Origin of the sequence: Microcella sp., assembly GCF_046293215.1 — a bacterium.
In the GTDB taxonomy this organism is placed as follows: domain Bacteria; phylum Actinomycetota; class Actinomycetes; order Actinomycetales; family Microbacteriaceae; genus Microcella.
In genome coordinates this window covers 285,758-341,423 of record NZ_JBKBPI010000001.1, presented here as the reverse complement: position 1 = coordinate 341,423, position 55,666 = coordinate 285,758, and the positions used below count along the sequence as shown (strand labels likewise).

Below are 55,666 nucleotides of genomic sequence, written 5' to 3'. Positions count from 1 at the left end.
CCACCCGGCGCGTTCGTCGTCGTGGAGCTCGAAGAACCAGCCCCGGCGACCCCACGGTGTCGACAGAGCCCAAATCGCCCCATCGCTTGCGACCATCGGCAGCACCGACGCGAAAATGTCATCGTCGACCCGCGACGCTTCATCGAGCACGATCAGCTGCGCAGCCGAGAACCCGCGAGACGTGCCCTCAGTCCCCGGCAGAGACACGATCCGCGACCCGTTCTCCAGAACCAGCTCGCTACCTGAATCCTTCGACGGCTTCGCCCGCCCCAACCCCCGGTAAAGCGCCTTCACCCGGAGCAGCATCTCGTCCGACTGCCGCTGAGACGGGCTGATGATCAGCACGAGCGCCCCCGGCGTATACACCGCCAGGTGTAGAGCCTTCAGGCTCGTCGTCTGCGTCTTGCCCACCTGCCGCGCACACGTCACCAGGACGCGCCTAGACCGAGAACGCAGCAAGGTCGACTGCCACGGCTCAGCAGTAAACCCCAACCCCGCAGCGAAGCGCACAGGATCCAGTGCCGCCACCAGATCGTCGACGAGCTCACTCATCAGCCACCCCCAAAGCGAGAGCAGCAGCCTGAGCCGCCTCAGGGTACGGACGCAGAGCGGCGAGCAGGCGCGTGCGAGCCTCAACCCACGCCGGATCACTCACCACATTCAGCACCTGCACCTGCGGGCGCTCATCCAGCTCGCCCGTGATGCGTGCCAGCAACTCAGTCAGCCCCTTCAGCTCACGGATCGCCGCCAACGACAGCGACGGCTTACCGTCCTCCATCGCCGCATCGAGAATCGCCGACGCCTTCACGTGCAAGTCTTCGAGCCGATCCAGAGCCCGCACCGCACCAGCCGACTCGCGGCGCGTCAGCACGCCCTTCAGCGCGGGCGACAGGTGGGCGATCCGATGACGGCGCACACTGTCGCGGGACAGCCCCCACTTCTCAGCCGTCTGGCTGTTGTTCATCCCGCCCGCGATGTCCTGATCGATCAGCCCACGCTGAGCGTGCGTGCAGACCTTGCAGCGACCCTCGCTCATGACGCACCGCCTTCGAGTTGGGCGCGTAGATCGCGCGCTCTGACGCGAGCTCGCGCGCACTCGTCGCGCAGCGTGATCACGTACAGGCGGATCGGTTCAGCTGCCTCAGGTGCCCGCTCAGCGACGAGCTGAAGGGCGGCACGGTAGGCGGGGAGCAGCTTCGAGCGGCGACCGCTGGGGCTGCGAGGGTCACGCGGTACTGCGCGCGTGCCCTCTTCCGGGGCGTGGAACTCTTGCCCCTTCGATCCCAGTGATTCCGCGCCAGTGAGGACAACGTGAGGACTGGATGCGCGCTCTGTGGCCGAGAACGTGCGGACAGACACGCTTGCCGCGCTGATGACGCCGATTGTGACTTCTCGGTTGATGAGCTTCAGCCCTTCGAGCTCGAAGAGTAGGTCGTTGAGGGCGAGTGCTTGCTCTGTGGTGGTGAGCGTGTCTGCGAGCTCTCTCGCGAGCTTTGTCGTGGTGGTCATGGTGTCTCCGTGGGGGTTTGGGGGTCGGCGTGTTCCTGTTCCTCCCCTATAAGGGGAGAGGAACGGGGAACGCTCGCTGGTTCCTCGTTCTTCTGCGTTCCTGGGGAACGGAGAACGCGCTGTTTGTATGCGTTCCAGGCGGATTGAGCTCGTGCTGTTCCCCACGTCATTCGTGCTTTGACGTCGCGAATCCCGGTCGGGGCGGGGAACAGGGCTCGGAGCGATTCGACGTCGGCTGTTGTGCGAGCGTCGGTGCCGCCCCCGTCTGGTGTCCAGAACTTCCAGTCGAGCGCGTCGCCGTGGGCGATGAGTTGGAAGTTCGCGGCGACGGGTTCGCTGTCGCCGATCGGTGATGCGCGGCGCAGAGCTCCGTGGCGGTCTTTGACGATGCTGAGTGTCGATCTGCCGCCGTGTCCGGGCGTGAAGGGTTGGGTGACTTTGACGCGCAGCATGATGCCGTCGACGGCGCGTTTCTTCGCGGCTGTGCCTGACGAGCCGTAGTCGCGTGAGCTGGCGCTCTTCGCTTCGTGGTCGATCGCGAGGACGGCTGCACCGGTCTGGGCGAACGCGGCGAGCGTGACCCGGTTGACGCGGGTGAAGTCGTCGGCGTCGTTCGAGTTGCCGCCGTACATCGGCATGAGCTCGCCGATGGAGTCGAGCAACACAAGGCTGGGCCGCCACCCTCCGGCTTCGGCGATGATCTGCGCGAGCTCGTCGGGCGCATCGGGCTCGGCGTAGCGGAACCGTGCGGGGTCGCTGAGCATGTCGATGGTGATGCCGAAGCTCCGCAGGCGTTGACGGGTTGCGTGGGGGCCGTTGTGGTCGATGTCGACGACGAGGACGGAGCCCCCTTCGTAGAGTGTGTCGGCGGCGATGCAGGAGGCGGCGAGGGTCTTCCCTGACTCTGGCGGGCCGAACAGGACGTTCACGGCGCGCGGGTACAGCAGACGCTGATCGTCGGTTCTCATGCCGATCGTCGGCTGTGGGCCTTCGGTGGAATCGAGTGCGCCGAGATCGACGTACAGGTGGGGTGTGAACGCGGTCGTCATGCGCGCCCCTTCGCCTGCTGCATCTCTTCGGCACGCAGCTCGTACATGTCTCGGCGGCGCTGCTGAAGGGTCGCGAACGACGGGCCGTCCGGGTAGGGGACGGGGCGTCGGCGGCACATCTCGGCGTAGTACCGGTCGGCGTCCCAGCGAGCCTGATCGAGCAGCGGCTGGATTGATGCGACGCCCTGATGGTGGCCGAGGTTGTAGAGGTCGGCGAGCGGTGTCGGCAGCTGATAGAGCTCAACGTTCCCGACGATGAGGTCGTCGACGAGCATCGAGATGTATGTCTCCGCGCGAGCGCTCAGCCGGATACGTAGGGGGTAGGTGTTCACCGGTCGCCCCCTTCGAGCAGGGCGAGCAGGCGAGCTGTGGGGATCAGTACGCGTCCGCCGATGCGCAGCGAGGGCAAGTCGCCGCGTTGGACGGCGCTGTAGGCGGTGTTTCGTCCGATGCCGAGCAGCTGGGCCGCTTCGGTGACAGTGAGAGTGGGGCGAGCGCGGAGCTCGTCGAGCGGTGCGGACATGCGGGGGCCTCCTGAGCCGTGAGTCGAAAGGACTCGCTCAACGGCTCCACCGGATGTCGCGATAGACACAGCGTATCGCATTGATACACTTGGGGCATGGTAAACACGCAAAGAGAGAGAATATACCGTGCCCAGAGTCACTGCTGATCGGCTGCGCGCCGCTGAAGATGCAATCGCGGATCGAATCGCCCACGAGCGACAGGCGCGCGGATGGAGCTACGAGAAGCTGGCCGCGCAGATGCGCGACCACGCTGGCTACGTCGTGCAGCCGAGCGCGATCCAGCGCGTCGAGAAGGGCAACCCTCGTCGACGAATCGTGGTTGACGAGTTCGTCGCGTACGTCCGCGTCTTTCAGGGCTCCGTTATGGAGTGGCTTATGCCCGACGCTGAGCGCGACCGCATGAAGTTCGACAGTCAGATGCGTCGTGGTGCTGAGGCGACCGAGCTCGTCGAGCGAAAGAGGCGAGAGCTCGCCGACGCAGAGCTTCAGCTGCGTGACGCGCTCGAAGGCGCGCGCGCCCACCTGAACGCGCTCCCCGTCGATGAGCGTGCGGCAGCAGTGGAAGAGGCAGAAGAACTCGACGCCGATCTCGGCGAACACTGGGCGGACTTCCGACGTCACGTCGTTGCGGACTGACCCACCACAGCCTTCGTCGACTCAGGTGGTCGACGCAGAGAAAGAGGAACGATGAGCGAAGCAAGATACGGGCGAAGGTGCGCCTGCCGCGCGCCGGACGGCAAGCAGTACGGTGCCAAGTGCCCGAAGCTGAAGAACCCCCGACACGGCACCTGGCAGGTGTTCGTGAACGTGCCCGCCACGACGACGACAGAGCGACAGCGCATCCGCAAGGGCGGCTTCGCGTCGAAGGCTGAAGCTGAAGCGTGGGCGAAGCCCTACGTTCGGGCGAAGCTCGACGGGCAGCGTCTGATCCCGACCCGCGAAACGCTCGGCAGCTACCTGCCGAAGTACTTGGAGCGGCGCAGCAGCTCGTGGCACAAGCCGCTGTCGGCAGCAACGATCGCGAAAGAGCAGACCTATGCGAAGCCGATCCTGACGCACGCGGTCGCGAGCATCCCGCTCAGCGAGCTGCGACGTCGGAACCTTCAAGACTTCATTGACGATGCGGCGACGTCACATGGCACGTCGGCGCTCGAAGAGATCAAGAAGGTGCTCACTGGGTGTCTCGCGGCTGCTGACGACGACGAGCTCACGAACGGCAGTCCTGCAACTCGCTTGCGGCTCCCGGCGATCGAACGTGCCGACAAAGTGCTTCTCAGCTCGGAACAGGTCGCCGCATTGATGCCGCTGCTGGGGGAGAACTCGCCCCAGCTGCGTCACATCGCCGAGATCGCGCTCTGGACTGGCATGCGTGTCGGCGAAGTCGTCGGCGTGCGCTGGGAGGACATCGACGGCGACGTGCTCACCATGAGCCAGACCGTCGAGTCGGTGCGCGGTCAGCTGTCGTTCGGCAAGGGCAAGACGAAGGCCGCTCGTCGGCAGGTCGTGCTCGGGCCGCTCGCGCTGAACGTCCTCACCCGTCAGCGAGCGCTTCAGAACCGGCAGCGACTTCGGGCGGGGAGCGCGTGGAGCGATCTCGGGCTCGTATTCGCGACCGAGCTCGGCACGCCGATCGATCCGAAGTACCCGACGAAGCGGCTGAAGGTGGTGGAACGTCGAGCGGGTTTGCCGCTGATGACGATGCACGGATTCCGCCACCTTCACGTTACGCACCTTGACCTGGTGGGGACGCCCCAGCAGATCACGAAGCAGCGCGTCGGGCACAGCTCGGCGAGCGACCTCACCGAAGCCGTCTACACGCACCGAAGCGTCGACGCGCAGCGCACGTGGGCGGCAGCTGCCGAACGCATCGTCGGCGACATGCTGTCCACACAATCCGCCGATTTGTCCTCACACGCCGATGTTGTTGATCTGCACGGCGTGCCTGTGAAGGCCGCAATCTAGGCGGATAAAGGGCTCTGAGTGGTGGGCGATACCAGACTCGAACTGATGACCTCTTCCGTGTGAAGGAAGCGCGCTACCAACTGCGCCAATCGCCCGCGGCCTCCATCTTGCCACAACTCCGTGCGCTCCTTTGTCGCGCGCGGACACGCCCGGCGGCATCGGTTTGGCGCATCGCGGCTGGATTCGCTAGAGTCATCTCACGCCCTGCGGGAGACCACGGGGCACGCGGATGTGGCGCAGTGGTAGCGCATCACCTTGCCAAGGTGAGGGTCGCGAGTTCGAATCTCGTCATCCGCTCGAGTGACACCTCTCGGTAGTTGGGGGGTCACCCACGGTGGCGTGGCCGAGAGGCGAGGCAGCGGCCTGCAAAGCCGTATACACGGGTTCGAATCCCGTCGCCACCTCACAGCTACCAACCGGCCCCCGCAGGGCTCAAAAACAGCGGGCGATTGGCGCAGCGGTAGCGCGCTTCCCTGACACGGAAGAGGTCACTGGTTCGATCCCAGTATCGCCCACCACGAAAAGCCCCGGTCAGCTGGGGCTTTTTGCGTTCCTGTGTACGGTGCGTGCACGCTGCGTGCGACCCGATCTCGCGCCGTCACGATCATTCGTATTGCCTGACCATCCGGACGCCACCGCGCCGGCGCCACCTACCGTGGTCGGATGACTGACGACAGTGGACTGAGCGACAAGCGCCAGACGGAAAAGGACACCTCCTACAGCCCGGCCAGTGACCGTGAGACGGAGGCGAAACAGGATGGCCAACGCACCCACGCTGACCCCGAGGCGGCCGAGCGGGCGACCGTCCTGCCCGGAACTGGCGGCCCCGACGACGTCGGCGACGTCGAGGTCGACGAGGACGAGCTGAACATGCCGCACGACGACGGCTCCTGAGGCGACGGCGACACCACGCGCCGCCGGTAGCATGGACGGGCCCGTGCCCCGCCGTCGAAAGGTCTCCCGGTGACTGACGCCCCCGCCCCCGCCGTTGCTGTCGAGCCGGTGGAGACGACGGAGGAAACAGACGGTTTCGGGCTGTTCCGTGACCGCAGTGTCGTCGCCATGCGCGTCGACGGCGAACTGCTCGACCTGGCCCGTCGCGTGCCGGCCGGTACCCGCATCGAGCCGGTGACGATCTCCTCGCCCGACGGCCTGAACATCCTGCGCCACTCCGCCGCGCACGTTCTCGCCCAGGCGGTGCAGCAAATCAATCCGGATGCCCGACTCGGCATCGGACCGCCCGTCACCGACGGCTTCTACTACGACTTCGACGTGCCCGCCGCGTTCTCGAGCGATGACCTGTCGGCGCTGTCGAAGGCGATGGAGCGCATCATCCGCTCCGGCCAGCGTTTTGTGCGCCGCGTCGTCACGGAGGAGGAGGCGCGCATCGAGCTCGCCGACGAGCCGTACAAGCTCGAACTCATCGGGCTGAAGGGCGCGGCTGCCGAGGGGAGCGACGGCGAAAGCGTTGAGGTGGGCGGCAGCGAGCTGACCATCTACGACAATGTCGACCCGAAGACGGGCGAGGTGCACTGGAAAGACCTGTGCCGCGGTCCGCACCTCCCGAACACTCGCATGATCGGCAACGGCTGGGCGCTGATGCGCGTCGCCGCCGCCTACTGGCGCGGCAGCGAGAAGAACCCGCAGCTGCAGCGCATCTACGGCACCGCCTGGCCCTCGAAGGATGAGCTGCGCGCCTACCAGCACCGGCTGGAGGAGGCGCAGAAGCGCGACCACCGTCGCCTCGGCACCGAACTCGACCTGTTCAGCTTCCCCGACGAGATCGGCTCGGGGCTTGCGGTGTTCCACCCGAAGGGCGGCATTATCCGCCAGGTGATGGAGAACTACTCGCGGCAGCGGCACACGGAGGCCGGCTACGAGTTCGTCTACTCGCCGCACATCACCAAGTCGAACTTGTTTATGACGAGCGGCCACCTGCAGTGGTACGCCGACGGCATGTTCCCGCCCATGCACCTCGACGAGGAGCGCGACGAGACGGGCCATGTCACCCGCCAGGGCCAGGACTACTACCTGAAGCCCATGAACTGCCCCTTCCACAACCTGATCTTCCGCTCGCGCGGTCGCTCGTATCGCGAGCTGCCCTTGCGCATGTTCGAGTTCGGCAGCGTGTACCGCTACGAGAAGTCGGGCACGCTGCAGGGGCTCACCCGCGTGCGCGGCATGACGCAGGACGACGCCCACATCTACACGACTCCCGAACTCGTGAAGAGCGAGCTGACGGGCACCCTGAACTTCGTCCTCGGCCTTCTGCGCGACTACGGCCTCGACGACTTCTATCTCGAGCTGTCGACCCGCGACCCCGAGAGCGAGAAGTTCGTCGGCTCGCCCGAGCTCTGGGAGACGGCGACGCAGACCCTTCAGGAGGTCGCCGAAGAGTCAGGCCTCGAGCTCGTCCCCGACCCGGGCGGCGCCGCTTTCTACGGGCCGAAGATCTCGGTGCAGGCGCGCGACGCGATCGGGCGTACCTGGCAGATGTCGACCATCCAGCTCGACTTCAACCTGCCCGAGCGTTTCGACCTGACGTACACCGCATCCGACGGCACGAAGCAGCGGCCGATCATGATTCACCGGGCCCTGTTCGGCTCGATCGAGCGCTTCTTCGCCATCCTGGTCGAGCACTACGCCGGGTCCTTCCCCGCGTGGCTTGCCCCGGAGCAGGTGGTGGGCATCCCGGTTGCCGAGCAGTACGGCGAGTACCTCGAGGACGTCATCGGGCGTCTGCGGGCGGAGGGCGTGCGCGCGCACGTCGATCACTCCGACGACCGCATGCAGAAGAAGATCCGCACGCACACGACGCACAAGGTGCCGTACCTGCTCATCGCGGGCGAGGATGACCGGGCCAGTGGCGCGGTCAGCTTCCGCTTCCGAGACGGCACGCAGCTGAACGGTGTGCCCGTCGATGAGGCGATCGCCCGCGTCACGGGAGCGATCGCGTCTCGCTCGCAGGAGTTGTAGACGCGGATGCACGAGGCGGCAGACGACTTCGCCGGCGTTCCCGACGCCTTCCAACGGCTGTGGACGCCGCACCGCATGGTCTACATCGATGACGAGGACCGTTCGGGGGAGCGCTCGGGCTGTCCGTTCTGCCGAGCACCCGGCCTCGACGATGCGACCGGCCTTGTCGTCGCACGCGGAGTGCACGCCTATGTGCTGCTCAACCTGTACCCGTATAACAGTGGCCACCTCCTGGTGTGCCCGTACCGGCACGTGGCCACCTACGACGAGGCGACGGCGGAGGAGACGGCAGAGATCGCCTCACTCACCCAGACGGCGATGCGGGTGCTGCGCGAGACGAGCCGGTGCGACGGCTTCAACATCGGCATGAATCAGGGCGCGGTCGCGGGCGCGGGAATCGCCGGACACCTGCACCAGCACATCGTTCCGCGCTGGGCCCAGGACGCGAACTTCTTCCCGATCGTCGCGCGCACGAAGGCCGTGCCGCGCCTGCTGGGCGAGGTGCGCGACGAACTTGCCGCGGCGTGGCCGACGGCCTAGCGAACCTGCCGCACCGCGAACTGCATGCGCGGGTGCGCGTACGCCTCCTGCGACTCCACGAGCTGAAGTTCGCGCTCACCGGAGTCGAGCGTGTTTTGCAGCAGGTCGAAGACGCTTGAGGCCGCGCGCGCCAGAGCGTCGGCGGCGTCGCCCGAGCGCCGATAGTGGGCGGTGAACAGCGCCGCCGTGACGTCGCCTGAACCGTTCGCCTTCATGGGCAGCTGTGGTGTGCTGACAATCCAGGCCCCGTCGTTGTCGACCGCGAGCATCTCGAGCGTTCCCTCGTCGCGGTCCGGTCGCTCGACGCTCGTGACCAGCACGGTGCGCGGGCCCATCGCGCGGGCGAGATCGACCGAATGCAGTGTCGATTCGAGCGTGTCGGGCTCGGTGCCGGTGAGATAGCCGAGCTCGAACTGATTGGGGGTGATGATGTCGGCGGCGGGGACGACGCGCTCGCGCAGCAGAACCGGGATGGCCGGAGCGACGAAGCACCCGCTCTTCGCATTGCCCATCACGGGATCGCAGGCATAGATCGCGGCCGGGTTCGCCGCCTTAATGCGCGCGACCGCGTCGAGGATGACGTCGGCGATGCCTTCCGAGCCCTGGTAGCCCGAGAGGATCACGTCGATCTGCGGGAACACCCCGCGCTCCTCGATGCCGGTGATGACCTCCCGAACATCGTCCGGGCTGATCAGGGGGCCGCGCCACGCGCCGTAGCCAGTGTGGTTCGAGAAGGTCACGGTGTACACCGGCAGAACCTCGACGCCGATGCGCTGCAGCGGAAAGACGGCGGCCGAGTTGCCGACATGGCCGTAGGCGACCGCAGACTGGATGGACAGCACCTTCATCGCTCGATCATCCCAGGTCGGGTGCGATGAGGCGTCCACCCGCGGCACGCACGGCAGCCGCGATATCCGCGGCGAGACGGTCGGCGTCAGCGTCGTGGAGGTCGTGCACCGTGAGCCGCAGACGGTGATCGGTGTGCACGGCGCCGAGCGAAAATTCGTCGCCGGTGCGGGCGAGCCAGCCGCGCCGCATCAGCTGCTCGGAGACGTCGCGGGCGGGAACCGGCAGGGAAACCCAGAGGTTGAGTCCGTCACCCGCTGTCGCGGGCACGCCCTGCGCACAGAGGCGGCGCGCGAAGGCCGCATTTCGCGCCGCATAGTGGTCGGCTGCGCGCGCGATGTCGGCGACGACGGTGTCGTCGGTGATGAGCGAGAGGGTCAGCCGCTGCAGCAGGTGACTGACCCAGGTCGTGCCCGGGGTGAGGCGGGTCGCGAGCCGCTCGGCCGTGTCCGGGTCGGACGCGGTCACCGCGAGGCACATGTCCGGCCCAAGAAACTTCGATACCGAGCGCACGAGCGCCCATCGCTTGTGGTCGGGTCCGATCAGTGAACGAAACGGTGACCGAGACAGCATCGAAAAGTGATCGTCTTCGATGACAAGAACGTAGGGGTAGTCGGCGAGTACCGCCCGCAGCTCGGCCGCACGTTCGGCGCTGAGACTCGCTCCCGTGGGATTCTGCGCGCGCGGGGTGCAGACGACCGCGCGCACCCCCTGTTCCAGCGCGGTGCTGAGGCCGGCAACGGTCATCCCCTCCTCGTCCACGGGCACGGGGACGGCCCGGTAGCCGTTCACCCGCACGGTGTGGATGCTGGTCAGAAAGCAGGGGTCCTCGAGCGCGACGGCGTCGTCGCGCACCAGGGCCTGCGCGAGAAGGCGATCGACAGCATCCGCGGCGCCGCTCGTGATCGTGAGGTGGATGTCCGTGGGCGCGAGATCGGCGCGCAGCCACGTCATCGCCCAGCTCTCGAGCTCTCGGTCGATGACCGGTTCGCCGTAGAGCACGGGTCGGCCCGTGACCCCGGCGAGGGCTCGTGACGGGTCGGGAATGAGGTGGGGGTCGGGGTTGCCGGTGGCGACGTCCCGCAGCACGCTGCCGGCCGCGAAGCCCTCCTGCGCGACGGGGGAGCGGTCGGCGACGCGGGTGCCGCCGCGCCCGCGCGTCACGACGACTCCGGCCTGGGTGAGCTGACGATAGGCCGCAACCGCGGTGTTGCGGTTCACCCCGAGCTCGTCCGCGAGATTGCGTACGGGAGGCAGGGGATCGCCCGGGCTCAGCACGCCCCGTTCGATCAGTGCGCGCACGCTGGCGGCAATCTCGGCGGCCGATCGGCCCGTGATCTGAATCGTCATCTCGTCATCCGTTGCGGGTCAGGAACCGGCGTTTGCCCCATGCTATCTTTTGGCCTAGGCCAACTGAACGTTAGCGTCACCGTTGTGCGCCCCGGCGCACCATCTGTCGAAGGGATCCCCTCATGAGCACGTCGGAAACCGGCACCGCCCGCGTCAAGCGCGGACTCGCCGAGATGCTGAAGGGCGGCGTGATTATGGACGTCGTCACCGCCGAGCAGGCGCGCATCGCCGAAGACGCCGGCGCCGTCGCCGTCATGGCGCTCGAGCGGGTTCCCGCCGACATCCGCGCCCAGGGCGGCGTCGCCCGCATGAGCGATCCCGACCTCATCGAGCAGATCATGGCCGAGGTCTCGATTCCCGTCATGGCAAAGGCCCGCATCGGCCACTTCGTCGAGGCCCAGGTGCTGCAGTCGCTCGGCGTCGACTACATCGACGAGTCCGAGGTGCTGAGCCCCGCCGACTACGTCAACCACATCGACAAGTGGGGCTACGACGTGCCGTTCGTCTGTGGCGCCACCAACCTCGGCGAGGCGCTGCGCCGCATCACCGAGGGTGCCGCGATGATCCGCTCAAAGGGCGAGGCTGGCACGGGCGACGTCTCCGAGGCGACCAAGCACATCCGCACCATCACGGGCGAGATCAACCGCCTGCGCTCGCTCACGAAGGACGAGCTCTACGTCGCCGCGAAGGAGCTGCAGGCCCCGTACGAGCTCGTGCGCGAGGTCGCCGAGACCGGCAAGCTCCCCGTCGTGCTCTTCACCGCCGGTGGGGTCGCGACCCCCGCCGACGCCGCGATGATGATGCAGCTCGGCGCCGACGGCGTGTTCGTCGGCTCGGGCATCTTCAAGTCGGGCGACCCCGTCGCCCGCGCGAAGGCGATCGTCAAGGCGACGACGGCGTTCGACGACCCGGCGGTCATCGCCGACGCGTCGCGCGGACTCGGTGAGGCCATGGTCGGCATCAACGTCGCCGACCTGCCCGCACCGCACCGCCTCGCCGAGCGTGGCTGGTAGTACGCCGCCGGTCGGCGTCCTCGCCCTGCAGGGCGACGTGCGTGAGCACCTCGCCGCGCTGACGGCGTTGGGCGCCGACGCTCGGCCCGTCAAGAGTGCTGCCGACCTCGAGCAGGTCGCCGGGCTCGTGATCCCGGGCGGCGAGTCGAGCGTCATCGACAAGCTGTCGCGGATCTTCGAGGTGCGCGACCCGATTCGCGCGCGCATTGCCGGCGGCATGCCCGTCTACGGCACGTGCGCCGGTCTCATCATGCTGGCCGACGACCTGGTCGACGGCATCGCGGGGCAGATGACCTTCGGCGGCTTTGACGCGACCGTCCGACGCAATGCCTTTGGGACGCAACTCGACTCGTTCGAAACCGACCTCGATATTCCGGCGCTGGGCGAGCATCCCGTGCACGCCGTGTTTATCCGCGCACCGGTCGTCGAGCGGGTGGGCCCGGGCGTGGAGGTGCTCGCCCGCGTCGACGACGGTCGCATCGTCGCGATCGAGCAGGGGCCATTGCTCGGCACCGCCTTCCACCCCGAGGTCGCGGGCGAGTATCGCTTCCACGAGAGGTTCCTCGACAGGGTGCGCGCCGCATCCTGAGCACCGTGCTCGGCGCGCCGCGCGGTCGCATCGCGACAGGAGCGCGAGCATGACGGCATGCTGCTGTACTCGCCATACCCGTCGCAGCGCTCCCGTCAGATCGCGGCGGACGCTGCGGGCGTGCTCGCTGTCATCGCGGTCGTGGTGATCACATCGAGTGTGGTCGCCGCGATCCGCGCCGTCGCGGAGTTGGGCCGCCGACTGGAGGCCGCCGGCGGTTCGATGAGCGAGGGGCTGAGCGCGGCGGGGGATCGCCTCGGCGGTATCCCGCTGATCGGTGACGCGATCAGACAACCGCTCGACGCTGCCGCGGGCGCCGGGGACTCGGTGAGCGACGCCGGCATCGCGGTTATCGACACGGTCGAGACGGCTGCCGTCGTCGCCGGCTGGATCGTGGCGCTCAGCCTGCTTGCCCTCATCGCTCTCGTCTGGGTGTGGCCACGGGCGCGCTTCGCGCTGCGACGCCGAGGCGCCCAACGGATGATCGCCGCCGGCATGTCGACAGAGACCTTTGCCGTCAGGGCGCTCGCGACCGCCCGCCTGAGCGCGCTCGGCCGGGTTCACCCCGACCCGGGGGCTGCGCTCCTTGCGGGCGACCGGTCGACCATCCGGGCCCTCGCCGACCTGGAACTGCGTCGCCTCGGCGTCGCGTCAGACCTCCTGCCCTAAACTTTCCGGGTACCGCCCCGAGTAGAGGAGCCGCATGTCAGGCCATTCCAAGTGGGCGACGACCAAGCACAAGAAGGCCGTCATCGACGCCCGCCGTGCCAAGTCGTTCGCCAAGCTGATCAAGAACATCGAGGTTGCCGCGAAGATCGGTGGCCCCGACCCGGCCGGCAACCCGACGCTCGCCGACGCGATCCAGAAGGCCAAGAAGACCTCGGTTCCGAACGACAACATCGACCGCGCCGTCAAGCGCGGAGCGGGCCTCACGGGCGACGCCGTCGACTATCAGACGATCATGTACGAGGGCTACGCCCCGGGCGGCATCGCCATGCTGATCGAGTGCCTCACCGACAACCGCAACCGCGCCGCCGCCGAGGTGCGCACGGCGATGACGCGCAACGGCGGCACGATGGCCGACCCCGGCAGCGTCGCCTACAACTTCAGCCGGAAGGGCGTCATCTCGATCACGAAGGAGGACGGCGTCACGGAGGACGACATCCTCCTCGCCGTGCTCGAGGCGGGTGCCGAGGAGGTCGTCGACCAGGGCGGCGGCTTTGAGGTCATCACCGACCCCTCGCAGCTGCTGGATGCGCGCAACGCCCTCAAGGAGGCAGGCATCGACTACGACTCGGCCGAGGCGGAGTTCGTGCCCAATCTGCAGGTCGAGGCTGACGCCGAGACGGCGCGCAAGGTGTTCCGCCTCGTGGACGCCCTCGAAGACAGCGACGACGTGCAGAACGTGTACACGAACGTGCAGCTGAGCGCCGAGGTGCGCGCCGAACTCGACGCCGACGACGAATAGCGACGGCCGTGACGCTGCGCGTGCTCGGCGTCGATCCCGGGCTCACCCGCTGCGGGGTCGGCATCGTCGACATCGCGCCCGATCGGCGTGCCACGCTAGTGGCGGTCGAGGTGATCCGCACCGCCCCCGATCTCGAGCTGGCCGAGCGAGTGCGGCGCATTCAGCTCGGCGTTGTCGCGTTGCTCGATGATCACGCGCCCACCGCCGTCGCCCTCGAAAGGGTCTTCGCGCAGCACAACGTGCGCACCGTCATGGGCACCGCCCAGGCGTCAGGCGTCGTGCTCGCCGCGGCAGCAGAACGGGGCCTCACCGTCGCGCTCCACACGCCGACCGAGGTGAAGGCGGCCGTCACCGGGCACGGCGGCGCTGACAAACGCCAGGTCACCGCGATGGTGCAGCGCATTCTGCGTCTCGACGCCCCACCGAAGCCGGCCGACGCCGCCGACGCGCTAGCGCTGGCGATCTGTCACGGGTGGCGTGGCGCACCCGGCTCTGCCACGGGCGCAGGCGGCACACTCACGGTCGACACGGGACTCACTCCCGCCCAGCGTGCGTGGCGCGACGCGGAGCGCGCCTCCCGCGCGCCTAGGCTCGAGAGGTGATCGCGAGCATCCAGGGAACCGTCGCCGCCGTGAGCGGCAGCCGTGCCGTCGTCGACGTTCACGGGGTCGGATACGCCGTCGCGATCACCCCGCGCGTCGCCGCGACCCTGCGGGTCGGCGAGACCGCGCGACTGCACACGGCTCTGATCGTGCGCGAAGACGACATGAGTCTGTACGGCTTTGCCGACGAACTCGAACTCGGCTTGTTCGACCTGCTGCGCAGTGTTTCGGGCGTGGGGCCGAAGTCAGCGCTCGGCGTCCTCGGGGCGATGACCCCCGACGAGGCTGCACGCGCCATCGCCGACGGCGACGACGCACCCTTCCGGAAGGTGAGCGGCATCGGGCCGAAGACGGCCAAGCTCATCGTCGTGTCGCTCTCGGGCCGCATCGCACCGCCCGGAGCCCCCGCGACCGCCGACACCGCGAATACCCCGACGCTGCCTGCCGGCGACGCCGCGACCCGCACCGGGCTCGCGGCCGCGCTCACCGGCCTCGGCTGGCCCGAGCGCACCGCCGTGGCGACGGCAACCTCGGTCGTCGAGGCCGCGCGCGCCGACGCGGGCGACGGCGAGCTGCCGGGCCTCCCCGCCCTGCTGCGGCTCGCGCTCGCCGAGCTCGGACCGGCAGGGGGCCGCCCGTGAGCGACGAGATCCTGCAGCCGGAGGCGGCTGCCGACGACCTGGCCTTCGAGGGCGCATTGCGCCCCGGGTCGCTTGCCGAGTTCGTCGGCCAGCAGAAGGTGCGCCGCCAGCTGCAGTTGCTGCTCGACGCGGCCCAGCTGCAGAACCGCGCCCCCGACCACATCCTGCTCGCCGGCCCACCCGGGCTCGGCAAGACGACGCTGGCGATGATCGTCGCGCACGAGGGCGAGCGGCCGCTGCGCATGACGAGCGGGCCGGCGATCCAGCACGCGGGCGACCTCGCCGCCGTGCTCTCGTCGCTCGTGCCCGGCGAGGTGCTGTTCATCGACGAGATTCACCGCATGGCGCGCAGCGCCGAAGAGATGCTGTACCTCGCGATGGAGGACTTCCGCGTCGACATCATGGTCGGCAAGGGAGCCGGCGCGACGAGCATCCCGCTCGAACTGGCCCCGTTCACGCTCGTCGGCGCGACCACGCGGGCGGGGCTCCTGCCGAACCCGCTGCGCGACCGCTTCGGCTTCACCGCGCACCTCGAGTTCTACGAGACCGATGAGCTTCACCAGGTCATCGAGCGCGCATCGCGCCTCATCGGCCTTCAGATCGAGACGGATGCTCTGCGCGAGATCGCAGGGCGCTCGCGCGGAACTCCGCGCATCGCCAACCGGCTGTTGCGCCGGGTGCGCGACTACGCGCTCGTGCACGGCGGAGCGGCCGATCACGACGCTGTGCGGGCCGCCCTCGAGCTCTACGACGTCGACGAGCACGGGCTCGATCGGCTCGACCGCGCCGTCTTGTCGGCCATCGTCGAGCGTTTCGACGGCGGGCCTGTGGGCTTGTCGACCCTCGCGGTCACCGTGGGCGAGGAGGCCGAAACGATTGAGTCGGTCGTTGAGCCCTTCCTCGTGCGCTCGGGCCTCGTGACCCGCACGCCGCGGGGGCGCGTGGCCACCGCGCAGGGCTGGCGGCACCTGGGGCGCAGTGCGCCTGCGCCCGAGCCGCGTCTCATCGATGACCTATAGTTGTCGGCAGGCCGCCGCGGGGCTCTGCTCTGCCGTGCGTGCCGTTCCCTTCCCCCTCGAAAGGCAGTCATGCTTGATCCGTTGACCATTGTGATGCTGGGTGTGCTCGGCATGCTCATCTTTTTCATGGTGCGCAATTCGCGCAAGCGCCGCGCCGACATGGAATCGCTGCAGCAGAAGATGGTGCCCGGCGCCGAGGTCATGACGAACTTTGGCCTGTTCGGAACCCTCGTCGCGATCGATGAAGACGAGAACATTGCGACGATCGAGGTCTCGCCGGGCAGCACCATTCGCGTGCACCGACAGACCCTCGCGCGCGTCATCGAAGATGACCTGCCCGTCGAGGACCCGGCCGAGGACGCGCCCGTCGTCGATGACGCAGAGCCGCGCCTCAACGAGTCGAGCATCGACCCGACCGAGCGCAAGAAGACCGACGACTAACGCTGCGCGACGACGCGCACCCGGGCGGCGGGACGACGATCCCGCTCCACCACCCCCGAGAAATGAGTAACCTCCGTGGCTAGATCGACACCCGAGCGCAAAGCCCTGCGCTCTCTCGTGTGGCTGCTCGTCATCATCGTCGGCCTCGTGTCGGCGAATGCGGCGAGCGTGGCGCTGAACGAGGGGGAGTGGACTCCGCGACTCGCCCTTGACCTGCAGGGCGGTACGCAGCTGATCCTCGAACCGCAGATCGAGGCGGGCGCCGACGTCTCACCCGAGCAGCTTGACCAGGCTGTCGCGATCATCCGCCAGCGTGTCGACGCCGGCGGTGTCAGCGAGGCCGAGATCAACACCCAGGGTGGCCGCAACATCGTCGTGTCGATTCCGGGTACGCCCGACCAGTCGACGATCGACCGTATCCAGTCGGCGGCGAAGCTCGAGTTCCGCCCCGTGCTCGCGGCCGACGCCGCGTCGAACTCGGCGATCGGAGGAACGGACGACGACGCGACGGAGGACGAGTCCACCGACGAGGGCGCAGCCGAGAACGGCACCGACGAGGGCGCAGCCGGTGACGGCGCCGCGACCGACGAGGCGACCACCGAGGACGAGACGGCAACCGACGAGACGGACGCCCCTGAGGCGCCGCCGGTCGCCCCGACCGACGCGAGTGACTTGGCGTGGATCACGCCCGAGGTGCGCGAGCTGTTCGACACCGTCGACTGCATGGCTCTCGACGAGCTCGGCACCAACGTCGCCCCCGTTGACGAACCGCTCGTCACCTGCGACGCCGACGGCATCGTCAAGTACATCCTCGGACCGGTCGAGGTCGAGGGCGCGAGCATCGTCGACGCCCGCGCCGGCCTGATCGCCTCGCAGACGGGCGTCACGACGACCGAGTGGGGCGTCAACATCGAGTTCGACGCCGTCGGCACGCAGCAGTTCCGCACCGTCACCGAACGCCTGATCACGTTCCAGGGCATCCAGAACCAGTTCGCCATCGTGCTCGACGGCTCGGTCATCAGCGCCCCGCGCACCCTGGCCGCGATTACCAACGGTCAGCCTCAGATCTCGGGATCGTTCACGCAGGAGACCGCGCAGGTGCTCGCCGACCAGCTGCGCTTCGGAGCGCTGCCGATCGGCTTCGAGCTGCAGAGCCAAGAGAACATCTCGGCCACGCTCGGTATCTCGCAGCTCGAGAGCGGCATCATCGCCGGTGTCATCGGCCTCTTGCTCGTCATGGGTTACGCGCTCTTCCAGTACCGAGCCCTGGGCGGGGTCATCATCGCGAGCCTCATGGTTGCCGCGGTGCTCTCGTACTTCGTGATTCTCTACCTGTCGAACCAGCAGGGATACCGTCTGTCGCTGGCTGGTGTGGCGGGTCTGATCATCTCGATCGGTGTCATCGCTGACGGCTTCATCGTGTACTTCGAGCGCGTGCGTGACGAGCTGCGCGACGGCCGCTCGCTACCGAACGCGGTTGAGGCTGGCTGGACGCGCGCGTTCCGCACGATCCTGATCTCGAACGTCGTGAGCTTCATCGGCGCCGCGGTGCTGTATGTGCTCGCCGTCGGTAACGTTCGCGGCTTCGCCTTCACGCTCGGAATCATGACGCTCGTCAACATCGTCATCGTCACCCTGATGACGTATCCGATGTTGCGCCTGATCGCGCGCACCGAGTTCTTCGCGAGCGGTAACCCGCTGTCGGGTCTCGACCCGAAGGCGCTCGGCGCCGTCTACCGCGGCCGGGCCCAGTTCCGCGCCCCCGTGGCCACGCCGAAGAAGAACACCGGTAGCGCGCGCGAAGCGCAGCGTCGACAGACGATCGCCGAGCGCAAGGCCGCTGAGGCTGAAACGGCCGGAAAGAAGGACGCCCGATGAGCATGCTCACCCGCCTCGGCAATGGTCTCTACACGGGCGACAAGTCGATCGACTTTGTTGGCCGACGACGCACGTGGTACCTGATCGCCGCCGTTCTGCTCCTGCTCGCAATCGGGGCCACGGCCCTGCGCGGCGGCTTCGTGTTTGGCATCGAATTCCGCGGCGGCTCTGAATTCCGCGTCTCCCAGGCGTCCCTCGTGGTCGAGGACCCGTCGGCGGCGACGCAGCTCGCGACCGATGTCGTGAACTCCACCGTCGTCGGTGGAAACCCGCGCGTGTCGACCGTCGGAACCGATTCGGTGCGTGTGCAGACCGACCAGCTCACGCAGCAGGACACGAACCTGCTGCGCGCGGAGCTCGCCGAGGCCTTTGAGGTTCCGGTCGAGCAGGTCACCTCGTCGTTTATCGGCGCGACCTGGGGCCAAGACATCACGCGCCAAGCGATCATCGCCCTCGCGGTGTTCCTCCTGTTCGTCAGCGTGGTCATGACGCTGTACTTCCGAACCTGGAAGATGGTCATCGCGGCCTTCGTCGCTCTCGTGCATGACGTCGTGATCACGGCCGGGCTCTACGGCGCTCTGGGCTTCGAGATCACGCCAGCAGCGGTGATCGGGTTCCTGACGATCCTCTCGTACTCGCTGTACGACACCGTCGTCGTCTTCGACAAGGTGCGCGAGAACACGAGCGAGGACGGGGTTGAGTCGCGCCGCACCTTCGCGCAGTCGGTCAACCTCGCCGTGAACCAGACCGTCGTGCGTTCGATCAACACCTCCGTGGTGGCGGTGCTTCCGACCGCGGCGATCCTCTTCATCGGATCGCTGATCCTGGGCGCCGGAACCCTGCGGGACATCGCTTTGGCGCTGTTCGTCGGCACCATCGTGGGAACCTTCTCGTCGATCTTCATCGCGGCTCCGCTCTACGTGCACCTGCGCGAGAACGAGCCCGAGGTGAAGAAGCAGGGTACGCGTAAGAAGGCGCCGCGACCGGAGTCGGGTGCGGTCCGGTAGCGTCAGCCGCACCTCGTAGACTGCCCTCGGAGGGTGCGATGACAGAGGTGACGCAGACCGCAGCGCCGTTGCGCTCGCTACTGCCACGCCTGTTTTCGCGCGCCCAGCCCACGGGTGCCCTCGAGACCCTGTACCGCACGGTACGCGCGCAGCATCCGAAGGCCGATATTCCGTTCCTCGAGCGGGCCTACCGCGTCGCCGAGAAGGCGCACGAGGGCCAAACGCGCAAGAGCGGCGAGCCGTACATCACGCACCCGCTCGCGGTCGCGCAGATCCTCGCCGAGTTGGGCCTCGGGGTGAAGACCCTTGCCGCGGCGCTGTTGCACGACACGGTCGAAGACACCGAGTACACACTCGACCAACTGCGCGCCGAGTTCGGTGACGAGGTTGCGATGCTCGTCGACGGCGTGACGAAGCTCGACAAGGTGAAGTACGGGGACTCGGCGCAGGCCGAGACCGTCCGCAAGATGATCGTCGCCATGTCGAAAGACATCCGCGTGCTCGTTATCAAGCTGGCAGACCGACTGCACAACGCGCGCACCTGGGGCTTCGTCGAGAGCGACTCGGCCAAGCGCAAGGCCCAGGAAACCCTCGAGATCTACACGCCGCTGGCCCACCGCCTCGGTATCCAGACCATCAAGTGGGAGCTGGAAGACCTCTCGTTCGCGGTGTTGCACCCGAAGCTCTACGTCGAGATCGAGAGCCTCGTCAAGAACCGCACTCCCGAGCGCGAGAAGTTCGTGCAGCAGGTCATCGACGAGGTCAATGCCGACCTGCGGCAGGCGAAGATCAAGGCGCAGGTCGCCGGTCGGCCGAAGCAGTACTACTCGATCTACCAGAAGATGGTGCACCGCGGTCGCGACTTCGACGACATCTACGACCTCACCGGCGTGCGCATCCTGGTGAGTTCGATCCGCGATTGCTACGCGGCACTCGGCGCCGTGCACGCACGCTGGAGTCCCATGCCGGGGCGCTTCAAGGACTACATCGCCACGCCGAAGTTCAACCTCTACCAGTCGCTGCACACGACCGTCTTCGGCCCCGGCGGTCGACCGGTCGAACTGCAGATCCGCACCCACGAGATGCACCAGCGGGCCGAGTTCGGTGTCGCGGCCCACTGGGCATACAAAGAGCGCATGGCCTCGGGCGGTGCGAAGGCCGATGGCAGCTCTCCGCTCGGTCATGACACCGACATGGCCTGGTTGAAGCACATCTCTGACTGGCAGGCCGAAACAGCCGATCCGAGCGAGTTCCTCGACACCCTGCGCTACGAAATCGGCGCCAAAGAGGTGTACGTCTTCACCCCGCAGGGCAAGGTCATCGGGCTGCCCTCCGGCGCAACGCCCGTCGACTTCGCCTACGCGGTGCACACCGAGATCGGGCACCGCACGATGGGTGCCAAGGTCAACGGCCGCCTCGTGCCTCTCGATTCCACGCTCTCGAGTGGTGACACGGTCGAGGTCTTCACCTCAAAGAACCCCGATGCGGGTCCGAGCCACGACTGGCTGAACTTCGTGACCTCGACACGCGCGAAGTCAAAGATCCGGCAGTGGTTCACCAAGGAGCGCCGCGACGAGGCGATCGAGCAGGGCAAAGACGCGATCGCGCGGGCCATGCGCAAGCAAAACCTGCCCCTGCAGCGCATGATGTCGCAGGACTCGATCGCGCAGGTCGCGGCGACGCTGCGCTACGAAACCGTGGATGCTCTGTATGCGGCGGTGGGCGAAGGTCACGTCTCGACGCAGTCGGTCATCGAGAAGATCCTTTCCACCCTGCACGTCGAGGCCGAGTCGGACGACGAGCCCTTCACCCTGCCGAACCGCGCGCGGACTCCCGTGCGCACGAGCGACTCCGGCATTCTCGTGCGCGGTGCGCCCGACATCCTCGTCAAGCTCGCCAAGTGCTGCACGCCTGTTCCGGGCGACGCCATCGTCGGGTTCATCACCCGCGGTCAAGGCGTGAGCGTGCACCGCGGCGACTGTACGAACGTGCAGAGCCTCTTGACCGAGCCCGATCGCATGATCGAGGTCGAGTGGGCTCCGACGACGAAGAGCGTGTTCCTCGTTCAGATTCAGGTGGAGGCGCTTGACCGCAGCGGTCTGCTCTCGGACGTCACCCGCGTGCTCTCGGAGCACCACGTGAACATCCTCTCGGCGAGCGTCAACACCTCACGCGACCGCCTGGCGATCTCGAAGTTCGTCTTTGAGATGGGCGATGTCACTCACCTCGACCGCGTGCTGAACGCCGTGCGGCGCATCGACGCGGTGTATGACGTGTACCGCGTCAGCAACGGCTGAGAGGCGCTGACGCGCCCGAACGGCGAACGGGGCGCGGCGCGCCTCGCTCAGGGCACCGCGGACGGCATCGAGGCTCACGCCAGACAGTGAGATCATGCGTGCAAGATCGGCGATGGTGCACTCCGATTCCTCGGCGCGGGCGAGGTCGATCAGCGTTCGCGTGGGGGTCGTCACGAGCACGCCGCCGACGTGACACAGTTCCGAGTCGTCAATGACAAGTTCGCGAGCCCCCGTGCGGTGGCGCGTACCCGAGGGAACACGCGAGCCGATCGACACCGCGAACGAGTGCCGGGTGGGCTCGCCGCACCAGCCGAACACCCACGCCGCGCTGCGACGCTGCACGAACAGGCGCGTCTCGCGTCGCGCAGCGGCGAGTGATCGCGCCCGGTCGACGGCGCCGACGGGCGCATCGATGGGCAGGTAGGCATCGCCGACCCGCACGAGTTCTCCGTCGAGTTCCGCTGCGCGCAGTTCGGCGGGGGAGAGGGCGACGCCCGGGCACGGCGCGGGGTCAGTGATCAGAGCAGACATGCGCCGCAGTGTGCGTACCGCTCCGCGCACCGCCGCCCCGTTCATCCCGACCGGGGGATAACCCGTGAACGGTGAGGTCTGGGGATAACGCGCGGAACGTCAGTCGCCGACGGCGGCGAGCCAGGCGCGACGGGCCTCGAGCGCCTCGGTGAGCTCGGCGACCTTCTTCTCGTCTTTCGCCGACTTCGCATCGGCCAGGTCAGACTCGAGCTGAGCAATCGCGTCGTGAAGCTGCGCGGCGAGCCCCTCCGAGCGGGCCTTCTTCTCGGGGTCCGACCTGTTCCAGTGCGCCTCTTCGAGAGCCTTCACGGCCTGCTCGACCTTGCGGAGGCGATCTTCCACGACGCGCACCTGGTCACGGGGCACCTTGCCGATCGCATCCCAGCGGCGCTGGATGTTCGTCAGCGTGTTGCGGGCGACGATGCGGTCGGTCGCGCTGAGCAGCGGCTCGGCCTCGTCGAGGAGGGCGAGCTTCTGCTCGAGGTTGCCCTGGAACTCCTCGTTCTCACGGGCATCGACCTCGGCCTTGGCCTGGTACAGAACGTCTCCCGCGGCCTTGAACGCCGCCCAGAGAGCGTCGTCGACCTTCTTGCCGGCGCGTCCGGCGGCCTTCCACTCGTCGAGCAGGCGACGGTAGGCGGGAATGCCCGCGGCACCCTGCGGGGCGAGCGCCTCCGCTTTCGTGATGAGGGCCTGCTTGGTCTGCTTCGCACCCTTGTGCTCGGCGTCGAGTGCCGCGAAGAACGCGCGTCGGTTGCTGTCGAGGGTTCCGCGGGCGCTGCGGAAGCGCTTCCAGAGCTCGTCGGCCTGCTTCTTCGGCAGACGCGGCCCGGACTGCTGGTGGTCCTTCCAGCGGGTGAACAGCGCGTCCATCTGCGCCGACGCCTGCTTCCACTGCACTGACTGCGGGTCTTTGGCGGCCAGCGCTTCGGCCTCGGCGACGATCGCTTCGCGCTCGGCGACCGCGGCCTCCAACGCAGCCTTGGCTTCGGCCTGCTGCTCTTCCGTGAGCTTCTCGACGGTTCCGCCCAGCGCGTCAAGGCGCGCACGCAGCGCCGGCAGGTCGCCGACGGCGGCCGCATCCGTCAACGTCTCTCGGAGGCTCGCAACGGTCTTTGCGACGTCCGCAGCGGGCGCGCTGCTTCGGGCGCGCTGCTCAACCAGGCGCACCTGACCCTCGAGGTCGTCGTACTTGCGCGTGAAGTAGGCCAGCGCCTCCTCGGGCGTACCGTCGGGGTACTGTCCGACAACGCGTTCGACGCCATCGTCGGTGACGTAGACAGTGCCGGTCTCATCGACTCGGCCGAAAGTGGTCTTCTCGTTCACTGCCACGGGTGCATCATCCTCATCGACGCCAGGCGCGCAGGCGAGTCCTGCGGGCGGGGTTCAGCATATTCCACGGGATTGCCCGGCACTCGGCGAGACGGCGGGCCGGACATCCATCGCTATTCGATCGTGATGGACGTGATCGTCGTATCGATGCGCGGGCGCCCATCGGCAGCGCCCCCCTCAACGCCACCGGCCACGATCGTGCTGGTGAGGTCATCGAGCCCCGAGGTCACCTGACCGATCACGGAGTAGCCGCCGGCTGCGTCGCTCGGAATCGCCGAGTCGCCGTAGACGATGAAGAACTGGCTACCCATGCTGAAGCCGTCGCCGCCGACGCGGGCCATGGCGATGGTGCCCGCCGTGTAGAGGCTGTCAGCCGGCGCGTTTTCGACGGGGCCGAAGCGGAAGTCGGGCCCGCCACCGCCCGTGCCGTCGGGGTCGCCGCACTGCAGAACGAAGATGTTCGACGTCGTGAGGCGGTGACAGGTGAGGCCGTCATAGAAGCCCTCGGTGATGAGGGAGGTGACGGCGGCAACCGCCTGCGGGGCCGCCGCGCCATCAAGCTCGATACCGAGCTCGACCTCGTCGTTCAGGGTCAGCTGACCCGTCCACGTGCGATCTTCCGCCAGGGCGGGGTCGGGCGCCTCGGCCGTGGGTTCCGGCGTCGGCTCGGCCGATGCCGTGGGGTCGGGCTCGGGCGCGCCCGGGCCGAGTTCGTAGCCGACGAGCGCGGCGCTGGAGAGAGCGATGACGGCGACCAGCGCGAGCACGGCGCCGACGTTGTCGCGCTTCCGACGACGGATGGCGGTGTCGTGCACGGTCTGCCGCGCCTGATAGCGGCGAAGCCGCTCGCGAGACTCCCGATCCTTCGACGACGCCTGGGCCATGCGCTCCTCCTTGCGTGGCGACCGTCGCCACGTTTGTTCACCGCGTCGAACTCTAGTCGAGGGCCGCTGATGCGCCCGAACCGGCCCCGCTAGCCTGGTGCGATGCAGCAGGAGGGCCTTCATCGCGGTGTGACGCCGCTGGCCGTGCGCATGCGCCCGACCCGCCTCGACGAGGTCGCCGGGCAAGAGCATCTGCTCGGTCCCGGCTCGCCGCTCGTCGCGCTGGCCTCCGACGACGCCACGGCCCGACCGAGCGCGGTCTCGGTCATCCTGTGGGGCCCGCCCGGCACGGGGAAGACCACGCTCGCCCAGGCGATCGCCCGTCAGTCGGGGCGCCGGTTTGTCGAACTGTCGGCGATCACGGCGGGCGTGAAGGATGTGCGCGAGGTCATGGAGCGCGCCCTGAGCGACCGCGACCTGTACGGCTCGACCACCGTGCTGTTCCTCGACGAGATTCACCGCTTCACGAAGGCACAGCAGGATGCGCTGCTTCCCGGCGTCGAAAACGGCTGGGTCGTGCTGATCGCGGCCACCACCGAAAACCCCAGCTTCTCGGTCATTTCGCCACTGCTCAGCCGCAGCCTCCTGCTGACGCTGAAACCGCTCGAGGACGATGATCTCGGGATGCTCGTCGACCGTGCCGTCGACGACCCCCGCGGCCTCGCCGGTCGCGTCGCGCTCGACGACGAGGCGCGTTCCGCGCTCGTCCGCCTCGCCTCCGGGGATGCTCGGCGCGCGTTGACGGCGCTGGAGGCGGCCGCGCAGACGGCGATTGCGACCGCCGATGACGACGACGAGCATCCCGTGATCACGGCGGAAGCGGTCGCGGCGGCCGTCGACCGCGCCCTGTTGCGGTACGACCGGGCCGGCGATGAGCACTACGACGTGATCAGCGCCTTCATCAAGTCGATCCGCGGGAGCGACCCCGACGCCGCCCTGCACTACCTCGCTCGCATGATTGAGGCGGGGGAGGACCCGCGGTTCATCGCGCGGCGCGTCATCATTTCCGCCGCCGAAGACATTGGCGTCGCCGACCCGCAGGCGCTGCCGCTGGCCGTGGCTGCCGCGCAAGCGGTGCAACTCATCGGGATGCCGGAGGGGCGCATCCCGCTCGCGGAAGCCGTCGTTTACCTGGCCACTGCCCCGAAATCGAACGCCGCGTACGTCGGCATCGACGCGGCTCTCGCCGATGTGCGGGCCGGGAAGGCCGGCGTCGTGCCCACCCACCTGCGCGATGCGCACTACCCCGGCGCGAAAACCCTCGGCCACGGGAAGGGGTACCGCTACCCGCACGACGAGGAGCACGGGGTGTCGACCCAGCAGTACCTGCCCGATCGGCTTGTGGGCCGTGAGTACTACCGGCCCACCTCCCGCGGTGCCGAGCGCGACATCGCCGCCCGGCTCGAGAAGTTGCGCGCCATCGTGCGGGGCCGCACGAGCGAGGGCTGAACCCCGCCCTTCTGCTAAGCTTTACCGGCTCGTCAGGTCACGAGCACATCCCACCCTTCTCCTCACGGAACCCCCGGAACGCTGCGACGTGCGTCCGGATCGGTTGGGGGATGTACGTCCGTGAGTCGCGAACGCCGCGGCCACGTCATGGAAGGAAACCGTTCGTGTCGACTAAGTCACGTACCCGTAGCAAGACCCGCCTCTCGCGCTCGCTCGGCATCGCCCTCACCCCGAAGGCCGCCAAGTACCTCGAGAAGCGCCCGTACGGCCCCGGTGAGCACGGCCGCACCCGCCGCAAGCAGGACAGCGACTACGCGGTCCGTCTGCGCGAGAAGCAGCGTCTGCGCGCCCAGTACGGCATCCGCGAGGCGCAGCTGCGCAACGTGTTCCAGGAGGCCCGTCGCACCGAGGGCATGACCGGTGAGAACCTGGTCGAGCTGCTCGAGATGCGCCTCGACGCGCTCGTGCTGCGTGCTGGCTTCGCCCGCACGACGGCGCAGGCTCGCCAGATGGTCGTGCACCGCCACATCCTCGTCGACGGCCAGCTCGTCGACCGCCCGTCGTTCCGCGTGAAGCCGGGCCAGCTGATCCACGTCAAGCCCAAGAGCGAGGGCATGGAGCCGTTCCAGGTTGCCGCCGCCGGTGGCCACGTTGACGTGCTGCCGAAGACCCCGGGCTACCTCGAGGTCGAGCTCGACAAGCTGCAGGCCCGCCTCGTGCGCCGCCCGAAGCGCGCCGAGGTTCCCGTCACCTGTGACGTGCAGCTCGTCGTCGAGTACTACGCCGCGCGCTAACGCTCAACGATTCACCCCGACGGGGGCTCGGCATGTTCGCCGGGCCCCCGTCGTCGTTCGCGGGGCCGCTAGGCTGGGTGACTGCCCGTACGCGCGCCGTCTCGCGCACGCCACCACCTTTGGCTGTAAGGAGTCCCTCATGAAGAACGCTCTCTGGTTCATCGTCGGCGTTGCGGTGGGTGCCGTCGCCGCCCACCAGTACTCCCGCACCGAGCAGGGTGCCCAGTTCTTCGACGAGGTCGATGCTCGTGCCCGCGAGTTCGGCTCGGCCGTGATCGACGGCTATAAGCAGCGTGAGGCCGAGCTGCGCGCCGCGGTGGCCGAGGCGGAAGACACGATCGCCGATCTGTCGAACAAGCTGAAGTAACCGGTGCAGACCGCCGATATTCAGCGCCGCTGGCTCGAGTTCTTCGGGCAGCGGGGCCACACCGTCGTCCCCAGCGCCTCGCTCATCGCCGATGACCCCACGGTCATGTTCACGATCGCGGGAATGGTGCCGTTCATCCCGTACCTGACCGGCGTCGTGCCCGCGCCGTATCCGCGCGCGACCAGCGTGCAGAAGTGCATCCGCACGAACGACATCGAGGAGGTCGGCAAGACCACCCGGCACGGCACGTTCTTCCAAATGAACGGCAACTTCTCGTTCGGTGACTACTTCAAGGAAGGCGCCATCGAGTACGCCTGGGAGCTACTCACCATGCCGGAGGCCGACGGCGGTCTCGGCTTCGACGAGAAAGACCTCTGGGTCACCGTCTACGAAGACGACGACGAGGCGCGACAGCTGTGGAAGCGCATTGCGGGGCTTCCCGATGAGCGCATCCAGTCGATGGGAAAGGAAGACAACTACTGGTCAACGGGGCAGCCCGGCCCCGCCGGCCCGTGCAGCGAGATCTACTTCGACCGCGGTCCCGCGTACGGCCCCGAGGGTGGCCCGGCCGTGGACGACACCCGCTACATCGAGATCTGGAACCTCGTGTTCATGCAGTACGCGATCGACCAGGTGCGTTCGAAGACTGAGTTCCGCATCCTCGGAGAGCTGCCGAACAAGAACATCGACACCGGCATGGGCATGGAGCGCGTCGCCTTCCTGAAGCAGGGCGTCGAGAACATGTACGAGATCGACCAGGTGCGCCCCGTTCTCGACGCGGCTGCCGAGCTGTCGGGTCGCCGCTACGGCGCGAACCACGACGACGACGTGCGGATGCGCGTCATCGCCGATCACGTGCGCTCCAGCCTCATGCTCATGACCGATGGCGTCGCGCCTGGCAACGAGGGGCGCGGCTACATTCTTCGCCGCCTCATGCGCCGCTCGATCCGCGCGATGCGCCTGCTCGGCGTGGACGCCCCGAGCTTCGAGGTGCTGTTCGCCGCCTCGCGCGACGCGATGAGCGCCGCGTACCCGGAGGTCTCGCAGAACTACGACCGCGTGTCGCGCCTCGCGCTCGGCGAGGAGGACGCGTTCTTGCGGACGCTCGCGAGCGGCACGAGCATCCTGGATGTGGCGGTCGCCGAGACCACGAAGGCCGGGGGCACCGTCCTTCCTGGCGACACCGCCTTCCAGCTGCACGACACCTTCGGCTTTCCGATCGACCTGACCCTGGAGATGGCGGAGGAAGCCGGGCTGTCGGTCGACCGCGCCGCATTCGACACGCTCATGGCCGAGCAGCGCGCCCGAGCGAAGGCCGACGCGAAGTCGAAGAAGTCGGTACTTGCCGACGTCTCGGTGTACGGCAGCTTCCGCTCACTCGGTGAGACGCGATTCTTGGGCTACGACGAGCTGGAGGCCGAGACCACGGTCGTCGGCATCATCGTCGACGGCCAGAGCGTCGATCGAGCAAGCGCCGGCCAGCTGGCCGAGGTGATCCTCGCCGACACGACCCTGTACGCCGAGTCGGGCGGCCAGGACGCCGACGAGGGCGCGATCGTCGGCCACAGCTTCGAACTCGACGTCCTCGACGTGCAGCGGCCGATCGCGGGGCTCGTCAGCCACCGCGTCGAGGTGCGCACGGGCGAGGTCGCGGTTGGCATGGCCGCTCGGTCGATCGTCGACGCCGAGTACCGTCGCTCGGCGACCCAGGCGCACTCGGCAACGCACGTGATCCACGCCGCCCTGCGCCAGACCCTCGGCTCCGAGGCGCACCAGTCTGGCTCGTACAACAAGGCCGGCTACATGCGGCTCGACTTCAGCTGGAACCAGGCACTCAGCCCGGAAACCCGCAGTGAGATCGAAGAGATCAGCAACATCGCCGTGCGCGACAACCTCGCCGTCGAAACCCGCGTGATGGGGCTCGACGAGGCGAAGTCGTTGGGCGCGATGGCGCTATTCGGCGAGAAGTACGGCGACCGCGTGCGCGTTGTCGACATCGGCGGCCCGTGGTCGCGCGAGTTGTGTGCCGGGACCCACGTGTCGCGCTCGGCCGAGATCGGCATGATCAGCCTCGTCAGCGAGTCGAGCGTCGGGTCGACGAACCGCCGCGTCGAGGCCCTCGTGGGCCTCGAGGCGTTCCGCGAGTTCGCCGCCGAGCGCGCGCTGGTGCAGCAGCTCACCGCGCAGTTGAAGACGCCGCGCGAGAACCTCGCCGATCGCATCGCCGACCTCGCTCAGCAGCTGAAGAGTGCCGAGAAGCGCATTCAGCAGTTCGAGGCACAGAAGCTGTCGGAGCGGGTACCCGCACTCGCCCAGTCGGCAGAGTCGCTCGGCGCCGTGCAGCTCGTTGCTGCCGATCTCGGTGCCGTGTCGTCGGCCGACGATGTGCGCCGGCTCGCCCAGTCGGTGCGCGAGCGCCTTGCGGGCCAGCCCGCCGTGGTCGCGCTGGCCGGAACGGCGGCGGGTAAAGCAACCGTGATCGTGGCGACGAGCCCTGAGGCCCGCGACGCCGGTGCTCGCGCGGGCGAGTTGGCCAAGCGTGCGTCGGCGGTGCTCGGCGGCGGGGGCGGCGGCAAAGACGATCTGGCTCAGGGTGGCGGCCCCGCTCTCGAGCGAGTGGGCGACGCTCTGGCGGCCGTTCGCGACGCGCTTCGAGGCTAGACACCGTGCGGTCGGGAGTGCGGCTCGGCATCGATGTCGGGAAGGCTCGCGTCGGCGTCGCGAAGAGCGACCTGCACGGCATGCTCGCCACCCCGGTCGAGACGGTGGCGCGCAGGCCGGACACGGTCGACCGCCTGGTTGCCCTCGCCACCGAACACGACGCGATCGAACTGGTCGTGGGTCTGCCGTTGTCGATGAGCGGCGCCGACACGGCGTCGACCGCGGATGCCCGAGCGCTGGCCGCTGAGTTGGCCGCGCGCGGGCTCCCCGTGCGCCTGGTCGACGAACGCTTGACCACCGTGTCTGCCCAGCGCGCCCTGCACGGCGCGGGCCGCACGACGAAGTCGAGCCGCTCGGTCGTCGACCAAGTGGCCGCTGTTATTCTGCTCCAGCACGCGCTCGACCACGAGCGTTCCCGCGGGGACGCACCGGGCGCCATCCTGACGGCCGACGGAGGACCCCCGACATCGTGACCGACTCCCGCCCCGACAACGCCGGCGCCGACAACACCGACGACGCCTGGGACGCGATTTTCCGCACCCAGCCGAGCGACGAGCCCGAGGACGCGGCCGCGCCGCCCCCCGGCGCCGCGCCGCAGAGCCGTCGGGAGGCGCGGGCGGCGGGCGGGCGCGCGAGCCGATCGCGCGGCACGGCCGGTGCCGGCTCGGCACCGAAGAAGCGCCGCCGGACGTGGCCGTGGGTGCTGCTCGCCGTGTTCGTGCTCCTGGTGGGCGGCGCCGGTGCCGTCGCGTACTGGGCTTGGTCGAACTACGAGCCGCAGATCCGCACGCTGCTCGGCATCGAACTGCCCAACGACTACGAAGGCTCCGGCAACGGCACCGAGGTGCTGTTCGCGATCCAGCCGGGCGACATTGGCTCCGACGTCGCGCGCAATCTCGTCGATGCGGGCGTCACGATGACGTTCGACGCCTTCTACGACCTGCTGCTGGCCGACCCGAGCATCCAGTTCCAGCCGGGAACGTATCCGCTCGAGGAAGAGATGTCGGCGCAGGCGGCGCTCGATGTGCTTCGTGACCCGGCGAACATCATCACCATTCGCGCACTCGTGCGCGAGGGTTTGCGCGCGGGGGAGGTGTTCGCCGCGCTCTCGGAGGCGACCGGTGTGCCGATCGAGGATTACGAGACGGTCGCCGACGACCTGGCGGCCCTCGGCATCCCGGAAGAAGCGCCGAACATCGAAGGCTATTTGTTCCCCGCCACGTACACCTTCGAGCCCGGCGGCACCGCGTTCGATCACATCCAGCGCATGGTCAACGAGACCTTCTCCCGGTTGGATGCTCGGGGCGTCGACGCGTCGGACCGCCACGAGGTGCTCACGATCGCGTCGCTCATCCAGCGTGAGGCGCGGCTCGATGAGGACTTCTTCCGGGTGTCGCGCGTCATTCAAAATCGCCTGGCGATCGACATGATGCTGCAGTTCGACTCCGCGACCCAGTACGGGGCGGGTGACACCGGCTCGGTGTGGTCGAGCGCCGACGCGCTCGGTGCCGACAACCCGTACAACACCTACGCGATCGTCGGACTGCCGATCGGGCCAATCGCCGCTCCGGGCGATCTCGCGATCGACGCGGCGCTCAACCCCGCCGAGGGTGACTGGCTCTACTTCGTGACCATCAACCTCGCTACCGGAGAGACGCAGTTCTCGGTCACCCTCGCCGAGCACGAACAGGGTGTCGAGCGGTTGCGGGCGTGGTGTCGCGAGAGCGACGAGAACGCGCAGTTCTGTGCCTGATCGTCGGCTCGCCGTGATCGGGTCGCCGATCGCGCACTCCCTGTCGCCGGTGCTGCACCGTGCGGCCTACCGTGTGTTGCGCCTCGACTGGGGCTACGACCGGCACGAGGTGCGCTCTGGGGGGTTGGCGGAGTTCGTCGACGGGCTCGACGGCCAGTGGCGAGGACTGTCGGTCACGATGCCGCTGAAGGAAGAGACGGCCGCCCTCGCCGACGGCGCCGACCGCACGGTCGAGCTGACCGGAGCGGCCAACACGCTGCTGCTCGACGGGGGCCGCCGCATTGCCCGCAACACCGACGTCGCCGGAGTTGAGCGCGCCCTCACCGACGCCGGTGCGACCGACGTGGAGCACGCCGTCATCGTCGGGGCGGGCGCGACGGCGCGCAGCGTGCTCGTCGCGCTCGACTCACTCGGCCTGCGCGGCGTCACGGCGCTCGTGCGCGACCCCGCCCGCGCAGGCGCGTTTGCCCGCCTCGCCGACGACCTCGGACTTGAGCTCGACCTCGTCGATGTCGCCGAGTTGGCCCACCTCGTGGACGACACCGACGTCGTCGCGTGGACGCTGCCCAATGGCGTTCCGCTGCCGGCGCCGCTGAGACTGTCGGATGTTCCCGCCGCGGTCGCGCTCGACGTCACCTACTCGCCCTGGCCCGGTCCGCTCGCCGCGCCGTGGCTGGCGGCCGGCGGCCGCGTTGCCTCGGGCCGCGACATGCTGCTGCATCAGGCCGTCCGTCAGGTGCGCTTTTTCGTCAGCGGTCAGACCGAGTCGCCGTTACCCGACGAGGAGGCCGTCGAGGCGGCGATGCGCGCCGCCCTGCCGGAGGCCTCCTAGGGGGCGAGCCCCGTGCATCCGGGCCCGGTGAGCCGTGGGAGGATGGAGTAATGCTGCGCTGGTTGACCGCTGGAGAATCGCACGGGCCCGAACTCGTGGCCATTCTGGAAGGCCTCCCCGCCGGGGTGCCCGTCACGCGTGAGGCCATTCAGGCCGATTTGGCTCGCCGCAAGCTGGGCTATGGGCGCGGCGCGCGCATGAAGTTCGAGGCCGACCAGCTCGACATCTCCGGCGGTATCCGCCACGGCGTCACGATGGGCAGCCCCGTCGCGCTGCGCATCGGCAACACCGAGTGGCCCAAGTGGACCACCGTGATGAGCCCCGATCCCGTCGACCCCGCAGAGCTGACCGGCGGCCGGGCTGCGCCGCTGACCCGCCCCCGCCCCGGCCACGCCGACCTCGTCGGCATGCAGAAGTACGGCTTTGACGAGTCGCGTCCCGTGCTGGAGCGCGCGAGCGCCCGCGAGACGGCCGCGCGCGTCGCCCTGGGCGCCGTCGCCCGCGCGTTCCTCGGCGAGCTCGGCATCCGTCTGGTCAGCCACACGCTGTCGATCGGCCCCGTGCGGGTGCCCGACGACGCGCCCCTGCCACGCCCCGGCGACGTTGATCGTCTCGACGCCGACCCCTTGCGCTGCCTGCACCCCGAGACGTCGGCGGCGATGGTCGCCGAGGTCGACGCCGCGCACAAAGACGGCGACACCCTCGGCGGGGTGGTCGAGGTGCTCGCCTACGGCGTGCCGCCCGGACTCGGCTCGTACACCCACTGGGACCGTCGCCTTGACGCCAAGCTCGCGCACGCCCTCATGGGCATCCAGGCCATCAAGGGGGTCGAGGTCGGCGACGGCTTCGAAACCACCCGGCGCCGCGGCTCGGCCGCGCACGACGAGCTCGTGCCCGGCGACGGTGTCGTCGAGCGCCTCACCGACCGGGCAGGAGGCACCGAGGGCGGCATGTCGACCGGCACGGTCCTGCGGGTGCGCGCCGGCATGAAGCCGATCGCGACCGTGCCGCACGCCCTGCGCACCATCGACACCGCAACCGGTGACGCGGCGCCCGCCCACCACCAGCGTTCCGACGTCTGCGCGGTGCCCGCCGCCGGTGTCGTCGCCGAGGCGATGGTGGCCCTCGTCGTCGCCGACGCCGTCCTCGACAAGTTCGGTGGCGACTCGATCGCCGAGACGCGACGCAACCTTGAGGCGTATCGCGCGGCCATTCCCGCCACCCTGGCGACCGCCGTCATCACCGGTGACTGACGCCGTGCATCCCGCCGTTGTGCTGATCGGACCACCGGCGGCCGGTAAGACGCGCATCGGCAAGCGCGTCGCCCGCGCGCTCGAGACCTCGTTTCTCGATACCGACCGCCTGATCGTCGATCAGCACGGGCCGATTCCCGAGATCTTCGAGCACGAGGGCGAACCCGTCTTCCGCGCCTACGAGAAAGACGCGGTCGCGCAGGCACTCGCGGTCGATGGTGCCGTCGTCGCCCTCGGCGGCGGAGCGGTCATGACGCCCGAAACGGTGCAGCGCCTGGCCGGTCTTCCCGTCGCGCTGCTGACGATCACCGAGGAGGCCGCTGAGGCGCGCCTGACCCGCTCGGGTTCGTCGCGGCCGCTCGTGGCCGGCGGCGTCGCCCAGTGGGCGGCGCTCGTCGAACGCCGCATGCCCACGTATCGGATGCTCGCCAGGGCAACCTGGGACAGCTCCCGGCGTCCCGCTGACACGATCGCCACCGAGATTGCCGACTGGGTGCGCGCTGGCGCCCCCGAGAGGAAGGATGCGTCATGAGCGACGCCACGATCATCCCCGTTGCCTCCGGCGGGGGCTACGACGTCCACGTCGGCCGCGGTCTCGTCGACTCGCTCGGCTCCGTGTTGCCGCCGAACGCCGCCAAGGTGCTCGTGATCCACGCGCCGGCCATGGCGCCGACCGCCGAGCGGCTGCGTGAGCAGCTTGCGGGCCGCACTGAGGTGCTGCTTGCCGAGGTGCCAGACGCAGAGGGCGCCAAGCGGGTGGAGGTCGCCGCCTTCTGCTGGCAGATCCTCGGTCAAACCGACTTCACGCGCACCGACGCGATTGTCGGACTCGGCGGGGGAGCGACGACCGACCTCGCGGGCTTCGTCGCGGCCACGTGGCTGCGCGGAGTGCCGTGGGTCGCCGTTCCCACCACGGTGCTCGGAGCCGTCGACGCCGCGGTGGGTGGCAAGACCGGCATCAACACCGCGGAGGGGAAGAACCTGGTTGGCGCCTTCTGGGCGCCGCGCGCGGTCGTCGCCGATCTCGATATCGTCGCAACCCTGCCGAAGAACGACATCCTCGCCGGGTTTGCCGAGATCGTGAAGGCCGGCTTCATCGCCGACGAGCGCATTCTCGAGCTGATCGAGGCAGACGTCGAGACGGCCACCGACCCGCACTCTGCGGTGTTTCGCGAGCTCATCGAGCGCGCCATTCGGGTGAAGGCTGAGGTCGTCAGCGACGACTTCACCGAACAGGGCCGTCGCGAGATTCTGAACTACGGCCACACCCTCGGACACGCCATCGAGCACGCCGAGCGCTACCGGTGGCGACACGGTTCGGCAGTCGCCATCGGCATGATCTTCGCCGCTGAGCTGTCGCGGCTGGCCACGGGGCTACCCGACGCGGTCGTCGACCGGCACCGCGCGATCCTCGAGTCGCTGACCCTCCCGACGACGTATCCGATCGGACGCTGGAAGACGTTGCTGGCGACCATGCAGCGCGACAAGAAGGCGCGCGCCGGCATGCTGCGGTTCATCGTGCTCGATGACGTCGGCCGCCCCCGGGTTCTGAACGGTACCGACGAGTCGCTGCTGTTCAGCGCGTACCAAGAGGTCGGCTCCTGAGTCGCCAGTAGGGTGGGGCCATGGCAGACACCGACCGCGTGCTGGTGCTGAATGGCCCGAACCTCGATCGGCTCGGCACCCGTCAGCCCGAGATCTACGGCACGATGAGCCTCGACGACATCGAACGGATGCTCGCCGAGCACCATCCGGACGTCGCGCTCGACGTGCGCCAGACGAACGACGAAGCCACGCTGATCGGCTGGCTTCACGAAGCCGTCGACGAGCGCGTGCCGGTCATTCTCAACCCCGCAGCCTTCACCCACTACTCCTACGCGCTGCGCGATGCAGCCACGCTGGTCACGGAGGCGGGGCTGACGCTCATCGAGGTGCACCTCTCGAACCCGCACGCTCGGGAAAGCTTTCGCCACACCAGCGTCATCAGCGGCGTCGCCACCGGTGTGATCGCCGGCTTTGGCCAGCACTCGTACCTGCTCGCCCTCGACCAGGTGCGGCGTCGGGCGTAGCGTCGACTAGACTTCCCCGGCGGTGCCTGGAGCACCGCACATGACTTCTTGCACCCCACGAACGGATACGAACACGCCATGGCGACCACGAACGACATCAAGAACGGCAGCGTCCTCTCGCTCGACGGCCAGCTCTGGAGCGTTATCGAGTTCCAGCACGTGAAGCCGGGCAAGGGTGGCGCGTTCGTGCGCACCAAGCTGAAGAACGTCACGAGCGGCAAGGTCGTCGACAAGACGTTCAACGCGGGCACGAAGATCGACTTCGCCGTGGTCGACCGACGCGACTACCAGTACCTGTACCAGGACGGCGACGGCTTCGTGTTCATGGACCTCACCGACTACGACCAGATCACCGTGCCGTCGGAGACGGTTGGCGACGCGAAGAACTTCATGCTCGAGAACCAGAACGTGACGATCGCCATGCACGAGGGCGTCGCGCTCTACCTCGACCTGCCCGCGTCGGTCGTGCTCGAGGTGACCTACACCGAGCCGGGCCTGCAGGGCGACCGGTCGACGGGCGGCACGAAGCCCGCCACGCTCGAGACGGGCTACGAGATTCAGGTTCCGCTCTTCCTCGAGGCGAACACGAAGGTCAAGGTCGACACCCGCACGGGCGACTACCTCGGCCGCGTCAACGACTAACGTGAGCGCCCGCTCGAAGGCGCGCAAGCGCGCCCTTGACATGCTCTACATCGCCGATGTGCGTCAGGTGTCGCTGCGCGACGTCCTGCGCGAGGAGGCCGAGCGTGCCGCTGCCCAGCCGCAGCGGTCATCCAGCTGGCCGTATGCCGAAGAGATCGTTCGCGGCGTCATCGACAACGCCGACGCGGTCGACCGGCTCATCGAGCTGCACGCCACCGGCTGGAGCCTCGCCCGGATGCCCGCGGTCGACCGAGCGATCTTGCGGGTCGCCGTGTGGGAGCTCGTGCACAACCCCGACATTCCGACGCCCGTGGCGATCAGCGAAGCTGTCGAGTTCGCGACCCTGCTGTCGACCGACGACTCGGCGGCATTCGTGAACGGAGTGCTCGGCGCCATCGCCGACCGCCCCTAGCGCCCTACTTCGCGCCCTGTGCGGCGTTCTGCGACACCGTGTGACGCAATGTTTCACACGGTGTCGCACTGTGTCGGGGCCGTTTGAAGGGGCGCGGTGCCCGCCCGTACCGTGACGGCATGAGCTTCAGCGCCCCCTCCACTCTGGCGACCTCCCCGGCACTGCCGGTGCGGCTCGCGGGCGTCGGGCGCACCTTCTCGGGCGCCGACGGCAGCCCCGACCGCACGGTGCTGCGCGACGTCGACCTCGACATCGCCGCCGGCGAGATCGTGGCCCTCATTGGAGCCTCGGGCTGCGGCAAGTCGACACTGCTGCGACAGATCAGCGGCCTCGATGTGCCCACGGCAGGAACGGTCACGATCGACGACCGTGCTGTCGTTCCCGCCGATCAGCGCTGCGCGGTCGCCTTCCAGGAGCCTCGCCTGCTGCCGTGGCGAACGCTCACCCGCAACGTCGAGCTCGGAATTCCCCGCACCCTGAACCGCGAGGACGGCCGGCGTCGGGTCGCCGAGCTGCTCGAGCTCGTGCAACTGAGCGATTCCGCCCACCTGCGGCCCCGCCAGATCTCCGGTGGCATGGCGCAGCGCGTCTCGCTGGCGCGCGCGTTTGCGCGCGGCCCGGGTGTCCTGCTGCTGGACGAGCCGTTCGGCGCCCTCGACGCTCTCACCCGCCTGACGATGCAGGACCTGCTCGTCGATATCCACGCCGTCGAGCCCGCGACCATCGTTCTCGTCACCCACGACGTCGACGAGGCGCTCGCTCTCGCTGACCGCGTGGTGCTGCTGGGACGCGACCCGGACGGCGCACCCGGCGCGAGCATCCGGCGCATCGTCGAGGTGCCCGGCAGCCGTCCGCGCGACCGCGCCGATGCCGAGCTCGGCGAGCTGCGGGCCGAGCTACTCGATGCTCTTGGCGTCGACAGCCACCACCACGCCCGCCCGGCCTCATAGACCGCACCACCCACCCCACCCTCGCATCACCACCAGAAAGGCACACCATGAATCGCCGTCCCCTCTTCCCGCTCGCCGCCGTCGCCGCTGCCGCGACGATGGTCATGGCGGGCTGCGTCGCCGGCGAAGGCAGTGCCGTTGCTCCGGAACCGACGAACGACACGAGCGCCGCGGGGGAGTGGTCAGCTGACCGCCTGTCGCTCGACTTCGCGACCTACAACCCGCTGAGCCTCATCATTCGTGACCAGGGCTGGCTCGAGGACACGCTCGGTGACGATGTCGAGGTCGTCTGGACCCAGTCGCTCGGCTCGAACAAAGCGAACGAGGGCCTGCGTGCCGGCGAACTCGACCTGGGCTCGACCGCCGGATCGGCCGCGCTCCTGGCTCGCGCCAACGGATCGCCCATCCAGACCGTGTCGATCTACACCCAGCCGGAGTGGTCAGCCCTGGTCGTGGGAGCCGACTCCGACATCGACGACGTCTCCGAGCTGCGCGGCAAGACCGTCGCCGCAACGATCGGAACCGACCCCTACTTCTTCCTGCTGCAGGCGCTCGAGCAGGCCGGTGTCGAGGCCTCGGAGGTGTCGATCCAAAACCTTCAGCACGCTGACGGAGCCGCCGCCCTGCAGAACGGCACGGTCGACGCGTGGGCGGGTCTCGACCCCATGATGGCCTCCGCCGAGCAGACGGGCGCGCGCATCGTCTACCGCGACATTGACCTGCTGAGCTACGGCTTCCTGAACGCGACGGAGGACTTCATCGAGCGCAGCCCCGATCTGCTGCAGCTCGTCGTTGACGCCTACGAGCGCGCACGGCAGTGGGCCATCGACAACCCCGAGGAAACCGCCGCGATCTTGGCGGAGGTCGGAGCGATCGACATCGAGATCGCTCAGGCCGTCCTCGAGCGCACCGTGATCGACCTTGACCCGGTGCCCGGAGACGTGCAGCGCGCGGTGCTCGAGCGCGTCGGACCGATTCAGGTCGACAACGGCGACATCCCCTCGCAGGATGCCGTGGATGCTGCGCTCGCCGAACTCCTGCTTCCCGACTTCGCCCGGAACGCCGACCCCGCTCGGTTCGAGTAAACCGGAGGACGCCAGTTATGGCTCTTGATCAGCGCACCCGCGCGACCGCACAGCGGCGACCCGAGGATTCGGGCCGCCGCTTTGCGGCGCCCACCGTCGCAGGATCCGATGTCGGCTCGTCCGGCATCGACCGCCGGCCCGCGAGCCCTGCGGGTCAGCGTCGTCGCCGGATTGGCTACATTGCGCTCGGCGCGGTCCTGCCGATCGCGATCCTCGTCCTGTGGCAACTCGCCTCCACGCTGGGATGGGTGCCCGCCCATCGCCTCCCGACCCCGGAGTCGGTCGTGCTCGCCGCGGTCGATCTCGGCGAGCGCGGGCTGCTCGGACTGTATGTCGCGATCTCGACGCAGCGTGTGCTCATCGGTTTTGCGCTCGGCGCGGTCGTCGGGCTCGTCCTCGGCGCGATCGTCGGGCTGTCGAAGCTCGCCGACGGGGCACTTGCGCCCACGGTCGGCGCGCTGCGTGCCGTGCCGTCGCTCGCGTGGGCGCCGTTGCTTCTGCTGTATCTCGGCTTCGGTGAAGACTCCAAGGTCGCGCTGATTGCCATCGGCGCCGCCTTCCCGGTCTACACAACGGTGGCGGGGGCTCTTCGTCACGTCGACCGACACCTGGTCGAGCTTGGCCGCGCCTACGGTTACCGCGGCGTCTCGCTTCTGACGACCGTCCAGTTGCCGGCGATTGTGCCCTCCGTCGTTTCCGGGCTCCGCCTGGCTCTCGCCCAGTCCTGGCTCTTCCTCGTGGCAGCGGAGCTCGTCGGGTCGAGCATGGGGCTTGGTTTCTTGCTGCTCGAGTCGCAGAGCAACGGGCGCATCGACCGGCTCTTCCTCGCGATCGTGCTGCTCGCGGTGCTCGGCAAGACCACCGACGCTCTCGTGGGCGTCGGGGAACGTCAGCTGCTCAAGCGCTGGGGGTAGTGCGAGCCCGCGCGACGTGACGCGCCCCGTGTCGCCATCCGGCGGTGCGGGGCGCGTTGTGCTTGACAGGACGCACCGTGAGAGCGACCATGGCGTATGTTGTCCAACAGACAACGATTGGTGCACTAGAGGCATCCATTTGCGCAGGGAGGACACCGATGTCGAGCACAACCGCTGCCGCGCCGCTCACGACCGACGAGGTCACGGCCGCCGCCGCCCGCATCGTTGACGCCTTCGCCCGTACCGACACCGACGCCTACTTCTCGGAGTTCCATCCGACCGCGACCTTCGTCTTCCACCCCGAAGCCTCGCGCCTCGACGATCGCGCGGCATACGAGGCGCTCTGGGCCAGCTGGCTCGCCGACGGTTGGCGCGTCGTGTCGTGCGCGAGCAGCGAGGCGCTCGTTCAGCTGCTCGGCGATACGGCAATCTTCACCCACACCGTCGTCACGACGGCGGGTGTGCCCGGAGACGACGCCACGACGCGCGAGCGCGAGACCATCGTCTTCCAGCGCCAAGCCGACGGCGGGGTGCTCGCCGTGCACGAACACCTCTCGACCGCTCCCACGACCTGATCACCGCCCTACCCACTCGACAAAGGAGTCACCGATGTCCACCACGACCGCTCGCCCGTCCGCGTGGCGACGCCTTTCTGACCGCCTTGAGGCCAATGCCGACGGTTCGGGCCCGCTGCGCGGAAGCCTGACCTGGCGTCGAATCGCCATGATCTGGCTCGCATCGAACTTCGTGGTCACGACGATGCTGACGGGCACCATTTTTGTTCCCGGCGTCGGGTATGGCGAGGCGCTCCTGCTGATCCTCGTCGGCTCGATCATCGGTGGTGCCGTCCTCGTGACGGTCGGCGCCATCGGAACGCGCACCGGTTTGGCGACAATGTCGCTCACGCGCGGCGCGTTCGGAACGCGCGGTTCGCTGCTGCCCGTCGCGGCAAACCTGCTGATTCTGCTCGGCTGGAGCTGGGTGCAGGCGATGCTCGCCGGCATTACCGTCGACTTCGTCGTCGCCGAGTTCACCGGCTACTCGAACCCCGCCCTGTTCGCCGTCATCTGCCAGCTGATTGTGGTCGGTCTCGCGATCTTCGGCCATGAGGGCATCAGCCGCGTCGAGCCGTGGCTCGCGGTCGTCATGATCGGCATCATCGGCTACGTGCTGACGGTCGCCTTCACGACGTTCCCGCCGAGCGCCTACTTCGCGATTCCCGCCGACGCCTCGATCGGTCTGACGAACCTGACGGTGCTCGACATTGTGATCGCGACGGCCATCTCCTGGACGGTGCTCTCGGCAGACTTCAACCGTCTGGGCCGCAGCACCCGCCCGACCGTTGTGGGCTCCGGCGTCGGCTACGTGGTCTCGACGTTCCTGTCGATGACGCTCGGCGCCACCGCCATTGCCTACGTCGTGCTCGCCGGAGGCGAGGTCGTCGAGTTCGATCCCGGCGTCATCGTCGGCGAGTTCGGTGTCGCTCTGGCCGCCGTCATCTTCGTCTCGGTGATGGCCACCAACACCCTCGTCGTGTACGGCATGACCACCTCGGCGATCAACGCGCTGCCGCGCCTGAAGCTCCGCTTCCTGCCTACCGCGCTCGTCATCGGCGCGATCACGGTGATCGGCTCCACGTTCCTCGGGCTGCTCGGGCTGTTCATCGACTTCCTGTTCGTCATCGGCGCGATCTTCATCCCCGTGTTCGCCATCATGATCGTCGACTACTACATCGTGAACCGTCGCGTGTACACGGCCGACATCCTCGAGCACCGTGGCGGCCGGTACTGGTTCACCGGCGGCGTCAACATTCCGATGATCGTCGTGTGGGTACTCGGGTTCGGCTTCTCGCTGCTCTTGACCTACCAGTTCCCGAGCCCGATCGGCGCCACGATCCCGGCGTTCGTGTTCACGGTCGTCGTGGCGATCGCGGCGGCAGCGCTCACCGGTCGCCTGAAGCGTGACGGCTCCGAGCCGGAGCACCAGCACCTGGCCGACGCCGCGCCCGAGAAGGCCGTGGAGGCGTAGCCTGCGCTCATGCTGATTGACCTGAGCCACCGGATCGCCGGGGGGATGACCGTCTTCCCCGGCGACCCGGAGGTCTCGGTCGCTGACGCCGCCACCCTCGAGAACGACGGCTTCCGCGTCAGCGCCCTGCACCTCGGGACGCACACCGGCACGCACCTGGATGCTCCCGCCCATTCCATCGCGGACGGCGCGACCCTCGAGGCGGTCGCCCTCGATGATCTCGTCGCCCCGCTGGTCGTCATCGACGCGACCGGTCGCGCCGCGCGCGAGCGGATCGGCGTCGACGTGCTCGACGGTGCGCCGACCATCCGCCCCGGCGACATCGTGGCCGTGCGCACCGGCTGGGACGCGCGCTTCGACGACGAGTCGTACCTCGAGCATCCCGTCGTCGATGTCGCTCTGGCGGCCGCGCTCTGGGAACGGGGGGTGCGCGTGCTCGGCGTCGACACGCTCAACCCGGACCCGTCGTGGCCGGGGGAGGACGGGGCGTGGGCGCTTCCCGTGCACGAGCTGTGGCTGGGCGCGGCGGGCGTGATCGTCGAAAACCTCGCCGCACTCGACCGTGTGCCGCCGCGCGGAGCCGAGGCGATCATCCTGCCCCTGCGTCTCGACGGGCTCGATGGTGCCCCCGTGCGGGCGGTCGCACGCGTGCCGAACGAGGGCGCCGCCGGCGACCGGTAGAGTGGTCGGCGACCCAGACATCCTTTAAGCACCGTCCTGTGAGGCGGGGAAGGAGGTCGAGATGTCCGCACGCCCCGTGCTGCAGACAGCCGACATCGCGCGCGCTCTGCGCCGTATCGCCCACGAAATCCTCGAGGCACGGCGCGGCGACGGCCGCCTCGTGTTTCTCGGTATCCCGACCCGCGGTGCCGCCCTTGCCGAGCGCCTGCACCGCATCGTCGACGAGATCGAACCCGGTGTTGCCGAGGTGGGAACCCTCGATGTGACAATGCACCGCGACGATCTGGGCCGCAGCGCGACGCGCGCACCGGCGCCCACGCGCATCCCGGCGGGCGGAATCGACGACGCCGTCGTCGTGCTGGTCGACGACGTGCTGTTCTCTGGCCGCACCGTGCGGGCCGCCCTCGACGCGCTTGCCGATCACGGTCGTCCGCGCGCCGTTCGGCTGGCCGTGCTCGTCGACCGAGGGCACCGTGAACTGCCGATCCGCGCCGACTTCGTCGGCAAAAACCTGCCATCGGCGACGAGTGAACGCGTGTTCGTGCGCCTCACCGAGGTCGACGGCGTCGACGAGGTGGCGATCAGCTCATGAGACACCTGCTCAGCACACAGAATCTCGGTCGCGACGATGCCGTGCGCATCCTCGACGTCGCCGAAGAGATGGCGGCGACCGCCGACCGCGAGGTCAAGAAGCTTCCCGCGCTGCGCGGCAAGACGATCGTCAACCTGTTCTTCGAAGATTCGACCCGTACCCGACTGTCGTTCGAGTCGGCCGCCAAACGCCTGAGCGCCGACGTCATCACCTTCAGCGCGAAGGGCTCGAGCGTGTCGAAGGGCGAGAGCCTCAAGGACACCGCGCAGACTCTCGTCGCGATGGGTGCCGACGCGATCGTCGTGCGCCATCACGCATCCGGCGCCGCGCACCGGCTGGCGCACGCCGGCTGGATCGACGCCGCCATCATTAACGCGGGCGACGGCACGCACGAGCACCCCACGCAGGCGCTTCTCGACGCGTTCACCTTGCGCCGTCGGCTGCACGGCGAGGATGCGCGGGGGAGGGCTCTCGACGGAGCCCGCGTCGTCATCGTGGGCGACATCCTGCACTCGCGCGTCGCTCGCTCGAACGTCTGGCTGCTTGCCACGCTGGGCGCCGAGGTGCACCTCGTGGCTCCTCGCACGCTGCAGCCGGCGGGAATCCAGTCCTGGCCCGCGACGGTGCACGAGCTGCTCGATGATGCGCTCGCTACCGATCCTGACGCCGTCATGATGCTCCGCATCCAGCGCGAGCGCATGCACGACGCGTACTTCCCGACCGAGCGCGAGTACGCCCGCATCTGGGGTCTCACCGCTGAGCGCTTCGCCGCGCTGTCCGCCGATACGATAGTGATGCACCCCGGCCCGATGAATCGTGGGCTCGAGATCGCGTCCGTCGCCGCCGACTCGACCCGATCGACGGTGCGTGAACAGGTAACGAACGGGGTGTCGATCCGCATGGCAGTGCTCTACCTTCTCGTGGCCGGAACCGACGGAGGGCGAGCATGAGCGGCATCCTGATTCGCGGCGCGGCGATCCTGGGCGGAGACCGCGCCGACATCCGCATCGCCGACGGCCGATTCGTCGCCGTCGGCACGGCAGTCGCCAGCGCCGATGACCTGGTGATCGACGCGGAGGGTCTCGTGGCCCTGCCCGGCCTCGTCGACCTGCACACGCATCTTCGCGAGCCCGGTGGGGAGGCCTCGGAGACCGTGCTCACCGGCACGCAGGCCGCGGCGGCCGGCGGCTTTACCGCCGTGTTCGCGATGGCCAACACGACCCCGGTTGCCGATACCGCCGGCGTTGTCGAGCAGGTCGAGGCGCTCGGCCGCCAGCACGGATACGCAACGGTGCGGCCCATCGGCGCGGTCACCGTGGGGCTCGCCGGGCAGCAGCTCGCCGAACTCGGAGCCATGGCGTCCTCGCGCGCGCAGGTGCGCGTGTTCAGCGACGACGGCCACTGCGTTGCCGACCCGCTGATCATGCGCCGCGCACTCGAGTACGTTGCGGCGTTCGACGGGGTCGTCGCCCAGCACGCCCAGGAGCCGCGCCTGACGGAGGGCGCGCAAATGAACGAGGGCCCGCTGTCGGGCGAACTGGGGCTCACGGGCTGGCCTGCGGCAGCGGAAGAATCGATCATCGCCCGCGACGTGCTGCTCGCCGAGCACACCCAGTCGCGGTTGCACGTGTGCCACGTCTCGACCGCGGGCAGCGTCGACGTGGTGCGCTGGGCGAAGGCCCGGGGCATCCAGGTCACGGCCGAGGTGACCCCGCACCACCTGCTGCTCACGGACGAGACGGCGCGCGACTACGACGCGCGCTTCAAGGTCAACCCGCCACTGCGTCGCGCCGACGATGTCGCCGCACTGCGCGCGGCCGTGGCCGACGGCACGATCGACATCGTCGCGACGGATCACGCGCCGCACCCCGACGAGAGCAAAGAGTGCGCCTGGTCGGAGGCGGCGTTCGGAATGGTGGGGCTCGAGTCTGCCCTCTCGGTCGTGCAGCACGCGCTCGTCGACACGGGGATGCTCGACTGGGCCGCGGTCGCTCGCGTGCTGTCCACGACCCCGGCGCGCATCGGTCGCCTTTCCGGCTATGCCGCGCCACTCGCCGTGGGTGAACCCGCGCACGTCACGCTCGTCGATCCCGCCGCATCGCGCACCTGGTCGCCGAGTGAGCTGCGCGGCCGCAGCCGCAACACGCCGTACACCGGCATCACGCTGCCCGGACGGGTCGTGGCGACCGTGCACGGCGGGGTGCCCACCGTTCTCGACGGCGCGCTCGTCGACGCCACGACCGTGGCCGCAGCGGCCGCGGGGAAGGACCGCTGACATGGAACGCCTTCTTCCCGGCGCCATCACGATCGGCCTCATGCTGGTGCTGCTCGCGCTCGCCTGGTGGGGTTGGAGTGGCCGCCGTCGCCGGCAGGGTTCCTTCGCCGCGCCCCATCGCGCGCCGGAGTCGCTGAGTGCACCCCTCTTCCTCACCGAGGCCATCGCACACGCGACCACGCTCGCCGGTCAGCCGCTCGAGCGGGTCAGCGCCCACGGTCTCGGCTACCGCTCGCGCATCCAGGTTGGCGTTCACGACGAGGGGGTGGTGCTCGCCTTCCCCGGCGCCGACCCGATCCTCGTTGTGCCGGCCGACCTCGTCGGCATTGGCCTCGGAACCTGGACCATCGACAAGGCGGTCGAGCCCGACGGGCTCACCGTGCTCTCGTGGCGCCTCGGCGACACGGAGGTCGACACCTGGCTGCGCCTGCCGGCGCGTGACGACCGTGCGCTGATCGACGCGGTCCGCACGCGCATCCCTGACTCTGCGACCACCCCCGATGAAAGGCCCACCGATGACGCATGACCCCGCGGTGCTCGTCCTCGAAGACGGCACGCGCTACACCGGACGCGCCTACGGCGCGCGCGGCACGACCATCGGTGAGGCGGTGTTCGCCACCGGCATGAGCGGCTACCAAGAGACGCTCACCGACCCCAGCTACGCCGGTCAGATCGTGGTGCAGACCGCCCCGCACATCGGCAACACCGGCATGAACCCAGAAGACCCCGAGAGCCGCCGCATCTGGGTCGCCGGCTACGTCGTGCGTGACCCATCGCGCATCGTGTCGAACTACCGCGCCACGCGCAGCCTCGATGATGACCTCATCGCCGACGGCATCGTGGGGATCAGCGGCATCGACACCCGCGCGCTCACCCGCCGTATTCGCGAGGTGGGGGCCATGCGCGCCGGCATCTTCTCCGGCGACGACGCGGCGCTGGATGCTGACGAGCAACTCGCGCGCGTCACCGCCGCCCCCGAAATGTCTGGCCAGAACCTGTCGGCTCAGGTCAGTGTCGAGGTCGGCGAGGTCGTGCCGGCCGAGGGCGACCTCATCGGAAAGCTCGCCATCATCGACCTCGGCATCAAGGCGGCGACTGTGCGAGCTCTGGCCGAGCGCGGCTTCGAGGTGCACGTGTTGCCGCAGTCGACCACGATCGACGAACTGCGCGCCCTCGACCCGGTCGCGGTCTTCTACTCGAACGGCCCGGGAGACCCCGCCGCGAGCGACAACCACGTCGAACTGCTGCGCGCGGTGCTCGCCGACAAGACGCCCTTCTTCGGCATCTGCTTCGGCAACCAGCTGCTCGGCCGGGCGCTGGGTTTTGGCACATACAAACTGCCGTACGGGCACCGGGGCATCAACCAGCCCGTGCTCGACAAAGAGACGGGCCGCATCGAGATCACCGCGCACAACCACGGCTTCGCCGTCGACGCGCCGCTTGAGGGCGTCGTCGACAGTCCCGCAGGCTTCGGCCGCGTCGAAGTCAGCCACATCGGGCTGAACGACCAGGTTGTCGAGGGCCTTCGCGCGCTCGACGTCCCCGCCTTCAGCGTGCAGTACCACCCGGAGGCGGCCGCCGGCCCGCACGACTCCACCTACCTGTTTGACCGCTTCCGCGACATGGTCCTTGCGACCCGCGGGCGCGCATCCGCCACCGATTCGGAGAGCCCTGCCTGATGCCCAAGCGCGACGACATCAATTCCGTCCTCGTCATCGGGTCGGGCCCGATCGTGATCGGGCAGGCCGCCGAGTTCGACTACTCGGGTACCCAGGCCTGCCGCGTGCTGCGCAGCGAGGGCATTCGCGTGATCCTCGTCAACTCGAACCCGGCGACGATCATGACCGACCCCGACTTCGCCGACGCCACATACGTCGAGCCGATCACGCCCGAGATCATCGAGGCGATCATCGCCAAAGAGAAGCCCGACGCGGTGCTGCCGACCCTCGGCGGTCAGACGGCCCTCAATGCGGCGATCAAGCTGCACGAGCGCGGCATTCTCGAGAAGTACGGCGTCGAGCTCATCGGTGCGTCCTTTGAGGCGATCCACAAGGCGGAAGACCGACAGCTGTTCAAGCAGCTCGTGCTCGACGCTGGCGCCGACGTGGCCCGCAGCGCCATCGTGCACACGGTCGAGGAGGCCCTGGCGGCCGCCGACGACCTCGGCTACCCGATGGTCATCCGCCCGTCGTTCACGATGGGCGGGCTCGGCTCGGGCTTCGCCTACGACGAGGCCGAGCTTAAGCGCATGGTCGGCGACGGGCTGCACGCATCGCCCACCACCGAGGTGCTGCTCGAAGAGTCGATCCTCGGCTGGAAGGAGTACGAGCTCGAGCTCATGCGCGACCGCGCCGACAACACGGTCGTCGTCTGTTCGATCGAGAACGTCGACCCGGTCGGCGTGCACACCGGCGACTCGATCACGGTGGCGCCGGCGCTGACCCTCACCGACCGCGAGTATCAGAAGCTACGCGACATCGGCCTGCAGATCATTCGCGACGTCGGCGTCGACACGGGCGGCTGTAACGTGCAGTTCGCCGTGGACCCCGCCACGGGTCGCGTCATCGTCATCGAGATGAACCCGCGCGTCTCGCGGTCGAGCGCGCTGGCGTCGAAGGCGACCGGCTTCCCGATCGCGAAGATCGCCGCGAAGCTCGCCATCGGCTACCGCCTCGACGAGATTCCGAACGACATCACAGGAGTCACGCCGGCAAGCTTCGAGCCCACGCTCGACTACATCGTCGTGAAGGTGCCGCGCTTCGCCTTCGAGAAGTTCCCGGGTGCTGACGACACGCTGACGACGACCATGAAGTCGGTCGGCGAGGCGATGGCGATTGGCCGCAACTACTCGACCGCCCTGCAGAAGGCGCTGCGCAGCCTCGAGAAGCGCGGATCCTCTTTCCACTGGGACGGCGAGCCCGGCGACAAGGATGCCCTGCTCGCCGCCTCGAAGAAGCCCACCGACGGGCGCATCGTCACGCTGCAGCAGGCCCTGCGGGCGGGCGCGACGATCGAGGAGGCGTTCGAGGCCACCGGGATCGATCCGTGGTTCCTCGACCAGATCGTGCTCATCAACGAGGTGGCCGACCGAGTCGCCGCCGCCGACGAGCTCGACGCCGACACGCTGCGGGAGGCGAAGGAGCACGGGTTCTCGGACGCCCAGATCGCAAGCCTGCGCGGAATTCCCGAGGTGCAGGTGCGTCAGCTGCGCCGCGACCGGGGCCTTCGGCCCGTGTTCAAGACCGTCGACACGTGCGCCGGCGAGTTCCCGGCACTTACGCCGTACCACTACTCGAGCTACGACCTCGAGACGGAGGTGGCGCCGAGCGAGGCCACGAAGGTCGTCATCCTCGGCTCCGGCCCCAACCGCATCGGTCAGGGCATCGAGTTCGACTACTCGTGCGTGCACGCCAGCTTCGCCCTGCGCGACGCCGGCTACGAGACGATCATGATCAACTGCAACCCCGAGACGGTGTCGACCGACTACGACACCTCCGACCGCCTGTACTTCGAACCGCTCACCCTCGAAGACGTGCTCGAGGTCATCGAGGCCGAGCAGGCCTCCGGCCAGGTGCTCGGCGTCATCGTGCAGCTCGGTGGCCAGACCGCGCTGGGCCTCGCGCAGGGGCTCGCGGCGGCCGGGGTGCCGATTCTCGGGACGAGCCCGGATGCGATCGACCTGGCCGAAGAGCGCGGAGCCTTCGCGAGCATCCTGGACGCCGCGAACCTGATCGCTCCCCGCAACGGCACCGCGATCGATGCCGACTCGGCCGTGCGCGTCGCCGAGTCGATCGGCTACCCGGTGCTCGTGCGCCCGAGCTTCGTGCTCGGCGGCCGCGGCATGGAGATCGTCTACGACTCCGAGAGCCTCGTCGACTACTTCGACCGCGTGCGCGACCAGGCCATCATCGGCCCCGGCATGCCGCTGCTCGTCGACCGCTTCCTGGACGATGCCGTCGAGATCGACGTCGACGCGCTGTTCGACGGCGAGCGCCTGTACGTCGGCGGCGTCATGGAGCACATCGAGGAGGCCGGCGTGCACTCCGGTGACTCGGCCTGCACCCTGCCGCCCGTCACGCTGGGTCGCGAGGTGATCGACCGGGTCCGCCAGGCGACCGAGGCGATCGCCCGAGGCATCGGGGTGCGCGGCCTCATCAACGTGCAGTTCGCCATCGGCGCTGGCGTGCTCTACGTGCTCGAGGCGAACCCGCGCGCCTCGCGGACCGTGCCGTTCGTCTCGAAGGCGCTGGGCATCCCGCTGGCCAAGGCGGCCTCGCTCGTCATGGCCGGCCGCTCGATCGATGAGCTCATCGCGTCGGGGCTCCTGCCCGAGGGCGACGGAGGCTCGGTGCCGCTGGATGCGCCCGTCGCCGTCAAGGAGGCGGTGCTGCCGTTCACCCGCTTCCGCACGCGCGAGGGCGCCGTCGTCGACAGCGTGCTCGGCCCCGAGATGCGCTCGACCGGTGAGGTGATGGGGATCGACCGTGACTTCCCCCGCGCATTCCGCAAGAGCCAAGACGCCGCCTACGGGGGCTTCCCCGAGTCGGGAGTCGTCTTCGCCTCGGTCGCTGACCGCGACAAGCGCAGCGTCGTGCTGCCGATTCTGCGCCTCAAGCAGCTCGGGTTCGAGATCTGGGCTACCGGGGGAACCGCCGAGGTGCTGTCGCGCTACGGCATCGACGCGCGCGTGGTGCGCAAGCACGGCGAGCGCGGGGACGGTTCCGAGCCCACGATCGTTGACCTGATCAACGACGGGCAGGTCGACGTCGTCGTGAACACCCCGAGCGGGCGCACGGCGCGCGCCGACGGGCTCGAGATTCGCACCGCGACGGTCGCGGCTGACAAGCCGCTGTTCACGACCATCGCGACCCTGGGCGCCGCGGTCGCGTCGCTCGAATCGAGCGACGAGCCCGTGTCGGTCACGAGCCTGCAAGAGTACGACGCGGCTCGGGCGCAGCGATGATGCCGTTTGGCGAGCGTCTGCGCGTGGCGGTTGAGACGCACGGGCGACTGTGTGTCGGCATCGACCCGCACGCGAGCCTGCTCGCCGAGTGGGGGCTCGGCGACGACCCGACGGGTCTCGAAGCGTTCGCCGACACGGTTATCCGCGCGGCCGCCGGGAGCGTGGCGGTTGTCAAGCCGCAGGTGGCGTTCTTCGAGCGGCATGGCTCGCGAGGCATCGCGGTGCTGGAACGGGTGATCCGCCGGGCGCGCGAGGCGGGCATCCTCGTCATCGCCGACGCGAAGCGCGGTGACATCGGCAGCACCCTCGCCGGCTACGCCGAGGCGTGGCTCGACTCCAGTTCACCGCTCGCGAGCGACGCACTCACCGTGTCGGCCTATCAGGGCGTCGGCTCGCTGGCACCCGCGGTCGAGCGCGCCGAGCGCCACGGAGCCGGCCTGTTTGTGCTGTCGGCCACCTCCAACCCCGAGAGCGCCCGCGTGCAGACCGCGCTCGGCGCCGACGGCCACACGGTCGCAGCGCTCATCGCCCACGATGTCGCGGCACTCGGCGCGCCCGCCGCAGGCCGCGGTGAGTGGTCATCGGTGGGTCTCGTCGTCGGCGCGACCGTGCCGCTTGCCGATGTCGGCCTCGACCCCGAGGCGCTTCCCGCTGTTCCGATTTTGGCGCCCGGATTCGGGCACCAGGGGGGTCGACTCTCGCAGCTGGATGCCCACTACGGCCCGCTCGCGGAGCGCACCCTGGCGAGCGTGTCGCGCAGCGTTCTGGCCGCTGGTCCCGACGGGCTCGAGGCGGCGATCGCGCAGCACCGGGCGGAGCTGGCTGCATGAACCGGCCACCCGAGGTTGACCGGGCCGCCGCTGGGCGCGCCGCCGTCGCCGCACGCCAGGCGCGAGCCGCGGTAAAGGCGGCCGTCGCCGCGGGGGAGCGGGACGCCCTGAGCGTCGCTGAGGCCGCGTGGCGTGACCCCTCGAGCGTGGAGGGCGGCCTGCGCGTGCGCGAACTGCTCGGTAGCCTCCGCGGCTTCGGGCCGGTGCGCGTCGCCGCGGTGCTCGACGAGTTGGGAATCGCCCCGGTCAAGAAGCTGGGCGGCCTCGGCGTGCGGCAGCGCCAGGCGTTCGGGGATTGGCTGCGCAGCCGTGCAACGGCGAGCGAGCGCGGACGGCTCGTGGTGCTCGCCGGCCCCACGGCGGTCGGAAAGGGCACGGTCTCGGGATTCATCCGAGACCACCACCCCGACGTGCTGCTGAGCGTGTCCGCCACCACGCGGGCTCCCCGCCCGGGGGAGCGTGACGGCGTGCACTACTACTTCGTCTCCGACGCCGAGTTTGACCGCATGGTGGAGGCCGACGAGTTTCTCGAGTGGGCCACGGTGCACAACCTCTCGCGCTACGGCACCCCGCGCCCTCCCGTCGAGGCAACGCTCGCCTCGGGGCGCAGCGTGCTGCTCGAGATCGACCTGCAGGGCGCCAGGCAGGTCAAGCGAGCGATGCCCGAGGCCGTGCTCGTCTTTCTGCTCCCCCCCAGTTGGGACGAGTTGGTGCGCCGCCTCATCGGTCGGGGCACCGAAACACCCGCTGAGCAGGCCAGGCGCCTCGAGACCGCGAAGGTCGAATTGGCGGCCCAGGATGAGTTCGACGTGCACGTCGTCAACGACGATGTCGAGCGCGCGGCCCAGGAGGTCGTAGACTTGCTCACTGCTGTGCGCCCCGCGCACGCCCCCGAACCTCACGACATCGATCGAAACCGGAGCTGACATGGCTGACAAGACCCAGGGCATCATCGACCCGCCCATCGACGAACTGCTGTCGAAGGTCGACTCGAAGTACCAGCTCGTGATCTTCGCCGCCAAGCGCGCCCGCCAGATCAACGACTACTACTCCGACCTGCACGAAGGCTCGTTGTTCGACAACGTCGGCCCGCTGGTCGACTCGACCGTCGACGACAAGCCGCTGTCGGTCGCGCTGCACGAGATCAACGAGGACAAGCTGGTCCTCACCCGCACCGCCGACTAGTCGATCATGCCGGCCTCCGGCGCCCCGCTGACCGTCGTCGTCGGCATCACGGGGGGCATCGCCGCCTACAAGGCGGTGGGTGTCGCGCGTGGGTTCGTCGCCGCGGGGCACGACGTGCACGTGGTCGCTACCGACGGTGCCCTGCGATTTGTCGGGCGCCCGACCCTGGAGGCCATCAGTCGCAATCCGGTTCACACCGACCTCTACGAGGGCGTGGCGGAGGTGCGTCACGTCGCGCTCGGCCAGCGTGCCGACCTGATCGTCATCGCTCCCGCCACCGCGCACACGATCGCCTCGCTGGCGGCCGGGCTCGCCGGCGACCTGCTGGGCACGACCGTGCTCGCCTCGGAGGCACCGCTCGTCATCGCCCCGGCGATGCACACCGAGATGTGGATGAACGCGGCGACGCAGGCAAACATCGCCACGCTGCGCGAGCGCGGCGCCCTCATCGTGGGCCCGGCGACCGGTCGGCTGACCGGCGACGACTCCGGCCCCGGTCGGATGGCCGAACCGGAGGAGATCGTGCGCGCCGCCCTCGACGCCATGCGTCCGCACGATCTCGCCGGCCGGCGCGTGCTCGTCTCGGCGGGCGGCACCCGCGAACCCATCGACCCCGTGCGCTACCTCGGCAATCGCTCGAGCGGCCGCCAGGGCGTCGCGCTGGCCGAGGCCGCCCGCTCGCGCGGCGCGATCGTCACCCTCGTCGCCGCGCACCTGGAGGTCCCCGCACCGGCGGGCGTGACCGTGATCGAGGCGGGCACGGCGAAGCGGATGCTCGCGGTCATGCGCGAGCATCAGCCCACCGCCGACGTGGTCATCATGGCCGCCGCCGTGGCCGACTTCCGGCCCGTGGCGCAGAGCCCGGTGAAGATCAAGAAGGTCGAGGGGGCGCAGCCGCCCACCGTGACCCTCGAACGCACCGACGACATCCTCGCCACGCTGGCGCGCTCACGCCCCGAGGGGCAGCGCATCATCGGTTTCGCCGCCGAGACCGTGGACGACGAAGCCGAGCTGGTGCGACTGGCGGCCGACAAGGCGAGCCGCAAGGGCGCCGATCTGATCGTGGCCAACCGCGTCGGCCACGACCGCGGTTTCGGTCGGGCGACCAACGACGTCATGATCGTCACCGCGGCCGGTAGCGTGGTGGCGACGGCCACGGGCGACAAGCTGTCGGTGGCCCACCGTATTCTCGACGCGCTCGGCTGATCCGGCCGTCGTTTCGCACCGTTCCACTCGACGGGAGTCTCATGACCGCGCTGCGCCTGTTCACCTCGGAGTCCGTGACCGAGGGGCACCCCGACAAGATGTGCGACCAGATCAGCGACCGCATCCTCGACGCCCTCCTGACGGAAGACCGGGCGGCCCGCGTCGCCGTCGAGACGCTCGTGACGACCGGGCTCGTGCACGTCGCCGGCGAGGTCACCACCTCCGGGTACGTCGATATCCCGGGCATCGTGCGCAAGACCGTCACCGATATCGGATACACGGGCAGCGACGTGTGGTTCGATGGCCGCTCCTGCGGGGTGTCGATTTCCATCGGCGGCCAGTCGCCCGACATCGCCCAGGGCGTCGACAGTGCCTACGAGGCGCGCGAAGAGTCCAGCGCGGACGTCGAACACCAGCAGGGCGCCGGAGACCAGGGCCTCATGTTTGGCTACGCCACGCGGGAGACCCCGCAGCTCATGCCTCTGCCCATCTGGCTGGCCCACCGTCTGTCCGAGCGTCTTGCGCAGGTGCGCAAAGACGGCACGCTCGACTATCTCGGCCCCGACGGCAAGACGCAGGTCACCGCCGGCTACGACGGCAACACCCCTCGCACGATCGAGACGATCATCGTCAGCACCCAGCACCGCGAGGGCGTCGAAACGCCGCAGGTGCGCGCCGACGTCGAGCGTGAGGTCATTCGCCCCGTGCTTGCCGATGCCGGTTTCGGTGACGCGACCCCGCGCATCCTCATCAACCCGACCGGTCGCTTTGTGATCGGCGGCCCGCAGGGCGACGCCGGACTCACCGGGCGCAAGATCATCGTTGACACCTACGGCGGGGCATCCCGGCACGGGGGTGGCGCGTTCAGCGGCAAAGACCCCTCGAAGGTCGACCGCTCGGCGGCCTACGCCATGCGGTGGGTCGCCAAGAACGCCGTCGCCGCTGGCCTCGCCGACCGGCTCGAGGTGCAGGTGGCGTACGCCATCGGCGCGGCCGAACCCGTCGGGCTCTACGTCGAGACGTTCGGAACCGCGCACGTCGACGAGGCGGTCATCATCGGCGCGATTCGGGACACGTTCGACCTGCGCCCGGGCGCCATCGTGCGCGAACTTGACCTGCTGCGCCCCATCTACGGCGCGACCGCGGCCTACGGCCACTTCGGTCGAGAGCGGCCCGAGTTCACGTGGGAGCAGACGACGAAGGTCGACGAACTGCGTCGACGCGCGCGCCTGTAACACCACGATGAGCCGAGGCCAGCGGTGACCGCCGAACCCATCGGGCGGGTGCTGATCGATTCGCCGCTTCCGCAGCTCGACCGACTGCTCGAGTACCGCATCCCGGCGGCACTCGACCGCGAGGCCCAGCCGGGGGTGCGGGTGGTTGTTCCCCTGCGGGGTGGGCAGCGCCAGGCCAAGGGCTACCTCGTTGACCGGGTCGCCGAGGCGAGCTTCGAGGGCACGCTCAACGACCTCAGCGAGGTGATCTCGCCGGCCCGCGTGCTCACTCCCGAGGTTGCTCACCTCGCACGGCGCGCTGCCGACCGCGCTGCGGGCACCGCCAGCGACCTCGTACGCCTGGCCGTTCCCCCTCGTCAGGTGCGCATCGAAAAAGCGTGGCTCGCGGCGCTCGACGCGCACGGCCGTACCGGCCCGAACCTCGACCCCTCGGCGATCGCTCGGGCCTCCGCCGTGCCGGTGCACGGGGTTCCCGACGAGCTGGTCGCGCGCCTGCTCGACGCGAGCGAGCCCCCTGCCTCCCGCCGCATCGCCGTCACGGCGGCCGCGCGCCTCACCGCCGTGCCCGAGGCCACCGAGACACCCCAGCCGCTGTGGCTTCCGGTCGGGCTGGCCGACCTCGTGGCGCTGGCCGCCCGCACCCTCGCCACCGGTCGCTCCGCCATCATCGCCGTGCCCGACTATCGTGACCTCGACCTCGTGGCCGACGCTGCCGCGCGCGTGCTGCCGCCTGACGCGATTGCCAGGGTCGACGCGGGGCGCGGCAACGGTGAGCGCTACCGCGGTTTTCTGCGGGCGCTCGAAAAGCGCCCCACGCTCGTCATCGGCACGCGCACCGCGGTCACCGCACCGGCCCATCGCCTCGGGATGCTCGCCCTCTGGGACGACGGCGACCCCCTGCACGCCGAGCAGCACGCGCCCGGCGTGCACGCTCGCGACCTGGCATTGCTTCGCCACGACGACAGCGGCTGCAGCCTCGTGCTCGCCGCGCATTCGCGTTCGGCCGATGTTCACCGCCTCGTCGACATCGGC

The 55,666-nt window shown here is 69.0% G+C and carries 57 protein-coding genes and 4 tRNA genes (2 of these 61 cut by a window edge); 50 read left to right on the top strand and 11 right to left on the bottom strand.

What is annotated here, in order from left to right:
- The 6 genes in view from ACK4SC_RS01665 to ACK4SC_RS01640 are tightly spaced (each overlapping or abutting the next) and all read right to left on the bottom strand, a layout consistent with a single transcriptional unit that may run on beyond the window.
- Nucleotides 1-552, bottom strand: the 5' portion of a protein-coding gene (locus tag ACK4SC_RS01665) for a terminase large subunit domain-containing protein (RefSeq protein WP_409614206.1). It extends 198 nt beyond the left edge of the window; 552 of the gene's 750 nt are visible here — the first part of the coding sequence; the start codon lies at nucleotides 550-552; its stop codon lies beyond the left edge, outside the window.
- Entirely contained in the window at nucleotides 545-1,036 is a 492-nt protein-coding gene (locus tag ACK4SC_RS01660; RefSeq protein ID WP_409614204.1) for a hypothetical protein, read from the bottom strand. Before ACK4SC_RS01660 ends, ACK4SC_RS01665 begins: the two co-directional genes overlap by 8 nt.
- The gene (locus tag ACK4SC_RS01655) at nucleotides 1,033-1,509 is read right to left on the bottom strand and encodes a hypothetical protein (protein ID WP_409614202.1); all 477 of its coding nucleotides are present in this window, start codon (nucleotides 1,507-1,509) and stop codon (nucleotides 1,033-1,035) included. The genes ACK4SC_RS01660 and ACK4SC_RS01655 overlap by 4 nt, the downstream gene beginning before the upstream one ends.
- Complete coding sequence (locus ACK4SC_RS01650; RefSeq protein WP_409614201.1) at nucleotides 1,506-2,558, bottom strand: AAA family ATPase; 1,053 nt, start codon at nucleotides 2,556-2,558, stop codon at nucleotides 1,506-1,508. The genes ACK4SC_RS01655 and ACK4SC_RS01650 overlap by 4 nt, the downstream gene beginning before the upstream one ends.
- Nucleotides 2,555-2,890, bottom strand: coding sequence for a hypothetical protein (locus ACK4SC_RS01645; RefSeq protein WP_409614200.1), 336 nt, complete (start codon nucleotides 2,888-2,890; stop codon nucleotides 2,555-2,557). The genes ACK4SC_RS01650 and ACK4SC_RS01645 overlap by 4 nt, the downstream gene beginning before the upstream one ends.
- On the bottom strand, nucleotides 2,887-3,081 hold the full coding sequence (locus ACK4SC_RS01640) for a helix-turn-helix domain-containing protein (protein WP_409614198.1): 195 nt from the start codon (nucleotides 3,079-3,081) through the stop codon (nucleotides 2,887-2,889). The genes ACK4SC_RS01645 and ACK4SC_RS01640 overlap by 4 nt, the downstream gene beginning before the upstream one ends.
- 127 nt (nucleotides 3,082-3,208) lie before the next feature.
- On the opposite strand from ACK4SC_RS01640, the gene ACK4SC_RS01635 reads away from it, so the two are divergent.
- The gene (locus tag ACK4SC_RS01635) at nucleotides 3,209-3,718 is read left to right on the top strand and encodes a hypothetical protein (protein WP_409614197.1); all 510 of its coding nucleotides are present in this window, start codon (nucleotides 3,209-3,211) and stop codon (nucleotides 3,716-3,718) included.
- A gap of 51 nt (nucleotides 3,719-3,769) precedes the next feature.
- Complete coding sequence (locus ACK4SC_RS01630) at nucleotides 3,770-5,044, top strand: tyrosine-type recombinase/integrase (RefSeq protein WP_409614195.1); 1,275 nt, start codon at nucleotides 3,770-3,772, stop codon at nucleotides 5,042-5,044.
- Between the two features lie 19 nt (nucleotides 5,045-5,063).
- Here ACK4SC_RS01630 and ACK4SC_RS01625 read toward each other — a convergent pair.
- Nucleotides 5,064-5,139, bottom strand: a tRNA-Val gene (locus tag ACK4SC_RS01625).
- A gap of 130 nt (nucleotides 5,140-5,269) precedes the next feature.
- Here ACK4SC_RS01625 and ACK4SC_RS01620 point away from each other — a divergent pair.
- The 6 genes from ACK4SC_RS01620 (at nucleotide 5,270) to ACK4SC_RS01595 (ending at nucleotide 8,560) form a co-directional block, all read left to right on the top strand.
- Nucleotides 5,270-5,341, top strand: a tRNA-Gly gene (locus ACK4SC_RS01620).
- A gap of 36 nt (nucleotides 5,342-5,377) precedes the next feature.
- Nucleotides 5,378-5,448: transfer RNA gene (locus ACK4SC_RS01615), tRNA-Cys, on the top strand.
- A 39-nt stretch (nucleotides 5,449-5,487) separates the two neighbouring features.
- A tRNA-Val gene (locus ACK4SC_RS01610) sits at nucleotides 5,488-5,562 on the top strand.
- A 145-nt stretch (nucleotides 5,563-5,707) separates the two neighbouring features.
- A complete protein-coding gene (locus ACK4SC_RS01605; RefSeq protein WP_409614194.1) occupies nucleotides 5,708-5,938 on the top strand; it encodes a hypothetical protein in 231 nt (76 codons plus the stop codon).
- 168 nt (nucleotides 5,939-6,106) lie between these two features.
- Complete coding sequence (gene thrS / locus ACK4SC_RS01600; protein ID WP_409614321.1) at nucleotides 6,107-8,020, top strand: threonine--tRNA ligase; 1,914 nt, start codon at nucleotides 6,107-6,109, stop codon at nucleotides 8,018-8,020.
- Between the two features lie 6 nt (nucleotides 8,021-8,026).
- Complete coding sequence (locus tag ACK4SC_RS01595) at nucleotides 8,027-8,560, top strand: HIT family protein (protein WP_409614193.1); 534 nt, start codon at nucleotides 8,027-8,029, stop codon at nucleotides 8,558-8,560.
- Here ACK4SC_RS01595 and pdxY read toward each other — a convergent pair.
- Both pdxY and ACK4SC_RS01585 read right to left on the bottom strand, forming a co-directional pair.
- Nucleotides 8,557-9,408, bottom strand: a complete 852-nt coding sequence (gene pdxY, locus ACK4SC_RS01590) for a pyridoxal kinase PdxY (RefSeq protein WP_409614191.1) — start codon at nucleotides 9,406-9,408, stop codon at nucleotides 8,557-8,559. The genes ACK4SC_RS01595 and pdxY overlap by 4 nt on opposite strands.
- A gap of 7 nt (nucleotides 9,409-9,415) precedes the next feature.
- Nucleotides 9,416-10,756, bottom strand: coding sequence for an aminotransferase class I/II-fold pyridoxal phosphate-dependent enzyme (locus ACK4SC_RS01585; RefSeq protein ID WP_409614190.1), 1,341 nt, complete (start codon nucleotides 10,754-10,756; stop codon nucleotides 9,416-9,418).
- 122 nt (nucleotides 10,757-10,878) lie between these two features.
- On the opposite strand from ACK4SC_RS01585, the gene pdxS reads away from it, so the two are divergent.
- The 11 genes from pdxS to ACK4SC_RS01530 all read left to right on the top strand — a co-directional run bounded on the left by pdxS (nucleotide 10,879) and on the right by ACK4SC_RS01530 (nucleotide 21,711).
- Entirely contained in the window at nucleotides 10,879-11,769 is an 891-nt protein-coding gene (gene pdxS / locus ACK4SC_RS01580; protein WP_096421327.1) for a pyridoxal 5'-phosphate synthase lyase subunit PdxS, read from the top strand.
- Nucleotides 11,759-12,358 carry a pyridoxal 5'-phosphate synthase glutaminase subunit PdxT gene (pdxT, locus tag ACK4SC_RS01575; protein ID WP_409614188.1) on the top strand — a complete coding sequence of 200 codons (600 nt, stop codon included), beginning with the start codon at nucleotides 11,759-11,761 and terminating at the stop codon, nucleotides 12,356-12,358. The genes pdxS and pdxT overlap by 11 nt, the downstream gene beginning before the upstream one ends.
- Nucleotides 12,359-12,415: 57 nt before the next feature.
- The gene (locus ACK4SC_RS01570) at nucleotides 12,416-13,027 is read left to right on the top strand and encodes a hypothetical protein (protein ID WP_409614187.1); all 612 of its coding nucleotides are present in this window, start codon (nucleotides 12,416-12,418) and stop codon (nucleotides 13,025-13,027) included.
- 34 nt (nucleotides 13,028-13,061) lie between these two features.
- On the top strand, nucleotides 13,062-13,826 hold the full coding sequence (locus tag ACK4SC_RS01565; RefSeq protein ID WP_409614185.1) for a YebC/PmpR family DNA-binding transcriptional regulator: 765 nt from the start codon (nucleotides 13,062-13,064) through the stop codon (nucleotides 13,824-13,826).
- A gap of 8 nt (nucleotides 13,827-13,834) precedes the next feature.
- Nucleotides 13,835-14,428, top strand: coding sequence for a crossover junction endodeoxyribonuclease RuvC (ruvC, locus tag ACK4SC_RS01560; RefSeq protein ID WP_409614183.1), 594 nt, complete (start codon nucleotides 13,835-13,837; stop codon nucleotides 14,426-14,428).
- A complete protein-coding gene (gene ruvA, locus ACK4SC_RS01555) occupies nucleotides 14,425-15,069 on the top strand; it encodes a Holliday junction branch migration protein RuvA (RefSeq protein WP_409614181.1) in 645 nt (214 codons plus the stop codon). The genes ruvC and ruvA overlap by 4 nt, the downstream gene beginning before the upstream one ends.
- The gene (gene ruvB / locus ACK4SC_RS01550) at nucleotides 15,066-16,088 is read left to right on the top strand and encodes a Holliday junction branch migration DNA helicase RuvB (protein WP_409614179.1); all 1,023 of its coding nucleotides are present in this window, start codon (nucleotides 15,066-15,068) and stop codon (nucleotides 16,086-16,088) included. The genes ruvA and ruvB overlap by 4 nt, the downstream gene beginning before the upstream one ends.
- Before the next feature lie 69 nt (nucleotides 16,089-16,157).
- Nucleotides 16,158-16,529 (top strand): preprotein translocase subunit YajC, encoded by a 372-nt coding sequence (gene yajC, locus ACK4SC_RS01545; protein ID WP_409614177.1) that lies wholly within the window; start codon nucleotides 16,158-16,160, stop codon nucleotides 16,527-16,529.
- A gap of 75 nt (nucleotides 16,530-16,604) precedes the next feature.
- Nucleotides 16,605-18,407: a protein translocase subunit SecD gene (gene secD / locus ACK4SC_RS01540; protein ID WP_409614175.1), complete on the top strand. Its 1,803-nt coding sequence runs from the start codon at nucleotides 16,605-16,607 to the stop codon at nucleotides 18,405-18,407.
- Complete coding sequence (secF, locus tag ACK4SC_RS01535) at nucleotides 18,404-19,414, top strand: protein translocase subunit SecF (protein ID WP_409614173.1); 1,011 nt, start codon at nucleotides 18,404-18,406, stop codon at nucleotides 19,412-19,414. The genes secD and secF overlap by 4 nt, the downstream gene beginning before the upstream one ends.
- Nucleotides 19,415-19,452: 38 nt before the next feature.
- On the top strand, nucleotides 19,453-21,711 hold the full coding sequence (locus tag ACK4SC_RS01530; RefSeq protein ID WP_409614171.1) for a RelA/SpoT family protein: 2,259 nt from the start codon (nucleotides 19,453-19,455) through the stop codon (nucleotides 21,709-21,711).
- Between the two features lie 630 nt (nucleotides 21,712-22,341).
- On the opposite strand, the gene ACK4SC_RS01525 is transcribed toward ACK4SC_RS01530, so the two are convergent.
- Both ACK4SC_RS01525 and ACK4SC_RS01520 read right to left on the bottom strand, forming a co-directional pair.
- Nucleotides 22,342-23,574 (bottom strand): DUF349 domain-containing protein, encoded by a 1,233-nt coding sequence (locus ACK4SC_RS01525; protein WP_409614169.1) that lies wholly within the window; start codon nucleotides 23,572-23,574, stop codon nucleotides 22,342-22,344.
- Nucleotides 23,575-23,687: 113 nt separating this feature from the next.
- The gene (locus ACK4SC_RS01520; protein ID WP_409614168.1) at nucleotides 23,688-24,458 is read right to left on the bottom strand and encodes a peptidylprolyl isomerase; all 771 of its coding nucleotides are present in this window, start codon (nucleotides 24,456-24,458) and stop codon (nucleotides 23,688-23,690) included.
- A 102-nt stretch (nucleotides 24,459-24,560) separates the two neighbouring features.
- Here ACK4SC_RS01520 and ACK4SC_RS01515 point away from each other — a divergent pair, with 102 nt between their 5' ends.
- The 31 genes from ACK4SC_RS01515 to ACK4SC_RS01365 all read left to right on the top strand — a co-directional run.
- Nucleotides 24,561-25,907 (top strand): replication-associated recombination protein A, encoded by a 1,347-nt coding sequence (locus ACK4SC_RS01515; RefSeq protein WP_409614167.1) that lies wholly within the window; start codon nucleotides 24,561-24,563, stop codon nucleotides 25,905-25,907.
- A gap of 164 nt (nucleotides 25,908-26,071) precedes the next feature.
- A complete protein-coding gene (gene rpsD, locus ACK4SC_RS01510) occupies nucleotides 26,072-26,701 on the top strand; it encodes a 30S ribosomal protein S4 (protein ID WP_096421342.1) in 630 nt (209 codons plus the stop codon).
- A 139-nt stretch (nucleotides 26,702-26,840) separates the two neighbouring features.
- Nucleotides 26,841-27,068: a hypothetical protein gene (locus tag ACK4SC_RS01505; RefSeq protein WP_096421343.1), complete on the top strand. Its 228-nt coding sequence runs from the start codon at nucleotides 26,841-26,843 to the stop codon at nucleotides 27,066-27,068.
- Between the two features lie 3 nt (nucleotides 27,069-27,071).
- Nucleotides 27,072-29,729: an alanine--tRNA ligase gene (gene alaS, locus ACK4SC_RS01500; RefSeq protein ID WP_409614165.1), complete on the top strand. Its 2,658-nt coding sequence runs from the start codon at nucleotides 27,072-27,074 to the stop codon at nucleotides 29,727-29,729.
- A gap of 5 nt (nucleotides 29,730-29,734) precedes the next feature.
- Nucleotides 29,735-30,202 (top strand): Holliday junction resolvase RuvX, encoded by a 468-nt coding sequence (ruvX, locus tag ACK4SC_RS01495; RefSeq protein ID WP_409614163.1) that lies wholly within the window; start codon nucleotides 29,735-29,737, stop codon nucleotides 30,200-30,202.
- Nucleotides 30,199-31,482: an endolytic transglycosylase MltG gene (mltG, locus tag ACK4SC_RS01490; RefSeq protein ID WP_409614161.1), complete on the top strand. Its 1,284-nt coding sequence runs from the start codon at nucleotides 30,199-30,201 to the stop codon at nucleotides 31,480-31,482. Before ruvX ends, mltG begins: the two co-directional genes overlap by 4 nt.
- On the top strand, nucleotides 31,475-32,314 hold the full coding sequence (locus ACK4SC_RS01485) for a shikimate dehydrogenase (RefSeq protein ID WP_409614160.1): 840 nt from the start codon (nucleotides 31,475-31,477) through the stop codon (nucleotides 32,312-32,314). Before mltG ends, ACK4SC_RS01485 begins: the two co-directional genes overlap by 8 nt.
- Nucleotides 32,315-32,364: 50 nt before the next feature.
- Nucleotides 32,365-33,567, top strand: a complete 1,203-nt coding sequence (gene aroC, locus ACK4SC_RS01480) for a chorismate synthase (RefSeq protein WP_409614158.1) — start codon at nucleotides 32,365-32,367, stop codon at nucleotides 33,565-33,567.
- Nucleotides 33,568-33,571: 4 nt separating this feature from the next.
- Entirely contained in the window at nucleotides 33,572-34,099 is a 528-nt protein-coding gene (locus ACK4SC_RS01475; RefSeq protein ID WP_409614156.1) for a shikimate kinase, read from the top strand.
- Nucleotides 34,096-35,172 carry a 3-dehydroquinate synthase gene (aroB, locus tag ACK4SC_RS01470; RefSeq protein WP_409614154.1) on the top strand — a complete coding sequence of 359 codons (1,077 nt, stop codon included), beginning with the start codon at nucleotides 34,096-34,098 and terminating at the stop codon, nucleotides 35,170-35,172. The genes ACK4SC_RS01475 and aroB overlap by 4 nt, the downstream gene beginning before the upstream one ends.
- Nucleotides 35,173-35,192: 20 nt before the next feature.
- The gene (locus ACK4SC_RS01465) at nucleotides 35,193-35,636 is read left to right on the top strand and encodes a type II 3-dehydroquinate dehydratase (protein ID WP_409614153.1); all 444 of its coding nucleotides are present in this window, start codon (nucleotides 35,193-35,195) and stop codon (nucleotides 35,634-35,636) included.
- Between the two features lie 78 nt (nucleotides 35,637-35,714).
- On the top strand, nucleotides 35,715-36,278 hold the full coding sequence (efp, locus tag ACK4SC_RS01460; protein WP_130280582.1) for an elongation factor P: 564 nt from the start codon (nucleotides 35,715-35,717) through the stop codon (nucleotides 36,276-36,278).
- A 1-nt stretch (nucleotide 36,279) separates the two neighbouring features.
- Nucleotides 36,280-36,690, top strand: coding sequence for a transcription antitermination factor NusB (nusB, locus tag ACK4SC_RS01455; RefSeq protein ID WP_409614151.1), 411 nt, complete (start codon nucleotides 36,280-36,282; stop codon nucleotides 36,688-36,690).
- A 119-nt stretch (nucleotides 36,691-36,809) separates the two neighbouring features.
- Nucleotides 36,810-37,640 carry an ABC transporter ATP-binding protein gene (locus ACK4SC_RS01450; protein ID WP_409614149.1) on the top strand — a complete coding sequence of 277 codons (831 nt, stop codon included), beginning with the start codon at nucleotides 36,810-36,812 and terminating at the stop codon, nucleotides 37,638-37,640.
- Between the two features lie 47 nt (nucleotides 37,641-37,687).
- Nucleotides 37,688-38,725 carry an aliphatic sulfonate ABC transporter substrate-binding protein gene (locus tag ACK4SC_RS01445; RefSeq protein ID WP_409614147.1) on the top strand — a complete coding sequence of 346 codons (1,038 nt, stop codon included), beginning with the start codon at nucleotides 37,688-37,690 and terminating at the stop codon, nucleotides 38,723-38,725.
- Nucleotides 38,726-38,742: 17 nt separating this feature from the next.
- Nucleotides 38,743-39,639, top strand: a complete 897-nt coding sequence (locus ACK4SC_RS01440) for an ABC transporter permease (RefSeq protein WP_409614145.1) — start codon at nucleotides 38,743-38,745, stop codon at nucleotides 39,637-39,639.
- Nucleotides 39,640-39,797: 158 nt separating this feature from the next.
- Nucleotides 39,798-40,214, top strand: a complete 417-nt coding sequence (locus ACK4SC_RS01435) for a YybH family protein (protein ID WP_409614144.1) — start codon at nucleotides 39,798-39,800, stop codon at nucleotides 40,212-40,214.
- Nucleotides 40,215-40,248: 34 nt separating this feature from the next.
- Entirely contained in the window at nucleotides 40,249-41,667 is a 1,419-nt protein-coding gene (locus tag ACK4SC_RS01430) for a purine-cytosine permease family protein (RefSeq protein ID WP_409614142.1), read from the top strand.
- A gap of 9 nt (nucleotides 41,668-41,676) precedes the next feature.
- Nucleotides 41,677-42,348, top strand: coding sequence for a cyclase family protein (locus tag ACK4SC_RS01425; protein WP_409614140.1), 672 nt, complete (start codon nucleotides 41,677-41,679; stop codon nucleotides 42,346-42,348).
- A 61-nt stretch (nucleotides 42,349-42,409) separates the two neighbouring features.
- Nucleotides 42,410-42,940, top strand: a complete 531-nt coding sequence (gene pyrR, locus ACK4SC_RS01420) for a bifunctional pyr operon transcriptional regulator/uracil phosphoribosyltransferase PyrR (protein ID WP_409614139.1) — start codon at nucleotides 42,410-42,412, stop codon at nucleotides 42,938-42,940.
- On the top strand, nucleotides 42,937-43,890 hold the full coding sequence (locus tag ACK4SC_RS01415) for an aspartate carbamoyltransferase catalytic subunit (RefSeq protein WP_409614137.1): 954 nt from the start codon (nucleotides 42,937-42,939) through the stop codon (nucleotides 43,888-43,890). Before pyrR ends, ACK4SC_RS01415 begins: the two co-directional genes overlap by 4 nt.
- Nucleotides 43,887-45,215 carry a dihydroorotase gene (locus ACK4SC_RS01410; protein WP_409614136.1) on the top strand — a complete coding sequence of 443 codons (1,329 nt, stop codon included), beginning with the start codon at nucleotides 43,887-43,889 and terminating at the stop codon, nucleotides 45,213-45,215. The genes ACK4SC_RS01415 and ACK4SC_RS01410 overlap by 4 nt, the downstream gene beginning before the upstream one ends.
- Nucleotide 45,216: 1 nt before the next feature.
- The gene (locus ACK4SC_RS01405) at nucleotides 45,217-45,741 is read left to right on the top strand and encodes a hypothetical protein (protein WP_409614134.1); all 525 of its coding nucleotides are present in this window, start codon (nucleotides 45,217-45,219) and stop codon (nucleotides 45,739-45,741) included.
- A complete protein-coding gene (gene carA / locus ACK4SC_RS01400; protein WP_409614132.1) occupies nucleotides 45,731-46,894 on the top strand; it encodes a glutamine-hydrolyzing carbamoyl-phosphate synthase small subunit in 1,164 nt (387 codons plus the stop codon). The genes ACK4SC_RS01405 and carA overlap by 11 nt, the downstream gene beginning before the upstream one ends.
- On the top strand, nucleotides 46,894-50,178 hold the full coding sequence (gene carB, locus ACK4SC_RS01395) for a carbamoyl-phosphate synthase large subunit (protein ID WP_409614130.1): 3,285 nt from the start codon (nucleotides 46,894-46,896) through the stop codon (nucleotides 50,176-50,178). Before carA ends, carB begins: the two co-directional genes overlap by 1 nt.
- On the top strand, nucleotides 50,175-51,008 hold the full coding sequence (gene pyrF / locus ACK4SC_RS01390) for an orotidine-5'-phosphate decarboxylase (protein WP_409614128.1): 834 nt from the start codon (nucleotides 50,175-50,177) through the stop codon (nucleotides 51,006-51,008). The genes carB and pyrF overlap by 4 nt, the downstream gene beginning before the upstream one ends.
- Complete coding sequence (gmk, locus tag ACK4SC_RS01385; RefSeq protein ID WP_409614126.1) at nucleotides 51,005-51,934, top strand: guanylate kinase; 930 nt, start codon at nucleotides 51,005-51,007, stop codon at nucleotides 51,932-51,934. Before pyrF ends, gmk begins: the two co-directional genes overlap by 4 nt.
- 1 nt (nucleotide 51,935) lies before the next feature.
- The gene (gene rpoZ / locus ACK4SC_RS01380) at nucleotides 51,936-52,193 is read left to right on the top strand and encodes a DNA-directed RNA polymerase subunit omega (protein WP_409614124.1); all 258 of its coding nucleotides are present in this window, start codon (nucleotides 51,936-51,938) and stop codon (nucleotides 52,191-52,193) included.
- Between the two features lie 6 nt (nucleotides 52,194-52,199).
- Nucleotides 52,200-53,399, top strand: a complete 1,200-nt coding sequence (gene coaBC / locus ACK4SC_RS01375; RefSeq protein ID WP_409614121.1) for a bifunctional phosphopantothenoylcysteine decarboxylase/phosphopantothenate--cysteine ligase CoaBC — start codon at nucleotides 52,200-52,202, stop codon at nucleotides 53,397-53,399.
- A gap of 41 nt (nucleotides 53,400-53,440) precedes the next feature.
- The gene (metK, locus tag ACK4SC_RS01370) at nucleotides 53,441-54,634 is read left to right on the top strand and encodes a methionine adenosyltransferase (protein WP_409614119.1); all 1,194 of its coding nucleotides are present in this window, start codon (nucleotides 53,441-53,443) and stop codon (nucleotides 54,632-54,634) included.
- 24 nt (nucleotides 54,635-54,658) lie between these two features.
- Nucleotides 54,659-55,666: the start of a primosomal protein N' gene (locus ACK4SC_RS01365; protein ID WP_409614118.1), read on the top strand. Its footprint extends 1,023 nt past the window's final position; only the first 1,008 of its 2,031 coding nucleotides appear in the window; it begins with the start codon at nucleotides 54,659-54,661; its stop codon lies beyond the right edge, outside the window.

Coding starts and splice junctions, on each gene's coding strand:
- ACK4SC_RS01660 (WP_409614204.1), bottom strand. CDS start 1,036: ATGAGCGAGGGTCGCTGCAAGGTCTGCACGCACGCTCAGCGTGGGCTG.
- ACK4SC_RS01655 (WP_409614202.1), bottom strand. CDS start 1,509: ATGACCACCACGACAAAGCTCGCGAGAGAGCTCGCAGACACGCTCACC.
- ACK4SC_RS01650 (WP_409614201.1), bottom strand. CDS start 2,558: ATGACGACCGCGTTCACACCCCACCTGTACGTCGATCTCGGCGCACTC.
- ACK4SC_RS01640 (WP_409614198.1), bottom strand. CDS start 3,081: ATGTCCGCACCGCTCGACGAGCTCCGCGCTCGCCCCACTCTCACTGTC.
- ACK4SC_RS01630 (WP_409614195.1), top strand. CDS start 3,770: ATGAGCGAAGCAAGATACGGGCGAAGGTGCGCCTGCCGCGCGCCGGAC.
- ACK4SC_RS01605 (WP_409614194.1), top strand. CDS start 5,708: ATGACTGACGACAGTGGACTGAGCGACAAGCGCCAGACGGAAAAGGAC.
- thrS (WP_409614321.1), top strand. CDS start 6,107: ATGCGCGTCGACGGCGAACTGCTCGACCTGGCCCGTCGCGTGCCGGCC.
- ACK4SC_RS01595 (WP_409614193.1), top strand. CDS start 8,027: ATGCACGAGGCGGCAGACGACTTCGCCGGCGTTCCCGACGCCTTCCAA.
- pdxY (WP_409614191.1), bottom strand. CDS start 9,408: ATGAAGGTGCTGTCCATCCAGTCTGCGGTCGCCTACGGCCATGTCGGC.
- ACK4SC_RS01585 (WP_409614190.1), bottom strand. CDS start 10,756: ATGACGATTCAGATCACGGGCCGATCGGCCGCCGAGATTGCCGCCAGC.
- pdxS (WP_096421327.1), top strand. CDS start 10,879: ATGAGCACGTCGGAAACCGGCACCGCCCGCGTCAAGCGCGGACTCGCC.
- ACK4SC_RS01570 (WP_409614187.1), top strand. CDS start 12,416: ATGCTGCTGTACTCGCCATACCCGTCGCAGCGCTCCCGTCAGATCGCG.
- ACK4SC_RS01565 (WP_409614185.1), top strand. CDS start 13,062: ATGTCAGGCCATTCCAAGTGGGCGACGACCAAGCACAAGAAGGCCGTC.
- yajC (WP_409614177.1), top strand. CDS start 16,158: ATGCTTGATCCGTTGACCATTGTGATGCTGGGTGTGCTCGGCATGCTC.
- secF (WP_409614173.1), top strand. CDS start 18,404: ATGAGCATGCTCACCCGCCTCGGCAATGGTCTCTACACGGGCGACAAG.
- ACK4SC_RS01530 (WP_409614171.1), top strand. CDS start 19,453: ATGACAGAGGTGACGCAGACCGCAGCGCCGTTGCGCTCGCTACTGCCA.
- ACK4SC_RS01520 (WP_409614168.1), bottom strand. CDS start 24,458: ATGGCCCAGGCGTCGTCGAAGGATCGGGAGTCTCGCGAGCGGCTTCGC.
- ACK4SC_RS01515 (WP_409614167.1), top strand. CDS start 24,561: ATGCAGCAGGAGGGCCTTCATCGCGGTGTGACGCCGCTGGCCGTGCGC.
- ACK4SC_RS01505 (WP_096421343.1), top strand. CDS start 26,841: ATGAAGAACGCTCTCTGGTTCATCGTCGGCGTTGCGGTGGGTGCCGTC.
- aroC (WP_409614158.1), top strand. CDS start 32,365: ATGCTGCGCTGGTTGACCGCTGGAGAATCGCACGGGCCCGAACTCGTG.
- aroB (WP_409614154.1), top strand. CDS start 34,096: ATGAGCGACGCCACGATCATCCCCGTTGCCTCCGGCGGGGGCTACGAC.
- ACK4SC_RS01465 (WP_409614153.1), top strand. CDS start 35,193: ATGGCAGACACCGACCGCGTGCTGGTGCTGAATGGCCCGAACCTCGAT.
- efp (WP_130280582.1), top strand. CDS start 35,715: ATGGCGACCACGAACGACATCAAGAACGGCAGCGTCCTCTCGCTCGAC.
- ACK4SC_RS01450 (WP_409614149.1), top strand. CDS start 36,810: ATGAGCTTCAGCGCCCCCTCCACTCTGGCGACCTCCCCGGCACTGCCG.
- ACK4SC_RS01445 (WP_409614147.1), top strand. CDS start 37,688: ATGAATCGCCGTCCCCTCTTCCCGCTCGCCGCCGTCGCCGCTGCCGCG.
- ACK4SC_RS01440 (WP_409614145.1), top strand. CDS start 38,743: ATGGCTCTTGATCAGCGCACCCGCGCGACCGCACAGCGGCGACCCGAG.
- ACK4SC_RS01435 (WP_409614144.1), top strand. CDS start 39,798: ATGTCGAGCACAACCGCTGCCGCGCCGCTCACGACCGACGAGGTCACG.
- ACK4SC_RS01430 (WP_409614142.1), top strand. CDS start 40,249: ATGTCCACCACGACCGCTCGCCCGTCCGCGTGGCGACGCCTTTCTGAC.
- ACK4SC_RS01425 (WP_409614140.1), top strand. CDS start 41,677: ATGCTGATTGACCTGAGCCACCGGATCGCCGGGGGGATGACCGTCTTC.
- pyrR (WP_409614139.1), top strand. CDS start 42,410: ATGTCCGCACGCCCCGTGCTGCAGACAGCCGACATCGCGCGCGCTCTG.
- ACK4SC_RS01415 (WP_409614137.1), top strand. CDS start 42,937: ATGAGACACCTGCTCAGCACACAGAATCTCGGTCGCGACGATGCCGTG.
- ACK4SC_RS01410 (WP_409614136.1), top strand. CDS start 43,887: ATGAGCGGCATCCTGATTCGCGGCGCGGCGATCCTGGGCGGAGACCGC.
- ACK4SC_RS01405 (WP_409614134.1), top strand. CDS start 45,217: ATGGAACGCCTTCTTCCCGGCGCCATCACGATCGGCCTCATGCTGGTG.
- carA (WP_409614132.1), top strand. CDS start 45,731: ATGACGCATGACCCCGCGGTGCTCGTCCTCGAAGACGGCACGCGCTAC.
- carB (WP_409614130.1), top strand. CDS start 46,894: ATGCCCAAGCGCGACGACATCAATTCCGTCCTCGTCATCGGGTCGGGC.
- pyrF (WP_409614128.1), top strand. CDS start 50,175: ATGATGCCGTTTGGCGAGCGTCTGCGCGTGGCGGTTGAGACGCACGGG.
- gmk (WP_409614126.1), top strand. CDS start 51,005: ATGAACCGGCCACCCGAGGTTGACCGGGCCGCCGCTGGGCGCGCCGCC.
- rpoZ (WP_409614124.1), top strand. CDS start 51,936: ATGGCTGACAAGACCCAGGGCATCATCGACCCGCCCATCGACGAACTG.
- coaBC (WP_409614121.1), top strand. CDS start 52,200: ATGCCGGCCTCCGGCGCCCCGCTGACCGTCGTCGTCGGCATCACGGGG.
- metK (WP_409614119.1), top strand. CDS start 53,441: ATGACCGCGCTGCGCCTGTTCACCTCGGAGTCCGTGACCGAGGGGCAC.